This window comes from Lawsonibacter hominis (genome assembly GCF_014287895.1).
Taxonomy (GTDB): domain Bacteria; phylum Bacillota; class Clostridia; order Oscillospirales; family Oscillospiraceae; genus Lawsonibacter_A; species Lawsonibacter_A hominis.
Genome location: NZ_JACOPP010000003.1, coordinates 56785 through 113187 on the forward strand (window position 1 = coordinate 56785; position 56403 = coordinate 113187).

General features: G+C 58.8%; 54 protein-coding genes and 1 tRNA gene (2 of these 55 cut by a window edge). 29 read left to right on the top strand and 26 right to left on the bottom strand.

The genetic code is table 11. The features are described from left to right. Together H8S57_RS03290 and H8S57_RS03295 are read left to right on the top strand one after the other, a co-directional pair. Positions 1-334, top strand: the 3' portion of a protein-coding gene (locus H8S57_RS03290) for a (2Fe-2S)-binding protein (protein ID WP_186906657.1). Its footprint begins 143 nt before the window's first position; 334 of the gene's 477 nt are visible here — the last part of the coding sequence; its start codon lies off the left edge, out of view; it ends in the stop codon at positions 332-334. 2 nt (positions 335-336) lie between these two features. Further along, entirely contained in the window at positions 337-2622 is a 2286-nt protein-coding gene (locus tag H8S57_RS03295) for a xanthine dehydrogenase family protein molybdopterin-binding subunit (protein WP_352408204.1), read from the top strand. Positions 2623-2875: 253 nt separating this feature from the next. Here H8S57_RS03295 and H8S57_RS03300 read toward each other — a convergent pair whose 3' ends face one another. Then, complete coding sequence (locus tag H8S57_RS03300) at positions 2876-4807, bottom strand: sigma 54-interacting transcriptional regulator (protein WP_186906659.1); 1932 nt, start codon at positions 4805-4807, stop codon at positions 2876-2878. Positions 4808-5034: 227 nt separating this feature from the next. Between H8S57_RS03300 and H8S57_RS03305 the strand changes: the two genes are divergently transcribed. From H8S57_RS03305 to H8S57_RS03320, 4 genes are read left to right on the top strand one after another with little or no spacing between them, the layout of a single operon-like run. After that, on the top strand, positions 5035-5355 hold the full coding sequence (locus H8S57_RS03305) for a Dabb family protein (RefSeq protein ID WP_186906660.1): 321 nt from the start codon (positions 5035-5037) through the stop codon (positions 5353-5355). 14 nt (positions 5356-5369) lie between these two features. Continuing rightward, positions 5370-5621 carry a UxaA family hydrolase gene (locus H8S57_RS03310; RefSeq protein ID WP_207723690.1) on the top strand — a complete coding sequence of 84 codons (252 nt, stop codon included), beginning with the start codon at positions 5370-5372 and terminating at the stop codon, positions 5619-5621. Between the two features lie 18 nt (positions 5622-5639). Then, positions 5640-6797, top strand: coding sequence for a UxaA family hydrolase (locus tag H8S57_RS03315; protein ID WP_186906662.1), 1158 nt, complete (start codon positions 5640-5642; stop codon positions 6795-6797). Between the two features lie 53 nt (positions 6798-6850). After that, on the top strand, positions 6851-7828 hold the full coding sequence (locus H8S57_RS03320; RefSeq protein ID WP_186906663.1) for a 2-keto-3-deoxygluconate permease: 978 nt from the start codon (positions 6851-6853) through the stop codon (positions 7826-7828). A 330-nt stretch (positions 7829-8158) separates the two neighbouring features. Here H8S57_RS03320 and H8S57_RS17060 read toward each other — a convergent pair whose 3' ends face one another. Beyond that, positions 8159-8521, bottom strand: coding sequence for a hypothetical protein (locus H8S57_RS17060; protein ID WP_207723691.1), 363 nt, complete (start codon positions 8519-8521; stop codon positions 8159-8161). Between the two features lie 33 nt (positions 8522-8554). Next, complete coding sequence (locus H8S57_RS17065) at positions 8555-9574, bottom strand: IS4 family transposase (protein ID WP_207723692.1); 1020 nt, start codon at positions 9572-9574, stop codon at positions 8555-8557. Positions 9575-9739: 165 nt separating this feature from the next. Between H8S57_RS17065 and H8S57_RS03330 the strand changes: the two genes are divergently transcribed. Beyond that, a protein-coding gene (locus H8S57_RS03330) for an IS5 family transposase (RefSeq protein ID WP_186906664.1) occupies positions 9740-10506 on the top strand; the annotation gives its coding sequence in 2 pieces (ribosomal slippage) (positions 9740-10100 and positions 10100-10506; 768 coding nt in all). A 197-nt stretch (positions 10507-10703) separates the two neighbouring features. Beyond that, positions 10704-12473 carry a transposase gene (locus H8S57_RS03335; RefSeq protein WP_186906665.1) on the top strand — a complete coding sequence of 590 codons (1770 nt, stop codon included), beginning with the start codon at positions 10704-10706 and terminating at the stop codon, positions 12471-12473. A gap of 568 nt (positions 12474-13041) precedes the next feature. Here H8S57_RS03335 and H8S57_RS03345 read toward each other — a convergent pair. Then, positions 13042-14667, bottom strand: a complete 1626-nt coding sequence (locus H8S57_RS03345; protein ID WP_131970287.1) for a hypothetical protein — start codon at positions 14665-14667, stop codon at positions 13042-13044. Between the two features lie 632 nt (positions 14668-15299). On the opposite strand from H8S57_RS03345, the gene H8S57_RS03350 reads away from it, so the two are divergent. Beyond that, a complete protein-coding gene (locus tag H8S57_RS03350; protein WP_024722898.1) occupies positions 15300-16433 on the top strand; it encodes an IS3 family transposase in 1134 nt (377 codons plus the stop codon). Positions 16434-16629: 196 nt separating this feature from the next. Here the strand turns inward: H8S57_RS03350 and H8S57_RS03355 are convergent. Beyond that, positions 16630-16706: transfer RNA gene (locus H8S57_RS03355), tRNA-Arg, on the bottom strand. A gap of 715 nt (positions 16707-17421) precedes the next feature. Between H8S57_RS03355 and typA the strand changes: the two genes are divergently transcribed. Then, complete coding sequence (gene typA / locus H8S57_RS03360; protein ID WP_186906667.1) at positions 17422-19245, top strand: translational GTPase TypA; 1824 nt, start codon at positions 17422-17424, stop codon at positions 19243-19245. 261 nt (positions 19246-19506) lie between these two features. Here typA and H8S57_RS03365 read toward each other — a convergent pair whose 3' ends face one another. Next, the gene (locus H8S57_RS03365) at positions 19507-20667 is read right to left on the bottom strand and encodes a hypothetical protein (RefSeq protein ID WP_186906668.1); all 1161 of its coding nucleotides are present in this window, start codon (positions 20665-20667) and stop codon (positions 19507-19509) included. Between the two features lie 255 nt (positions 20668-20922). Further along, a complete protein-coding gene (lplA, locus tag H8S57_RS03370; RefSeq protein ID WP_186906669.1) occupies positions 20923-21915 on the bottom strand; it encodes a lipoate--protein ligase in 993 nt (330 codons plus the stop codon). A 157-nt stretch (positions 21916-22072) separates the two neighbouring features. Between lplA and H8S57_RS03375 the strand changes: the two genes are divergently transcribed. Further along, entirely contained in the window at positions 22073-22330 is a 258-nt protein-coding gene (locus H8S57_RS03375) for a YcxB family protein (protein ID WP_186906670.1), read from the top strand. Between the two features lie 377 nt (positions 22331-22707). Here the strand turns inward: H8S57_RS03375 and H8S57_RS03380 are convergent, their stop codons facing one another. The 11 genes from H8S57_RS03380 to rplM all read right to left on the bottom strand — a co-directional run bounded on the left by H8S57_RS03380 (position 22708) and on the right by rplM (position 31017). Then, positions 22708-23364, bottom strand: coding sequence for a M15 family metallopeptidase (locus H8S57_RS03380; protein WP_186906671.1), 657 nt, complete (start codon positions 23362-23364; stop codon positions 22708-22710). Next, entirely contained in the window at positions 23357-23722 is a 366-nt protein-coding gene (locus tag H8S57_RS03385) for a hypothetical protein (protein ID WP_186906672.1), read from the bottom strand. The genes H8S57_RS03380 and H8S57_RS03385 overlap by 8 nt, the downstream gene beginning before the upstream one ends. A gap of 357 nt (positions 23723-24079) precedes the next feature. Further along, positions 24080-24322, bottom strand: coding sequence for an RNA-binding S4 domain-containing protein (locus H8S57_RS03390; RefSeq protein WP_186906673.1), 243 nt, complete (start codon positions 24320-24322; stop codon positions 24080-24082). 109 nt (positions 24323-24431) lie between these two features. Next, complete coding sequence (gene hbs / locus H8S57_RS03395) at positions 24432-24707, bottom strand: non-specific DNA-binding protein Hbs (protein ID WP_186906674.1); 276 nt, start codon at positions 24705-24707, stop codon at positions 24432-24434. 67 nt (positions 24708-24774) lie between these two features. Next, positions 24775-25563, bottom strand: a complete 789-nt coding sequence (gene mazG / locus H8S57_RS03400; protein ID WP_186906675.1) for a nucleoside triphosphate pyrophosphohydrolase — start codon at positions 25561-25563, stop codon at positions 24775-24777. A 37-nt stretch (positions 25564-25600) separates the two neighbouring features. Then, positions 25601-27358, bottom strand: coding sequence for a putative polysaccharide biosynthesis protein (locus H8S57_RS03405; protein ID WP_186906676.1), 1758 nt, complete (start codon positions 27356-27358; stop codon positions 25601-25603). Positions 27359-27371: 13 nt separating this feature from the next. After that, positions 27372-28673, bottom strand: a complete 1302-nt coding sequence (locus H8S57_RS03410) for an amidohydrolase family protein (protein WP_186906677.1) — start codon at positions 28671-28673, stop codon at positions 27372-27374. 20 nt (positions 28674-28693) lie between these two features. Continuing rightward, positions 28694-29521: a purine-nucleoside phosphorylase gene (locus H8S57_RS03415; protein WP_186906678.1), complete on the bottom strand. Its 828-nt coding sequence runs from the start codon at positions 29519-29521 to the stop codon at positions 28694-28696. 31 nt (positions 29522-29552) lie between these two features. Continuing rightward, positions 29553-29945 (bottom strand): zinc ribbon domain-containing protein, encoded by a 393-nt coding sequence (locus H8S57_RS03420; protein WP_186906679.1) that lies wholly within the window; start codon positions 29943-29945, stop codon positions 29553-29555. A 218-nt stretch (positions 29946-30163) separates the two neighbouring features. Further along, positions 30164-30568, bottom strand: a complete 405-nt coding sequence (gene rpsI, locus H8S57_RS03425; RefSeq protein ID WP_186906680.1) for a 30S ribosomal protein S9 — start codon at positions 30566-30568, stop codon at positions 30164-30166. Positions 30569-30585: 17 nt separating this feature from the next. After that, complete coding sequence (gene rplM / locus H8S57_RS03430) at positions 30586-31017, bottom strand: 50S ribosomal protein L13 (RefSeq protein WP_186906681.1); 432 nt, start codon at positions 31015-31017, stop codon at positions 30586-30588. Between the two features lie 223 nt (positions 31018-31240). Between rplM and H8S57_RS03435 the strand changes: the two genes are divergently transcribed. After that, positions 31241-32032, top strand: coding sequence for a tRNA lysidine(34) synthetase (locus H8S57_RS03435; protein ID WP_186906682.1), 792 nt, complete (start codon positions 31241-31243; stop codon positions 32030-32032). 68 nt (positions 32033-32100) lie between these two features. Then, complete coding sequence (locus H8S57_RS03440) at positions 32101-32922, top strand: 4Fe-4S binding protein (protein ID WP_186906683.1); 822 nt, start codon at positions 32101-32103, stop codon at positions 32920-32922. Between the two features lie 180 nt (positions 32923-33102). Here the strand turns inward: H8S57_RS03440 and H8S57_RS03445 are convergent, their stop codons facing one another. After that, positions 33103-33291 carry a hypothetical protein gene (locus H8S57_RS03445; protein WP_186906684.1) on the bottom strand — a complete coding sequence of 63 codons (189 nt, stop codon included), beginning with the start codon at positions 33289-33291 and terminating at the stop codon, positions 33103-33105. 116 nt (positions 33292-33407) lie between these two features. Here H8S57_RS03445 and H8S57_RS03450 point away from each other — a divergent pair, with 116 nt between their 5' ends. Further along, complete coding sequence (locus H8S57_RS03450) at positions 33408-33767, top strand: helix-turn-helix domain-containing protein (RefSeq protein WP_186906685.1); 360 nt, start codon at positions 33408-33410, stop codon at positions 33765-33767. 159 nt (positions 33768-33926) lie between these two features. Here the strand turns inward: H8S57_RS03450 and htpG are convergent, their stop codons facing one another. Beyond that, positions 33927-35849, bottom strand: a complete 1923-nt coding sequence (gene htpG, locus H8S57_RS03455) for a molecular chaperone HtpG (RefSeq protein WP_186906686.1) — start codon at positions 35847-35849, stop codon at positions 33927-33929. A gap of 234 nt (positions 35850-36083) precedes the next feature. Between htpG and H8S57_RS03460 the strand changes: the two genes are divergently transcribed. After that, positions 36084-37511 (top strand): aspartate ammonia-lyase, encoded by a 1428-nt coding sequence (locus H8S57_RS03460; RefSeq protein WP_186906687.1) that lies wholly within the window; start codon positions 36084-36086, stop codon positions 37509-37511. 42 nt (positions 37512-37553) lie between these two features. On the opposite strand, the gene H8S57_RS03465 is transcribed toward H8S57_RS03460, so the two are convergent. The 4 genes from H8S57_RS03465 to H8S57_RS03480 form a co-directional block, all read right to left on the bottom strand. Next, entirely contained in the window at positions 37554-38594 is a 1041-nt protein-coding gene (locus tag H8S57_RS03465; RefSeq protein ID WP_186906688.1) for a hypothetical protein, read from the bottom strand. A gap of 414 nt (positions 38595-39008) precedes the next feature. Further along, complete coding sequence (locus tag H8S57_RS03470) at positions 39009-39263, bottom strand: hypothetical protein (RefSeq protein ID WP_186906689.1); 255 nt, start codon at positions 39261-39263, stop codon at positions 39009-39011. Between the two features lie 36 nt (positions 39264-39299). Further along, a complete protein-coding gene (locus tag H8S57_RS03475) occupies positions 39300-40553 on the bottom strand; it encodes an erythromycin esterase family protein (RefSeq protein ID WP_186906690.1) in 1254 nt (417 codons plus the stop codon). Positions 40554-40595: 42 nt separating this feature from the next. Continuing rightward, positions 40596-40961 carry a helix-turn-helix transcriptional regulator gene (locus tag H8S57_RS03480; protein ID WP_186906691.1) on the bottom strand — a complete coding sequence of 122 codons (366 nt, stop codon included), beginning with the start codon at positions 40959-40961 and terminating at the stop codon, positions 40596-40598. 360 nt (positions 40962-41321) lie between these two features. On the opposite strand from H8S57_RS03480, the gene H8S57_RS03485 reads away from it, so the two are divergent. The 13 genes from H8S57_RS03485 to H8S57_RS03545 all read left to right on the top strand — a co-directional run bounded on the left by H8S57_RS03485 (position 41322) and on the right by H8S57_RS03545 (position 51540). Further along, complete coding sequence (locus tag H8S57_RS03485; protein ID WP_440131166.1) at positions 41322-43076, top strand: ABC transporter ATP-binding protein; 1755 nt, start codon at positions 41322-41324, stop codon at positions 43074-43076. 9 nt (positions 43077-43085) lie between these two features. Further along, the gene (locus tag H8S57_RS03490) at positions 43086-43883 is read left to right on the top strand and encodes a YlmH family RNA-binding protein (protein ID WP_186906692.1); all 798 of its coding nucleotides are present in this window, start codon (positions 43086-43088) and stop codon (positions 43881-43883) included. Beyond that, complete coding sequence (locus tag H8S57_RS03495; RefSeq protein WP_186906693.1) at positions 43883-44089, top strand: DUF896 domain-containing protein; 207 nt, start codon at positions 43883-43885, stop codon at positions 44087-44089. Before H8S57_RS03490 ends, H8S57_RS03495 begins: the two co-directional genes overlap by 1 nt. 244 nt (positions 44090-44333) lie before the next feature. Continuing rightward, on the top strand, positions 44334-44810 hold the full coding sequence (locus H8S57_RS03500) for an LURP-one-related/scramblase family protein (RefSeq protein WP_186906694.1): 477 nt from the start codon (positions 44334-44336) through the stop codon (positions 44808-44810). A 227-nt stretch (positions 44811-45037) separates the two neighbouring features. Continuing rightward, positions 45038-45814 (top strand): zinc transporter ZupT, encoded by a 777-nt coding sequence (zupT, locus tag H8S57_RS03505; protein WP_186906695.1) that lies wholly within the window; start codon positions 45038-45040, stop codon positions 45812-45814. A gap of 15 nt (positions 45815-45829) precedes the next feature. Then, positions 45830-46600, top strand: a complete 771-nt coding sequence (locus H8S57_RS03510; protein ID WP_256174639.1) for a threonine/serine exporter family protein — start codon at positions 45830-45832, stop codon at positions 46598-46600. Between the two features lie 3 nt (positions 46601-46603). Further along, positions 46604-47056 (top strand): threonine/serine exporter family protein, encoded by a 453-nt coding sequence (locus H8S57_RS03515; protein ID WP_186906696.1) that lies wholly within the window; start codon positions 46604-46606, stop codon positions 47054-47056. Positions 47057-47073: 17 nt separating this feature from the next. After that, positions 47074-47787: a YjjG family noncanonical pyrimidine nucleotidase gene (locus tag H8S57_RS03520; protein ID WP_186906697.1), complete on the top strand. Its 714-nt coding sequence runs from the start codon at positions 47074-47076 to the stop codon at positions 47785-47787. 10 nt (positions 47788-47797) lie between these two features. After that, a complete protein-coding gene (locus tag H8S57_RS03525; protein WP_186906698.1) occupies positions 47798-48754 on the top strand; it encodes a GDSL-type esterase/lipase family protein in 957 nt (318 codons plus the stop codon). Continuing rightward, positions 48751-49209: a DUF4358 domain-containing protein gene (locus H8S57_RS03530; RefSeq protein ID WP_186906699.1), complete on the top strand. Its 459-nt coding sequence runs from the start codon at positions 48751-48753 to the stop codon at positions 49207-49209. Before H8S57_RS03525 ends, H8S57_RS03530 begins: the two co-directional genes overlap by 4 nt. A gap of 203 nt (positions 49210-49412) precedes the next feature. Continuing rightward, positions 49413-49916: an RNA polymerase sigma factor gene (locus H8S57_RS03535; protein ID WP_186906700.1), complete on the top strand. Its 504-nt coding sequence runs from the start codon at positions 49413-49415 to the stop codon at positions 49914-49916. Further along, a complete protein-coding gene (locus H8S57_RS03540) occupies positions 49909-50766 on the top strand; it encodes a DUF3298 and DUF4163 domain-containing protein (protein WP_186906701.1) in 858 nt (285 codons plus the stop codon). The genes H8S57_RS03535 and H8S57_RS03540 overlap by 8 nt, the downstream gene beginning before the upstream one ends. Positions 50767-51054: 288 nt before the next feature. Then, positions 51055-51540 carry a pyridoxamine 5'-phosphate oxidase family protein gene (locus H8S57_RS03545; RefSeq protein ID WP_186906702.1) on the top strand — a complete coding sequence of 162 codons (486 nt, stop codon included), beginning with the start codon at positions 51055-51057 and terminating at the stop codon, positions 51538-51540. A gap of 212 nt (positions 51541-51752) precedes the next feature. On the opposite strand, the gene H8S57_RS03550 is transcribed toward H8S57_RS03545, so the two are convergent. Both H8S57_RS03550 and H8S57_RS03555 read right to left on the bottom strand, forming a co-directional pair. Next, entirely contained in the window at positions 51753-54377 is a 2625-nt protein-coding gene (locus tag H8S57_RS03550) for a cation-translocating P-type ATPase (protein ID WP_186906703.1), read from the bottom strand. Between the two features lie 255 nt (positions 54378-54632). Beyond that, positions 54633-54899, bottom strand: coding sequence for a helix-turn-helix domain-containing protein (locus H8S57_RS03555; RefSeq protein ID WP_243204670.1), 267 nt, complete (start codon positions 54897-54899; stop codon positions 54633-54635). A 338-nt stretch (positions 54900-55237) separates the two neighbouring features. On the opposite strand from H8S57_RS03555, the gene H8S57_RS03560 reads away from it, so the two are divergent. Beyond that, positions 55238-56403 carry the 5' portion of an AfsR/SARP family transcriptional regulator gene (locus H8S57_RS03560; RefSeq protein WP_186906704.1) on the top strand. The gene runs 43 nt beyond the window's last position, so only the first 1166 of its 1209 coding nucleotides appear in the window; it begins with the start codon at positions 55238-55240; its stop codon lies off the right edge, out of view.

Sequence of the window (56403 nt, forward strand, 5' to 3'; positions counted from 1 at the left end):
CACCGTTATCCTGGACGGCAAGGCGGTCACTTCCTGCATTATCCCCGTTCTGCGGGCCGAGGGCGCCTGCGTCGAGACCATCGAAGGCCTGGAGCGGGGCGGCAGGCTCCACCCCCTTCAGGAGGAGTTTGTGAACAAGGGCGCGGTCCAGTGCGGATTCTGCACCCCGGGCATGATCATGTCCTCCAAGGCTCTGCTGGACGCCAACCCGGCCCCCTCGAAGGCGGAGATCCGCGAGGCCTTGGGCGGAAACGTCTGCCGCTGCACCGGCTATGTAAACATCGAACAGGCGGTAGAAGCCGCTGCCGACCGCATGAGGAGGGGAGAGGGTTGAGCGTGAGATACGTGGGAAAAGACATCCCCCGCAACGACGGTTTTGACAAGGTGACCGGCCGGGGCGTGTTTACGTTTGACGTACATCTGCCCCGGATGCTCCATGGCAAGATCCTCCGCAGCCCCTACGCCCATGCGAAGGTCCTCTCCATCGACACCAGCGCGGCCGAGGCCCTGCCCGGCGTGCGCGCGGTGTGCACCTTTGAAAATACCACCGCCAAGCTGTGGAACGGCGCGGCCCCCATGTTCATCACTCCGCTGCCCCATAAGCCGGTGCTGGATCAGACCATCTTTACCGGCGAACCCAAGTACATCGGCGACGAAGTGGCCGGCGTGGCCGCGGATACGGAGGAGATCGCCGCCCAGGCGGTAAAGCTCATCCGGGTCGAGTGGCAGCAGCTGCCTGCCGTCTACGACCCTCTGGAGGCCGTCAAGCCCGACGCCCCTCAGGTCCAGCCCCGGTTTGCCAATCCGGAATACAACAACATCTGCGGCGGTCCGGTCATCCTCACCTTTGGCGGCGATCCCGACGAGGCGTTCAAGCACTGCGACGAGGTGGTGGAGTATCGGGTGAAGCTGCCCCGGGTCAAGCAGGCGCAGATGGAGACCCACGGCGCCGTGGCTTCCTATTGTCCCGACGGCAGACTGGACGTGATCTCCACCACCCAGGCCCCTTATCCCACCAAAATGATCCTCGCCGAAGCCCTGGACCTGCCCGTCAGCAAGGTCACGGTACGCAACCCCCCTTATGTGGGCGGCGGCTTTGGCGTGCGGATCGGCCTGTCCGGCAAGGCCGAGATCCTGGCGGCGGCGCTGTCGATGAAGTGCGGCCGTCCGGTCAAGCTGATCTACACCCGCGAGGAAGACTTTACCTGCTCCGATTCCCGCCACGGCGGCTATCTGGAGTGCCGCCTGGGCGCCCGAAAGGACGGCGCCTTTGTGGCGCTGGACACACGGGCGTGGCTGAACACCGGCGCTTACGCCACCTTTGGCACCGACTTGGTGGGCGTCTGCGGTGCCTGCGGTACGGCGGGCGCCTACGTGATTCCCAACTTCCGCTACACCGGCTGGCCGGTCTATACCAACCAGATGACGGCCGGCGCCATGCGCGGCTTCGGCTCCCCCCAGGGAAACGCCGTGGTGGAGCCCGCCATCGAGCTCATGGCCCAGAGGCTGGGGATGGACTCCATCGAGCTGCGCAAGAAAAACTCCACCCGCGAGGACACCCGAAACTGGTTCCCATTCCCGCCGGGCTCCTGCGGCACCAACGAGTGCCTGGATCGGGCGGCCGCCGCTATCCAGTGGAACGAAAAGCACGGCCGGGCCGCTCAGCAGACCGGTCCGGTCCGCAGGGGGGTGGGGATCTCCGCCGGTACGCACGTGAGCAACGCGGCTCCGTTCTGTGTGGACTATAATACGGTGCTCCTCCGCATCGAGCGGGACGGCACCCTCTTCGTGAACAGCGCCATTCCGGAGATCGGCCCCGGTTCCACCACCGCGTGCCTCCAGGTGGCCAGCGACCTCATCGGGGTCCCTTTCCAGAATGCGGTCATGAAGTTTGGCGACACGGACGCCGCCGCCTTCGACATCGGCAGCCATGCCACCCGGACGCTCTACACCGTCAGCTACGTCATGGCCGACGCGGCCAAGGAGCTGCGCCGGGATATCTTCACCTGGGTGGGCCGGCACCTGGACCTGGACCCCGGGAGCCTAGAGCTGGACGACGGCATAATTACCAGCGGCGGCAAGCCCGTGTCCACCCTGGCGGAGATGGCTTCCGCCGCCCACCTGGAGGGCAAGCAGTTCATGGCCTCCTCCTGCAAGGTGCCGCCCAACTGCCTGCCCTTCTACGCCCAGGCCGCAGAGGTGGAGGTGGACCTGGAGACCGGCATGGTCAAGGTGCTCAAGGTGGCCGCTGCCCACGACGTGGGCAGGGCCGTAAATCCCCGCCTGTGCAAGGGGCAGATTGAGGGGGGCGTGCTCCAGGGCGTGGGCTATGCAGTCCGCGAGGAGATGACCTATGTGGAAGGGAAGGGGTTTTATAACAAGGGCTTTCACAGCTATATGCTTCCCACCGCTGACGACCGCCCCGAGATCGAGTCGATCCTGGTGGAAAACCCGGACCCCTCCGGCGTGTTTGGTATCATCGGCATCGGAGAGTGCGGCGTAAATCCCACGCTGGCCGCCATTGGCAACGCGGTGGAGGATGCCACCGGCGTCCGCTTCCATGAGTTTCCCTTGACGCCGGGCCGGGTGCTGGCCGGGTTGAAGGCCGCCGGGAAGGTCTGACCCGGTTCGCCGTTCAAGCAAGCACGGATGCGAACGAGCCTCCTCGGCCTAAGGGCGCCTCGGCCGGGGGCGGGGGATGATTTGGTTCCCTTTTTATTCCAAAAGCGATGACTGTCCGGAAAACCGCTCGGATGGCCATCGCTTTTGTCGTTTCTAACTGTGTGCCGGCCGATTCGTATGATATACGAAAAAGGCCGCTTGCGTTTCTCCGTTCCGATTTGGAACGAAGGGAAGCTATGAGATCCGGGCCCGGTTACGAACGGTATGGCTGATCCAACTTGCGCCAAAGGGTCGATCTGCTGATGTGAAGGTAGGAGCATAGCTTGTCCTTGTCCCCGCCAAAGCGCTCCAAGAGGAAGGCGATGTAATGGCGTTCCAGCGCCTTGAGGTCGTCTGTAAGCGGCGCGGTATATTGCGCATGCAGATCCGAATGCCCCTTTTGCTGCATCATCCGGGCTAAAAACGCACGATCCAATCGATAATCCCTGCACAGCAGCACCACGCGTTCGGCAAAATTCCGTAGTTCCCGGATATTTCCCGGCCAATCGTAATCCAGGATCGGCTCAAAAACGGACATGTCGTCCCAAAACACGGCCCGTTTCTCCTGCTCGGAAACTTCCGCCAAAAAGCTGGTAAACAGCGGAACGATGTCTTCCCTGCGTCTGCGCAGGGGGGGAATGTCCAGCTCCAACAGCGCTAAACGATAGTAGAGATCCTCGCGAAACTTCTTTTGCTGGACCATCTCGAGCAGATCCCGGTTGGTAGCCGCAATGATCCGCACGTCCACAGGGATAATCCGGCTTCCGCCCACCCGCATGACTTCTTTTTCCTGCAGTACGCGAAGCAATTTAGCCTGAAGAGAAAGCGGAAGCTCCCCCACCTCGTCCAGAAAAAGGCTTCCATGATGGGCCAGTTCGAACAGGCCCTGCTTCCCGCCGGGGAGCGCACCGGTAAAGGCGCCCTTTTCGTAGCCGAACAGTTCACTTTCTATCAGGTTTTCATTAAAAGTCGCGCAATTGATTGCAAGGAAAGGGCCGTCGGCCCGCAGGCTTTCATTATGAATACTGGAGGCGATGACTTCTTTTCCAGTGCCGGTCTCGCCCCTTAGAAGAATCGTGCCGTTGCTCTTCGCATAGCGCTTGGCCATTTCTACAAGCTGTATGGATACCGGATCACGGCAGACGATGTCTTGAAAAAAGGTCTTTGCCGTTAACCCCCGCTCCCGGTTCTGCCTGCGGATTGACAACTCCATCTTTTCTACGTCGTTGGCATTGCTGAGGACAAAGGCGTACATGCGCTCTTCGCCCACCACCCGGGGGATGACGCTGACTACATAACGTTTGCCGCGAATATCCGCCAGCTGGTTGGCCGGGAGTTCCAGCAGCAGGGGCAGTTCCATGCCGAACAGTTCCTGTACCTGATTGCAGGGTTCGCGTTTTAGCAGAAGACGCTCGGCCTGAAGGTTGCAGCTTTTGATTTTTCCGGTCTCATCCGCTATAATGACAGCCTCTGCGATAATATTTGTGATAACGGAGATGAAACGATCCTGCGCCCGCTCTTTCAGCGTCATTTCCGTCATATAGCGTGCTTCTTCGATCGTATTGCGATAGGAACGTTCATCGATCACAAAGTTCCGGCTGGGCAATCCAAGACGTTTTGCAATCATGATCGGCTCCACGTCTCCGATCACAAGATCCAGCTTTCCCTGCCCCCAGAGCTGACGGATTTCCTGCTCCACCGAAGCGCGGTCATAGAACCGGTAAAAGCTTAATTCGTAATCCCCCAGGAACAGCTGAGCCCGCTGCTCCTGCTGCTCCTGTCCGGGCGTGTAGGAGCCGATCTCAAAAATACAGATCTTGCGGTACCCATCCGCTACGCATTCCTTCAATAGGGTCAAGATGGCGTACAGCCCGTAATTTAATTCAAAGATCGGGACCGGGATACGATTGACATAAAGATATTGCGCCAGGCTGCCCCGCGTGAGGATCCCATAAATATCGGTTTCCTGGAGCGCCTCCCGTACTTGCCGGAGCAATTCGGGACACGGGCTGGACCGGATAAATTTATAAATGTAGGGCTGTAGTGCCCGAAAGGACACCATATTGTCCACACCGTCCGGGGCTACGACAAGAAATTGCTTATCTGATCTCTGATCCATTGCATGCGTTCCCTCCCCGCTTTCCATTTTACCACAGCTGTTTTGAAAATGAAATCTAAAATTTCATAATTGAAACAACGCTTCCACGGCGTTGTTTCCCGACCCCGGCGGGACTCGGACCGACCCGTTGCGCCGGAAGCGTTTGCACGCCGCAGTCCGCCTTTGTCACTGTTGGCATGCAGTTTGCTTTTATAAAAAACGAGACGCGCATCTCAAGCAATTCCCCATCGCTGCCAAGAAAACGAGGAGGCCCGATGATCCACTATCTGCTGTTGAAATTTAAACCAGGCTTTTTTTCCGACGAGGTCTTTTCCATGGCCGTCGAAGTTTTTACCGGCATCGGTAAAGCACTGGCGGGGATCGAAGATGTCCAGGTCAGCCGGAACTGCATTCCCCGGGATACCAACGCAGACCTGCTGGTACGTATGACATTGGAGGGGCACGAGGCGCTGGAGGCCTACCTGGAGCATCCGCTCCACCGTAGCTTTGCAGAGGAGATCGAGCCCTGTATATCCCGGCGCCTAACATTTGATTGCATGGAAATGGAAAGATTGGAAAGGAGAGAGACATCTTGATCAATGCGGTTCTTATGGCGTCAAACGACGATGTGGTTACCGTTACCCAGGCTGTACCCGCCGGCGGAGAGATCTGCTATCAGCGGGAGGGTGAGACATTTTCCCTTGCCGCCGCCACCGACGTACCCCTCTACCACAAGGCGGCCCTGCGGGATCTGGCGGAGGGAAGCTCCGTCATCAAGTATGGCGAGCATATCGGCCACGCCACCCGGCCCATCGGCCGTGGGGAACACGTCCACACGCAGAATCTGAGTAGTACACTCTGAGGGGGGGAGGGGATCGGCATGCATTTTATGGGATATCGCCGCACGGATGGCCACGTAGGCATCCGCAACCACGTGGTGGTCATGCCGGGCTGCATATGCTCGGCTGGAGCAGCCAGGAAGATCTGTGAGAAGAGCGGGGCCACCTATCTCTATAATCCCAACGGCTGTGCTCAAGATGCTAGGGACACCGCCATGACCCTGGAGATCCTGTCTGGCCTCATCGCCAACGGCAATGTGTACGGGGCCCTCATTGTGGGGCTGGGCTGTGAAAGCATCCAGGAGGCCCGGTACATGGAGGCCATCCGGAAAAAGACCGATAAACCCGTCCGCTATATCAGCATCCAGAAGGAGGGAGGCCTGGGGCGCACGGTGGCCCATGGCCTGGAACTGGTGGCGCAACTCCAGCAGGAGGCCCGGGCCTGCCGGCGGGAGAGTTGCGATATAAGCGAACTCATCGTGGGCCTGGAGTGCGGTGGCTCCGACCCCACCTCTGGCTTTTCCATCAACGTGGTGCTGGGCAATACCTCCGACCGCCTGGTAGATCTGGGGGGCACCACCATCCTATGCGAGACGCCGGAGGCCATCGGGGCAGAGAATATCCTCAAACGCCGGGGCTGTACCCCCCAGGTGGGGCAGCAGCTCTATGACGCCGTGCTGGCCAATGAACGCCGCCACCTGGAAGCCGGCGAGGATATCCGCAATGTAAACCCCTCCCCCGGTAATAAGGCTGGTGGTCTCACCACCTTGGAAGAAAAGTCCATCGGGTGCGTCCACAAGAGCGGTACCAGGCCCTTCCAGGCGGTTTACAGCTACGGGCAGATGGTGGACAAGAAGGGCTTAGTATTCATGGACGGCACCGCCTACGACGTGGCATCCACCATGTCCCTTATTGCCGGCGGGGCCCAGTTGGTAGTGTTCACCACCGGCCTGGGTACCCCCGTTGGCAGTGCCATCGCCCCCGTCCTCAAGGCCACCGGAAATGGACATACCGCCCAGTGGCTGGAGGACATCATCGACTTCGACAGTAGCGCCAGCATCACCGGTGAGAAGACGGTGGAAGCTCTAGGGGATGAGTTGCTGAAGTATATCTGCCGTGTGTGCGACGGCGAGCTGGTCAAGGCGGAGATCAACGGCATCTCCGACATGGCCATCGATCAAATGGGCAGTTACTGCTAAGTTCCCTGAAAATTTATACTGTCTGCAAAGGACTTTAGAGAGGAGAGCAAGCTATGAAAATCCTGAAAACCATACAAAAGGTCCCCGGTGGTCTGATGGTTGTCCCTCTATTCTTGGGCGCTATCGTTAATCTGGTATTTCCTCAGTTTCTGGATCTGGGTGGCATGACCACCGCCACATTCAAATCCGGAGCCTCTGCTTTTATCGGAGCCAGCCTGATGTGCGTGGGCTCTCAGATTACCGTCACCCGGGTGGGCGAGCCCCTCAAGCGGGGTGCAGTGTTGCTAATCGCCAAGTTCCTGGCCGGCTTCGTGCCCACCGTCATCGCCAACATGATTTGGGGCCCCGCCGGCGTGCTGGGGATTACCCCTCTAATGCTCCTGGCCGCCGTCACCAACAGCAACGGGGGTATGTACCTGGGCCTGATGACGAACTTTGGGGATGAAAACGACCTGGGTGCCCAGTCCCTGCTAGGTATCAATGACGGCCCCTTTCTTACCCTGCTGGGGCTGGGTCTGGCCGGTGTAACCAGCTTCGATTGGAAGTCCTTACTGGCCTCTGTGGTACCCCTAATCGTAGGCATCATCTTGGGAAATCTGGACAAGGACATCCGGAAATTCCTGCAACCCGGCATCATGTTTACCCTGCCCTTCTTGGCGTTCTGCCTGGGGACCGGCCTGAACCTGCGCAACATCGTTACCGGCGGCGCCATCGGTATCGTCCTGGGTGTACTGGTAGTGGTTCTCACCGGTATCTTCACCATCACTGCCGATAAGCTGATTCTGCGTCGTCCTGGCTACGCCGGCGCCGCCATCTGCACTACCGCTGGCAATGCCGTGGCCGTTCCCGCTATTATCGCAGAGGCATCTCCCAACCTAGCCTACCAGGTGGAGTCCGCCACCGCAGCCGTGGCTACTGCCGTCATTGTCACCGCCATTCTCTGCCCCATTGTCACCAGCCTGATGGCCAAGAAGTTCGGTTGCCCCAAGCTGGAGCGGGAGGCCCTGGCCAATCAGGATGTCAAAGGCTGATTGGCCATCTGCTAAGTGCAAGTAAAACTCCTGGATTTCTGTAAGACCCGGAAGTCTGCCCGGGGACACCACCCAAGCAGATACCCACAGGGACAGAGGATACCCCACGTCCCTGTGGGCAATGTTTGAGTTGCCCATCAATGACAACGGCTTGTATTAATCGGTTGTGCTGTAAAGGTTCATTTGCCACAAAAGGAAAGGTGCATCGCTTTATAAGCAATGCACCTTTCCTTTGTTTCAGCGAGGTCATGGCCTTCTGCTCACACATCCGAAAGTCCGTTTGAATAATATCACCTAGGTGGCGTCTACACGAAACAAATGATATAATACTCAAACTTCGCACCCTGTTTGAGCGTCAAAATCAGCCTTTAGGCTGTCCAAATCGAGAAATTCCGCAATATCAGCAGGCAAATCAGCCAAGAACTTCACGATGAGGGCACAAATACCCTGCTGCAAGGGATTAAACCCCTGCAGCAATTCTCCCAGAAAAAGTTGCAATTTCTCCAAAGCCTCCGTAAACGATATGTCCGCCAATTCGTCTGCTACCAGGCAAAACAATGGTCCGGCAGAACGAAGATCCTGGTTCTCCCGGATACCAACCGCCAGGAATATATATCGGGCAAACACAATGGCGCACTGGGCGCACATTGCATCGTAAGAAAGAGAGCGGCACTCGCCGGTCAGACGCAGCACAGATTTGCTGGTTTTGAAGAAAACCTCAATGTCCTAGCGCTTGCCGTATAGCTGGATGGTCTCGTACTCTGTCAACGTAGTATCGGTAGAAATCAGCACCAGATAGTCTTTCCGGTTGCTGCGGTTTCGGACAAATAGCAACTTGGCTGGAATAGGCGCATCCTCCGGCTCTCCACCGCAAATTTCAATGGGGACGCTCAGCAAATACCGGGAGCGGCCACGGTGTTTTTTGCACCGAGCGTAGATATCCTTGCAGGACAGCAGCTCACCCTGAAACGAGTAGTGGATCTTGCTGCTTTTCTTCACCATAGACACGACATCCAGATTCTTTTCCCGCATGGAACGGATTACCTTCGGGGAAGAAAACCAGCGATCAAAGAGAACATAGTCTGCACAAATCCCGGCAGACTGGGCTTCGGAAATCAAATCTGAGATGACTTCCGTCCCCTTTTTCACAGCCAATTTTCGTATTTTTGCTCCGTTGCTGCGAGAATTCAGAACCTTTCCTTCAAAAAGCCGATTCTCCTGTTTTTCTGTAGACAACAGACAGGAATTCACCGGAAGGAAGGTCACGCCGTCAGACCAGCCAAGGGTCAGCATGCGGTAGCCACGGGTGTAACGGTGACGGGCATGGTCGTAAACCTTCGCCAACAGCTCAACTTTTTTGGAGCCGTTTCTCTCGAAAACGGTGTCATCAATGACAAAAGCGTTCCTGCGTTTTTCGTTGGTCAAAGGCTCCAACGTTGTTCCAATGATCTTGGCAGAGAGCAGCGTGGTAAAGCGCATCCAGTTGATGTGCGTGGCGTTTTTGAGACGGTATACGGCATCCTTTCCGAAAAATGGAGCCTTGCCGGATTGCATGTCCAGAAACATGCTGCGATTGCGAAATACCAGGCAAAACAGGTAGCTCATGATGGCCATGACGGACACGCCTTGCTGCTTGTAGGCATTGCTTTTTCGCAGAATTTCACTTAGCTGATACCGCTTGAAAAATTCCTGGATCCTTGCGGAAGTCTGCTTCCCATTTTCTTCATCAAATGCTATACTCTTCATTGTGCAGACCCTCTTTTTATGTGTTTGGTGATGTGTGGTAACTTCATTTTAACACATATTGGGCCTGCACATTTTTGTTTTTATCTTACTTAAAAAGTTGTATTTTTTAAGGGTGCGAAGTTTGAGATATAATAGTTGCAACTGAAGCAGTTGGAGGCTAAAGATATGGATGCATCCTACCATAGGCACGACATCAGTGACGCAGCATGGGAACTCATCGCGCCTTACCTCCCTGGTCAGCGTGGCCAATGGGGTGGAATAGCCGAGGATAATCGCAGATTCATCAATGCAGTCCTTTGGGTGCTACGCACCGGAGCGCCTTGGCGCGATCTTCCACCCGCCTATGGGAAATGGGGTACGGTACACCAGCGGTTTATCCGCTGGCGCAGAAAAGGGACTTGGGAGAAACTTCTGGAAATCTTGATTGATGAGCCTGACTTTGAATGGCTGATGATAGATGCGAGCCATGTAAAAGTGCATCCCCATGCAGCAGGGGCTCGTGGCGGTAATCAAGCCATGGCAAAGACAAAAGGGGGCTCAACACCAAGATACATCTGGCCGTGGATGTGCATGGTATGCCAGTCCAAATTATTGTTACAGAAGGTACCCGGGCAGATTGTAAAGAAGCTATCCATCTGATCAAAGGCATTGACGCAGAAGCACTGCTGGCGGATCGGGGATATGACACCGATGAGATCATTTCCTATGCTCTCGATGCAGGCATGGAGCCGGTTATTCCACCGAAACGCAATCGGAAGGAACTACGCGAGTATGATAAATATCTGTACCGGACGCGTCACTTGGTTGAGAACGCTTTTCTTGCGTTAAAACAGCGGCGTGGCATAGCCATACGCTATGCAAAAACACTTGATGCCTTTGTCACTGCTGTTCAAGTCAGATGCATTGTCATTTGGCTGGACATCTTGGCATAACTCGTGTAGACACAATCTAGACAAAACAGAAAGAATCGGCGGCTACGCCTTGAGAGCAATTTCGAGGAGATTACGCCGATGAGGAACTACCCAAAAGCCCTGAAAAGAAAACTTCTGGATACCATGGGGCTGTTGACAAAGCCCGCGTATCACTGGAAATATGATATAATGAAAAAAGAGCGGAGAGGGGGATGGGAATGCAACTGAAGCTGCACATGGTGACGATAGAAGATTTGGTCCCTGAGGGACACTTTCTGCGAAAACTGGAAGCCACGCTGGACTTGTCCTTCGTGCGTGAAGAAACAGCCTATTTGTACAGCCCCAGGTATGGCCGCCCGTCCATCGCCCCAGTGATGCTGGTGAAGTATCTGATGGTAGGATACCTGTACGGAATCCCATCGGAACGGCAGATCGAGCAGCGGATTCAGACGGATGTGGCCCTGCGGTGGTATCTGGGTCTGGAGCTGTTTGACCGGGTACCGGACCACAGCACCATCTCTCAACTGCGCCGTCGCAAGCTTTCTTTCCGCAAGGTTTTCCGCCGGCTGTTTGAGGAAGTGGTGCGTCAGTGCATCAAGAAAGGTCTGGCCAGCGGACGGCTGGCAGCCACCGACTCCACTCATGTGGACGAGAACGGCGAGACCAAACAGAAGTGGGAAACCCGCACTTCCTATCAGGAGGCATTGAAGCGCAAGGCAGAGATCGAGAGCCAGAAAAGCTCCAACTCCTTTCTTCCGCCCACCAATCAGAATATTACGGAGTTCCTGTCGGACTTCGTCTCCCTCTATGGTGAAAAACGGTGGGGTGTGTCCATGTACGACAGCCAAAACTCGCTGATTGCCAACTACATCAACCCCATCATCGGGGATATGAAGGTGCAGGACATCACCACGCGGGTGGTGGACAAGTACATCCAGACCTTGCAGAAAACCCCTGCGGTGAACACCAGGACGCACCACGCCAAAACGGAGTTCGTGACCAACGCTACCATCGAGAAGATCATCAAACTTCTCCGCTGTGCCTTCAAGCAGGCGGTTCGGTGGGAGCTGGTTGCCAAGAACCCCTTTGATAATGTGGTGTTGCCCAAAGTGGAATACAAGAAGCGGGACATCTGGACCGCCGATATGATCCGCACCGCCCTGGACCAGTGTACGGACAGCAAACTCTATGTGGCAATGAACCTGGCCTTTGCCTGTTCGCTGCGCATGGGTGAGATTCTAGGACTGACCTGGAGCAATGTCCACATCTCCGATGAAGAAATCGCTGACGACAACGCCTATGTCTACATCGACAAGGAGCTGGCGCGGGCCTCTAAGCGAGCCATTGAGATGCTGGGGCAAAAAGACATCTACCATGTGTTCACGCCTCTGTTTCCCAACACCAGCACCAGGATCATTTTGAAGAAGCCCAAGACTGATTCCAGTATCCGCAAGGTGTGGTTGCCCAAGACTCTGGCTTATATCCTGCGAGAATGGAAATCCGCGCAAGACGAGCTGCGGGCGCTGCTCCGCGACGAGTATCAGGACTACGATCTGGTGGTGGCGCTGGCCAATGGCCGCCCCTGTGAGGACCGTATCATCCTGAAGTCGTTCGAAAAGCTGCGGGAGAAGGCAGGGCTACCCAAAGTGGTCTTTCACTCCCTACGCCATTCCAGTACCACCTATAAGCTGAAGCTCAACCACGGCGACCTGAAGGCCACCCAGGGCGATACCGGACACGCCCAGATCGACATGATCACCAGCGTGTATGCGCACATTCTGGACGAGGACCACAAGATCAACGCCCAGAAGTTTGAGAGCGCCTTCTATGCCAATCCTGACCTGCGTTCGGTTCGTCCCCCGGAGGAACCAAAGGAACCGGTGCCCGCCACATTGGATTTGGAGGCCCTGGTGGAACAGCTTCGCAAGTCGCCGGAACTGGCCAACACATTGGCCGCATTGCTGGCGTCGGCCCCATCCGAAAAATAGGGCGGGAAAATCGTATTAGCAAATCGGCGTTTTTTATTAGCAAGGCCGGAAAAATAGTTCGAAGCCAATTAGCAGGCATACAGCGGAAAATGTATAAAATCGTTCCGGTGGAGCGGAAAGAACGCTCCGAGGAAATAATAACAAAAACCGCTGTAAACCATCAAAAAACGGATCACAGCGGTCATTTTTGGAGCGTGTTGACGAAAAAGATGCACCTTATATGAGCGTTGCCGTTTATATGTTGTATGGGTGTTTTACTTTACAGCGAAAACCTTGGCGCAGTGGAGATTTATTTGCATCGAGTATATCAAATGAGCAGCAGGCTCCCAATTAAAATAAGTGCCATCATTTTACTATAATTTGTAATTTCGATGAATTTTTTCTTGACGTATTCATCAGTTCCTGATGTTAACATATGCATATCTGTAGAAGTCGGGTTAATCATCACTAAAATGGACACCCAAAATGGAGAAATATGGGCTTTGTCAGCATTACTAAAAGTGAAGCATGGAACAGGATTTAAAACTATTGTTAATGCGAGACTTTTTTATAAGTATACTTGAAATGCTCAAAAATCCGGGCCATATTCAATAAAATCTGCAACAAACATCATCTTTCTGGCAGTAGAAATATAGTTTTTTAAATGTTTCGTTCGAAGTACGGAAATCAGACCATTTTTATTGTTTCCGTCAAAGCAAAGAGGAAGAAGAGTTAACGCAATCTTTCTATCGTTCTCACTTAGTGTCTCTAACTCTAGAAGTGCAGACAATGTATTTCCAGCATTTTTTGCGCCCGTTACAAAGTCCTGAATCATAGCGCTTACACAATCACTGGGTAAATACTTCCTTAAAAATACTGGAGTAAATGGTTTTTTCTGTTCCCCTGACATATTTTCAATTTTTGTTTTGCTTACTGGTAAATCTTTAAATGCAGTATCTTTTGCGGTAGTGAAACATACTGTTGTATGATTCTTGTATGCCTGCAATGAAGCAATTAACTCTGGAATTCTTCTTTTTAAAAATCCGTTCCCACATATCGCTGCTCTTTGCATGTATGCAATCAATTGATCAATTTCATCACACTGACTGATAATAAACCAGCAGGGGCGAGGAGTACCGTTTGTGCTATATGCGGCGGCAACAAATGGCCACGCTTGTTGGGCGGTCAATTTCCGATTTTCAGCGGTTAAGACACCTGCAGAATCTAGTCCTAAAGCGTACAAATCTACTAAAAATTCGTCAATTGGTAAATCCAATCTATTTTCATCAAGACGAGTATTGGCTGTCAAAATGTCATTATTAAATTTATCCGGGGTCGTGCTTAGCGTGCGCTTAATATTTTGTATGGCTATTGGCAGTGCTTCTGGGTTATGAGGCTCAATCCGAACAGGTACCCCGTCTTTGCCACCGCGGTTTTTAAGTAAATATATGCTATGCGCATCTGTCAATGTTTTTGCTAAATATGACAGATCCCCTTCTGTTGGTGGTGAGACAGCAATTCGATCAAATGAATCAACCCAATCTGGCTTTATTTCTGGGATATACGGTAGGACAATATACATTCCGCGCAACAAATTTACTTTTGCTGCATTGTCTTTTGCAGAACGAAACCTTCGGGTAAGATCTTCTATAATTACCTCTCTATCCCGAATTGCCGCTTCAGGCGCTGGAAGATTTTTTAGGTATGGCTTTAATTTTTTGCTCTGAGATAGCAATTGAATAAAATCAAATATATCCGAGGCCACGGCAATTGCTATATCACGTGAACAACCGAGTCCTGCATGCAGACCATTAGCACGTAATTCTTGGTGTAGTTTAAATTTCCCAAGGCAATGGAGAATCTTCGTTCTTTGCTCCGCGTGGTCATCAGGATTTCCCCAAATATAGGAAATGCAACTATCTTCGTTTTTTATGTAGCGGCGCATATCTTCAATGACCTCACTGCCAAATCGATATACGCCAGATGCTATATTTCCATCCTTATACATTGCCTCTACACCTTTTGCCTGAACTAAACACGCTTTTACCAGAAGTTCTGCAGCAGCACCATAAAGGCCGACTATTGGAGCCTGTTTAGTTTCAGGTTTACGAAGGTTTCTAAGTGTTGGCATAGCCATACCATAAAGTGCCATTAAATAAGACTCAACACCACCATCTAACAACACAATTGTATTGTTCTTCAAAAATTTCGGCATGGTATTTCCTCACTTCCTTTAGTGCATTAGGCATTAAGATAACCAGTATTTGCGTATATCAAAGCTGGATTTGTGCCATACATTCACCTTATTAATGCCTTTTATTGTACTGCTGTTTCCATAATTTGTCCACTGTATCCAGTAAATAAGAAATGGAGGCACGCCCAACACTCAGCCAGTGTGTCTCGATTTGCCACTTCAGTCGGGTAATCTGCGTGTATAGCAAGGTGGACTTTTTCGCCACGATCATGTTCTCGCGCTAGCGCCCGAAGAACCAGTGTTAGTTTTCGTGATTCCTATTGACAAACAGGGGAGGCGATGTTCAGTCTCTCAACCAGCATAGACACTCTATTTGTACCAGTAGTCAATCCAGTAAATTATGTTGCTACCGGCTTATCGTATCCACAGCATTTTTACCTTCTGCAATTTTGAATTGTCCGGTGATAGTATCCGTTTAGAGGCTTCAACCGTCGACGCATCGGAGAAACTTCTTGCCGAAGCTATGTCCTTGCTTATAGCGACCTTTTTACATCGGTGCTAATCTCGCGCATCACATTAGCAGCGAAGTCTTGCGAGTTTCCTCGCCTTATTTTCCGTGGTATCCTGACCTAATAACAAAGGAGGATATTGCTATGAAATATTCAAACAAAGAAAAGTTATCCATTGTCGCACGCTGCCAGCAAGGGGAAAGCATTGCCACTCTTTCCAATGAACTCGCTATCCCGCGCAGCACCTTATATCGGTGGCTCAAATCTTTTCCTACGGACAGTGCTGGAAAGCCATTGAAATTTTCCTATCAAGAATATACATTACTCCAGCGTAAAGTTGAAAAATTACAAAATATCATCACGATTCTAAAGTCTGCTGATTGTTTGGTATCCGCACCATTGAGGGAACGGCTTCATGCTTTGGAGCCGTTTTATGGAAAATATGAGATCCATACAATATGCGAAGCTCTGGATGTCGACCGTGGTACATTTTACAACCATATGTTACGAAACAAGCGTGAAAATGCCTGGTTTGAGAAGCGCCGACAAGAGTATTGCCAAGTGATTCGAGATGTGTTTGATGAATATCATCAGGTGTTGGGCGGGGAGAAAATTCGGACGATTCTCATTCAGCGTGGGCATCAAATCAGTGCGGAATATGTCTCACGGCTCATGCGTGAGATGGGCTTGAGCAGTGTTCGGACAACAGCGAAAAAGGAATATCTGAAATTGCGTGAGCCGGAGCGAAAGAAGAACCTCCTACAACAGCAATTTACTGCCACTCAGCCAAATCAGAGGTGGGTCAGCGATGTTAGCTGTTTTAAACTCGGAGATCACTATTTTTATGTCTGCGTGATCATTGATCTCTTCTCCCGTAAAGTAATCGCATATAAGATTTCAAAAAGGAATAGTACGCAACTTATCACCGCAACATTCAAAATGGCATATGAGGAACGCCAACCACCGTCTGGTCTTATTTTTCATAGCGACCGAGGAGCGCAATACACCTCACATCGTTTCCAACAGCTCCTGCATGAACACAATACGGAGCAGTCTTTTTCGCAACCCGGCAAGCCACATGACAATGCGGTCGCAGAATCATTCTTCGCATCGCTGAAAAAAGAAGAACTCTATCGAAGAGAACATCCTTCCGATAGAGCATTTCAAGCCAGTGTTGCCTCCTATATTGAGTTTTACAATACCAAACGACCGCATCGAACATTGAAAAATCTAACACCATGCCAGATGGAAGAAAACTTCAGCAAGAACGACAAATGAGACATCTGTGTTCGAATCGCCTGGTTTTTACGTTTTCTGCTTCGATTTGAAGAGGTTTGAATTTGAGCGTCTCATATTCGCTTTGGTATAATGTCTTCAAAAAACACTGTCATACCAAGGCTTTTGAGGTGCAAAACGACCCTACCCGATCCGCAAGTCTCATCAACTTGTTCGAATTGGGTAGGATCGTTCATTTTGGCACCCCCGGCTGGGTTCGAACCAGTGGCCTGTCGCTTAGGAGGCGACCGCTCTATCCAACTGAGCTACGGGGGCATATACAGAAAATATTCAATTTTACAGGGCTCCAGGATTCGAACGATTCGATTTTTAGGAGGCGACCGCTCTATCCAACTGAGCTACGGGGGCTTATACAGAAAATATTCAATTTTGCAGGGCTGCAGGATTCGAACGATTCGATTTTTAGGAGGCGACCGCTCTATCCAACTGAGCTACGGGGGCTTATACAGAAATTATTCAATTTTACAGGGCTCCAGGATTCGAACGATTCGATTTTTAGGAGGCGGTCGCTCTATACAACTGAGCTACAGGGGCATATGCAAAAATATTCAATTGTGCAACTCCGGTGGACGAGAGATCGCCAAATGTTAGGAGGGCGGTGCTCTGCCCAGCTGAGCTACTGGCGCGTATAAGGGTGGAAAAGGGACGTCTGCCACACCGGGGAACCGGGGGGCGGAACGTTTTGGAGATCCCGCCCGGCGCCGAAAAAAGTCCGCTTTCCCGGGGCGGCGAATAAAACGGGCGCCACAAAACTGCGGGCCTTTGGACGATGCAGCCGCCCCGCCCGGCGGAGGGGATGCGCCGGCGCCTGCTTATTGTAACCCAAAGTGGGTAGCCCTGTCAACGGTATGAAATGATCCGGCAGCGAAAAAATTTGAAAAACACATTGCGTTTTTGGGCCGGTTACGGTATAATACAGGGTCGAGTTTACAACGATATTGTTTGAAAATAGGATTTGAGGTGCACCACTTTGCAGGATACCAAGCTGAGAAATGTAGCCATCATCGCCCACGTCGACCACGGCAAGACCACCCTGGTGGACGAGATGCTCAAGCAGGGCGGCATTTACCGGGAAAATCAGGCCACGGTAGAACGGGTCATGGACTCCAACGATCTGGAGCGTGAGCGCGGCATCACCATTCTGGCCAAGAACACCGCCGTCCATTATAAGGATGTGAAGATCAATATCGTGGATACGCCGGGCCATGCCGACTTTGGCGGCGAGGTAGAGCGCATCCTCAAGATGGTCAACGGCGTCATTCTGCTGGTGGACGCTGCCGAGGGCCCCATGCCCCAGACCCGTTTTGTGCTCTCCAAGGCGTTGGAGCTGGGCCACCGGGTGATCGTGGTGGTCAATAAGATCGACCGGCCCGACCAGCGGATCCACGAGGTGGTGGACGAGGTGCTGGAACTGCTGCTGGATCTGGATGCCACCGACGAGCAGCTGGATTCCCCCATGCTGTTCTGCTCCGGCCGCCAAGGCACCGCCTCCTACTCCCCCGAGGCGGCGGGTACCGACCTGGTGCCGCTGTTCGAGACTATCCTGGATTATATCCCCGCCCCCGAGGCTGATGTGGACGCGCCCTTCCAGATGCTGGTCTCCTCCATTGACTACAATGAGTTTGTGGGGCGCATCGCCATCGGGCGTATCGAGCGGGGCGCCATCAAGCAGAACCAGGACATTGCCGTGTGCAACTATCACAGTGCGGACGCGCCGGCCAAAAAGGCCAAGGCAGTCTCCCTCTACCAGTTCGACGGCCTGGGCCGGGTACCGGTGAGCGAGGCCACCGCCGGCAACATCATTGCCATGAGCGGAATCGGGGAGGTGACCATCGGCGACACCATCTGTGCCCCTGAGGCGGTGGAGCCCATTGAATTTGTGAAGATCTCCGCACCCACCATCGAGATGACCTTCTCGGTCAATGACTCCCCCTTCGCCGGGCGGGAGGGAAAGTTCGTCACCTCCCGCCAGCTGCGGGAGCGCCTGTTCCGGGAGACCATGAAGGATGTGTCCCTGCGGGTCAGCGAGACCGACTCCACCGATTCCTTCAACGTGGCGGGACGGGGCGAGATGTCCCTGTCCATCCTCATCGAGACCATGCGCCGTGAGGGCTACGAGTTCCAGGTCTCGCCCCCTCGTGTGCTGTACCAGGAGATCGACGGGAAGAAGTGCGAGCCCATCGAGCGCCTGGTGGTGGACGTGCCGGCCGACGCGGTGGGCTCTGTTATTGAGAAGATCGGCTCCCGGAAAGGCGATCTGGTGGAAATGACTCCTGTAGGGGAGCGTATGAAGCTGGAATTTCTGGTTCCCGCCCGAGGGTTGTTCGGCTATCGCAACGAATTTCTGACCGATACCAAGGGCGAGGGTATCATGGCCAGCGTCTTTGACTCCTATGCCCCAGTGAAGGGGGAGATCCAGCGCCGCAATTCCGGCTCCCTGGTCTCGTTCGAGACCGGCGAGAGCGTGACGTACGGCCTGTATAACGCCCAGGAGCGTGGAGTGCTGTTCATCGGCGCCGGCGTGCCGGTGTACGCCGGCATGGTGGTGGGCGAGACGCCCAAGCAGGAGGACATCAGCGTCAATATCTGCAAAAAGAAGCAGCTGACCAATATGCGCGCCTCCGGCTCCGACGAGGCCCTGCGGCTGACGCCTCCCCGCCAGATGAGCCTGGAGCAGTGCCTGGAGTTCCTGGCGGATGACGAGCTGCTGGAGGTCACCCCGGAAAATCTGCGGCTGCGTAAGCGGATCCTGAGCCACGCCGACCGGATGAAGGCCCTCAAAGGCGGCAAATAATAAAGCTGGAACGCCCCCCGGCTGCGGCCGGGGGGTGCGTTTCGTTTGCTGCAAATAAAACGGGCAGCCTTGTTGTGCAGGAGACGGCCCGCGGCTGCGCGGGAGCATTTTGCATCCGCCCTCAGACGGGAGAGAACTCTGTGCCTCCAGTCCCGCGCCGCTGTGGACGCGAGAGGGGAACGCACGCCCGGGCCTTGATGGAATTATATGCTGGACCACGGGAAAAAGCCCGCTGCAACCGATCATTGCAGCGGGCTTTTTTTATTCAGCGTCGTCGTTCTTTTTGCCGGTGCGCTTAATCAGCAGACCAATGGCGGCCAGGCTGGCGGCAATGGCGGACAGGCCTGCGGTCACGGTGGGATCCGCCGGCGTCATCGCCGTACCGGTCTGAGGCAGGTCGCCCAGAGGAACGGTTTCCTCCTCAATCTCAATGGTCTCCTCGGGAAGGTCGGTCAGCGGGACCGGGGACTCCTCCAGAACGACTTCGGGCACGGGAGCCAGCGGAGTGGGGTCTTCCAGGATCTCAACCTCAGCAGAGGGCTCGGCGGAAGGCTCGGTGGAGGGCTCAGCGGAAGGCTCGGCGAAAGGCTCAGCGGAAGGCTCAGCGGAAGGCTCGGCGGAAGGCTCAGTGGAAGGCTCAGTGGAAGGCTCAGCGGAAGGCTCAGCGGAAGGCTCAGCGGAAGGCTCGGTGGAAGGCTGAGTGGAAGGCTGAGTGGAAGGCTCGGTGGAGGGCTCAGCGGAAGGCTCGGCGGAGGGCTCGGCGGAAGGCTGAGCGGAAGGCTCGGCGGAGGGCTGAGCGGAGGGCTCGGCGGAAGGCTCGGCGGAAGGCTGAGCGGAGGGCTCGGCGGAGGGCTGAGCAGAAGGCTCGGCGGAGGGCTGAGCAGAAGGCACAGCGGAGGGCTCGGCGGAAGGCTCGGCGGAGGGCTGAGCAGAAGGCACAGCGGAGGGCTCGGCGGAAGGCTCAGCAGAGGGCTGGGTGGAGGGGACTGGATTGGGCTTGACTTCACCTTTGAAGTTGTTCAGGCCCTTATCGTGTTCCGTTCCAATGTTGGCGCCGTTGCCCTCTTGGTGTTTGATGAGGATCGTACCGCTTCCGTTGGCAGTCTTATATCCGATCTCCAGGGACTCGTCCTTGCCAAAATCGAAGCCGTTGTCGGTGCTGCCCATCTCAATGGTAAGTTTGTCACCCTTCAAGACGCCGGTATAAGACTTGTCGCCCACGGTGATGGTCACTTCGTCCTTGTTGTCGGCAATGTCCTTGACGCCGTGAATATGGACCTCCGTCTGACCCGCCCCGGTGGATCCCTTGTCCTCTCCGTTGTCTTTCCCGTTCCCGTTTGCCAGGGCGGAGGGAGTCAGGAGGGACAGGGTCAGAGCGGTTGCGCAGGACAGGGCGGCAATTTTCTGAAAACGTTTGTTCATGGGATGTTCCCCTCTCAACAAAAAATTTGAAGCTGATACCGGGCTGCAGCGGCCCGGTGTTCTCTTGTTGAGTATAGGTTACATCGCAACGGTTACAAATCGCTTATATTTTCAAAAAATTACTCACAAATAGTACAGCAAAGAAAAAGCTGGAATTGCCCGCCGCGGCACAAGCGGCATATGGCCTGTCGCACGCAGGGCGTTTGGGCTGTTTTCAGGGGGGCGGCCTGCCGCCGGGCGCCTGCGGGGGAAGCCTTATTGCAGGAGGATGGAAAGGAAGGTGTCCAGATCCAGGCGGCTGAAATAGCGCCCGATGGCGCAGCCGTCCAGTGCGGCGCGGAGCGCGCCCTCTTCCAGCGCGACCCCCAGCAGCCGCTGGACCAGCGTACCGCTGTCTTCCAGGGAAAAGTAGTCCCCGAAAAAGGCCAGCGCGGCGATGCATCCGTGCTCCACCTCCATGTGGACCTGGATCACGCCGCAGCCCTCCACCCGGCGCTCCTTGCGGATGCGGCAGGCGGGGGAGGCGCCATAATTCCATTCCCAGCGGCGGTACACATCCCGCCGCAGGCGCTCGACCGTGTCCAGGTCCTCCGGTGTGAGAGCATAGGCGGTCAGTGGATAAGCGCGGAACATAGAGCGGCGCAGGATCTCCCGGAAGCCGTCTACCGTCAGGGTCTGGTCTGTGACATAAGGGCGGATGTTGGTCACACGGCTGCGCACCGATTTCAGACCTTTGGATTCGATCTTGTCCGGCTTAACGTTCAGCGCCCGGCTGACCGCCTCCAGGTCGGAGTCATACATCAGGGTTCCATGGTGCATGATGCGGCCCTTCTTCATGTACTGCGCGTTTCCGGAAAATTTCCTGCCCTCGATGGTCATGTCGTTGCGGCCGTTGATCTCCGCGGGAACGCCGAGGCTGCGCAGCGCGTCCATCACGGGCCGGCAGAAGGTGGAAAAGTCAAATTCACTGCCGAAGCGGTTCTCCGCCACAAAGGTAAAATTGAGGTTTCCCAAATCGTGATAGACCGCTCCGCCGCCGGACAGGCGGCGTACCACCGTCACGCCGTGCTCCTTCACATAGTCGGTATTGATCTCCTCCAGCGTGTTCTGGTGCTTGCCCACCACGATGGTGTTGTCGTTCTGCCAGAGCATGAAACAGTCGTCCCGGGGGCCCAGCACGTCAAACACGTACTGTTCCAGCGCCAGGTTCCAGCTGGGGTCTGTCTTGGTGCTTTCCAGATAATACATAGGCGCTCCCTCGCTTGATCGGTATGCGCCGTGCGGCGCGGCACGGCATGCTTGTGCGGTGTTGCCTGAACGTTATCGTATCAGAAAAGGAGGTACGATACAAGCCCCGCCGCAGCGCCTTTTTTACGAGAAGTATATCAATCGTTTTGGACGGCACATGGTGGATCAGACGCCGGTCACCATACGCGATTGCTTTGACGCGCACGGCTACTCCACGGGAACCGGGCGGAGCAGCACCCGCAGCACCTGCGGCGTGATCCGTACCATCTGCGGGGATGCGGGACATTATGTGATCATGCTGGACCGCCGCCGGGGGTTCGTGCTGGACAAGTCCCGCTTCCTCAGCGGGGACCCGGAGGCGTTTGCCTCCTTTTTGGAGCGCTGTACGGGAAAGCGGATCCAAATGGCGCAATGAGCGTACCCCCCTGGGTACAAACAGAACGGGCCGGACGTCTGCTCCATGACGTCCGGCCCGTTCTCAGGAAAGAGGATACAATGAAATGAAAAAGAAACTGTCTCTTGCAAGGAATAGAATACGCGGGAGATGTTAAGGGAAAAAGCGTAAGATGTTACGGGAAGATTAAATCTTGCGCAGAGTTTGTACGCTTATGGTAAATGCAGAACGCGGGCCCGCCGAAAACCGGCGGACCCGCGTTCCTGGTGTTTGAGAGGGAAAGAGAAGAGAGAGGAGGGGTGGTGTGTGTGTTGATCAGTCGCTTCATCCTGACGGGATTATCATAGCGCGTTTTGGAGCGCGGTTGGTGAACAAGATATGAACGGAACGTGAAGGTTTTATGAAAGAAGGGCTTGGGAGGGTTCCGCCTCCAGCAGGCCCAGCCGGTCCAGCCATACGATGGTCTGCAGGCTGCACTCATAGACGTTCACGGCTCCGCTGTCCGCGTCGGCCTGGAGGATGCCCCGGCGGTACGCCTTCTCCGCGCTCCCCCTCGCCCAGTCCGGCATGTCCGAAAACCAGTGGTACAGCTTCATATCCTCGTCCTCCTCTTTGGCCTCCCCTGCGGTCTCCGCGGCACGGTACAGCGGCATGGCGGGCGGATACCGCCCGGCCAGGATCATGCTGCCGGTGTATTTCCCGCCGCCGCTCCACTGCAGATGCGGGCGGTCGGGAAAGGACTTCCACCGCCCGCCCCACTCGAAGCCGACCCGCTCCCCAAGCTCCCCGGCCCGCTGGAAAAACGCCGGGTCGGAGTACTCCTGCCCCTTGACGTTCCTGCAGAAATCGAAGGCCAGCCCCACACCCTGGGCGTGGAAGGTAGGCACGCGCCCTTTGCTGGTCCCGTTCCGGTAGCAGTATTCCTGGTACGCCCGGTCCCGGACCGTGCCGGTGATGCAGACCGCAAGGCCCGCATCCCGGCACAGCTGCATCCAGACCCGGCAGTTGGCCGCCACGTCCGCGCGCAGGTCGTCGATGTCCCGGCTGTTAAGCATCGTCCGTGTCCGGCGTCACCAGAGCGGTCATCATCCGGCAGCGCAGGTTGAGGCTCTTGTCCCCGTCGCTCCACAGCTGGCACAGCTCCTGATAGTGCTCCTTCATGCGCTGGAGCCAGGCGTTGAATTCGGTGTTGACGGCCTGACGCTCCGCCTCGGTGCAGGCATCCCACAGGGCCTTGAGGGCCTTGTAATCCGGGGTGTACCCGGGTCCCAGCGCATAGGACCCGGCATGGACGCCCATGCCCGTGCGGATGTTGTGGAAAAGCAGGTCGGCGGCCACGCCGATGTCCTTGTCCTCCTGTGTTGCGATGCTGTAGCACACGGGGGTGAGCTCGCTCCAGTTGATGTGTTTCATATCGTTCCCTCCTGACTGTATTTGGGGGGGCGGTGCGTCCCTCCCGTTGCTACCGGCAACGGGCGCTTTTGTTGCAGGAGCGGATACAACAAAGGGCGGCGCAGCCTTCGGAAAGGCCGTGCCGCCCCGGTCTGCCGAAAAACGCAAAACCCATACAAGAGGAGAACGGGTTCCGGTATGGGGCCAGCGCCCCCGGCAGGATTTCGCCGCCCGCAGGCGGCGAAATAAGATGAAATACCATTTCCAAGGACATACGCCTTGGAAGAAACACCGCTCGGCCCGCAAGCGTATGAGCGCGGCGAGTGCGCGCCGGGCTGTATCGCGGCTCAAAAATGCCTGCCTTTTTGAGCCGCAGGGTCAGAGCAATTCCCGGTACAGCGCGGGGGCCTCGGCCTTGTTGGCGTGTTCGTCCACAGCCAGGACCTCCACCCGGACGGTGCGTTCGCCAAAGCGCAGTTCCAGCACATCCCCGGGCTTCACGTCGTAGCTGGCCTTGACCGGGCGGCCATTGGCGCTTACCCGGGCGTTGTCGCAGGCCTCGTTGGCCACCGTACGCCGCTTGATGAGTCGTGAGACCTTGAGCCATTTGTCCAATCGCATAAGCTGCCTCCGGAAAAGACGCGGCCCCGGGAGAGCCCGGAGCCGCATGGATTTTAGAAACGTTCCCCCTGCGCGCCCTTTCGCGTCCCGGGCGCTCGGCGCTCCTGTTTTACTTGGAGACGGTGTCCTTCAGGGCCTTGCCGGGCTTGAACACGGGCACCTTGGAGGCGGGGATCTTGATCTCCTCTTTGGTCTTGGGGTTGCGGCCGGTGCGCTCGGCACGGCTCTTGACCTCGAACGCGCCGAAGCCGACCAGCTGCACCTTGTCGCCGTCGGCCAGGGCGCCGGCGATCACATCGATGGTGGCGTTCACAACGGTCTCGGTATCCTTCTTGGACAGGCCGGCCTTCTCGGCGACGGCATTGATCAATTCAGCCTTGTTCATAGTACTTATTCCTCCTATGTTTTTGCGGCGCGGATGCGCCGCTGATATACTTAAAGCGTTGCCGCTTTTAAGTACGTTTGGCACGCTCCCACAGCTTGTCCAGCTCGTCCGGCGTCATGCCTTCCATGCTTCGCCCTTCCCGGACGGCCAGCGCTTCCACCTTGCGGAAGCGGGAGATAAATTTGTCGGTGGCGGCGTTCAGGGCCTGCTCCGGGTCGGCCTTGACAAAGCGGGAGACGTTCACGGCGGAGAAAAGCAGGTCTCCCAATTCCTCTTCCACATTGGTGCCTTGGGCCGCCGCGGCCTTCAGCTCCTCCAGCTCCTCAGACAGCTTGTCCAACGCGCCGGAGATGTCCGGCCAGTCAAAACCGGCCTTTTTCGCCTTTTTCTGCACCTTTTCCGCACGCCACAGGGCGGGCAGAGAGCGGGCCACCGCCTCCAGAGCGTCGGTGTTGGTCTCTTGGCCCTTTTCCACGCGCTTGAGGGCCTCCCAGTTGGACAAAACCTCGCCGGTGCCGGATACGCTCACGTCGCCGAACACATGCGGGTGGCGGTAGATCAGCTTTTTGCAGATGCCGTCGGCCACGCCGTCCAGATCGAAGCGGCCCTCCTCCTGCTCCATACGGGCATGAAGCGCCACCTGGAGCAGCACGTCGCCCAGCTCTTCCTGAAGGTGTTCGGAGCTGCCCTCGTCGATGGCCTCCACGGCCTCGTAGGCCTCCTCCAGGAAATTGCGGCGGATGGAGGCGTGTGTCTGTTCCGCATCCCATGGGCATCCGCCGGGGGCGCGGAGCAGGCGGACGATCTCCTCCAGATCCTTGACGCCATAAGCGTCCTTATACTGAAAATCTACCATATTTCAAGGCCTCCTGCAACCCATATTTCCAAAAAACTCAACGGATATGCAAAATTTTTGCGATTTTTTCACCCTTGGGCATCAGTTCCAGGTCCTCTCTGGAGATGACCCGCAAAGCCAGCACTAAAATTGCATATACCACTACGGCCGCCAGGATGGCGCCGCCCGTGGCCATGGCGTCTTTCAGGAAGCTGCCGCTGAGAAAACGGGCGAACAGCCCGTGGCAGGCCCAGGCCGCGACCGCCATGATGGCGGAGGCGACGAAGGGCTTGACGAAGACCCTGGTATACCGGGGCGGCTGGTGGACCATCCGCTTGATGATGCCCAGATTGAGGATGGAGATCACCGCAAAGCACAAAAGCGTGCCCACCGGCGCGCCGAAGATCATGATCTTCGGGTTGCCCACCAGCGTGTAGTTGGTGGCCAGCTTGATGACGCCGCCGATGACCATGGTGATAATGGGCAGATTCACAATGCCGTTGGCCTGCAGGATGGCGGCGGCCACCACCTGGATGCACACGAAGATGGAGGCAATGCCCAGGATCGAGAGCAGCGGTCCGGCGATGGAGGCGTCCACGTTGCCGACGGTCAGCAGCTGGATGATGGGGCCGCCCAGCGCGAACAGGCCGAAGCCGCAGGGCAGGGCAATGAGGGCGGAGATGCGCATGGCGGATTCGGTGACCCGCTGGGCGCCCAGCCGGTCCCGCCGGGCAAGGCACGCCGAGATGCCGGGCACGATACAGGCGGTGAAGGGCACCATCAGGTTAAAGGGCAGGTTATAGATGCTCATGGTTTTCTGATAGGCGCCGTAGAGGGAGCGGGTGGAATCCAGAACGGGGTTGAGCTCTGTCAGCGGGTTCAGCGCCGCAGCCTCCTGCCAGGCGGTCAGATTGTTCTGGAAGATCGTCACCGACTTGGGGAAGATGTCGAGAAAGCTGTTGGAGATCCCGGACAGGCCGCCCTGGATGGAGGTAAAGACGTTCTGGAGCTGGCCGTTGACCAGGTTGGTGTCGATGAGGGTGACCAGGGACATGGTACAGGAGCTCAAGGTGATGGGGATGGCCAGTTTGAGCAGCCGGGCCAGGATCGTGCTGCCCGGCTCCGGTACGTCGGCGGCGGTCTTCTGCCGCTGCCTGGTCCGCCTGTGGTTGAAAAAGAGGTAGATCACCGACAGGATGCTGCCGATGGACACGCCCAACAGGGCGCCCGCAGCGGAGAGCCGGTCGCGCAGATCCTCCGGCTGGATGGCGGAGCGGAGGATCAGCAGGGCCAGGCCCAGGCCCAGCAGCAGCTTGCACAGGGCCTCGATGATCTGGGAGATGCCGGTGGGCACCATGTTCATGTGGCCCTGGGCGTATCCCCGGAAGGCCGAACAGATGCAGGTGCACAGCACCGCCGGAGCCAGCGCCAGTACGGCATAGACGGCCTTCTCATTTTGCAGGACGTGGGTGGCCACGAACTGGCTGAATACCGACATGCAGATAAAGCTGAATACGCCCATGAACAAAAAGGCGCAGAAGGCCATCCGGAAGACCCGCTCCTTCTGGTTCTCCCGGCCCAGCGCGTTGCACTCGGATACGGTCTTGGACAGGGCCACGGGCAGCCCCGCCGTGGAGATGGTCAGAAAAAAGCTGTAGATATTGTATGCCGCGCCGAAATCGCCGTAGGCCTCGTCGGGCAGCAGGGCGGTCAGCGGGATCTTGTAGATGGCGCCGATGATCTTGACCACGATGGTGGTCACAGTCAGCAGAGCGGCCGCCCCATAAAAGGTGTTCTTTTTCGATTGGCTGGACAAGTGGCAGTCCCCCTTATTTCGTTCCGAAGAGCAGGGGCACGGCATAGTTTGCCACTTCCCGCTTTACTTGCTCGAGATCAATGGTGAGGAAGTCCCCATCCTTGTATATGACCCGGCCGCGGGCCATATTCATGCACACGTCGCCGCCGTGGGCGGCGTAGACCAGGTTGGAAACCGGGTCATGGCAGGGGAACAGGTTCAGGTGGGAGAAGTCCACCAGGATCAGGTCGGCGTCGTAGCCGGGTTCGATCCGCCCGGTCTTTCGGCCCAGCGCCGCCGCGCCGTTGACGGTGGCCATGCGCAGCGCATCCCAGCTTCCCAGGGCCAGGGGATCGCAGGCGGCGCCGTTGTGGAGGATGGCGGCCAGCTTCATCTCCTCGAACATGTCGTGGTTATTGTTGGAGGACACGCCGTCGGTACCCAGGCACACGTTCACGCCCGCCGCCTTCATGGCGGGCACAGGGGCGATCCCGCTGCCCAGCTTCAGGTTGGAGCAGGGGTTGTGGACGGCGGAGACTCCCTTGGCGGCCAGAATGGCCCAATCCTCCGCCGTGGTATAGACGCAGTGGGCGGCAATGCCCCGCACGTCCCAGACGCCGTACCGGTCCAGCGTCTGCACGGGGGTCTTGCCGTGGCGCTGAATGCACTCGGCATGCTCCTTCCGGGTCTCGGAAATGTGTACATGCATGCCCAGGCCGTTGGCCTTGGCAAAATCCGCCGTCCACTTCCAAAGCTCGCTCCGGGACGTATACTCGGCATGGATGGAGGCGTCAAACCGGATCTGCCCGTCTCCGTAGCCGTGCCAGCGCTGGGCCAGGGCCTCCTGGGCCACGCAGTCGTGGCAGGTCTTGGGGTCGAAGACGGGGTCGAAGAGCACCCCGCCGCAGGACAGGTTGGCGCTCAGCCCCGCGGATACCACTTCCTGTGCCACCGCGTCGGTAAACATATACATATCGGCGATGCAGGTGGTGCCGGTGGCGATCATCTCCGCCAGGCCAAGGGCGGTGCAGCAGCGGATGGCCCGCTCGTCCCATCTGGCCTCCACCGGAAAGATATAGTGGTGCAGCCAGTCCTGAAGGTCGTGCCCGTCGCCGTAGCCGCGCATGGCGGTCATGGGCACATGGGTGTGGCAGTTGACCAGGCCCGGCAGCAGCACGTTGCCCTTCCCGTCGATCTGGCGGCCGGTAAAGCCCTGGGGCCGCTGGTCGCCCACGGAGACGATCTTGCTGCCCTCCACCAGAACATAGGCGTGGGGCAGCACGGTCCCGGCCTCGTCCATGCGCACGGCGGTACAATTATAGATGAGTATAGCCATTTCATGCTCCTTTTATGATGTCAGTCGATCTTGCGCAGGCATGCCAGCACCAGCCGGGAGAACTTGTCCCGGCAGGCCTCGGCGGCGTCCAGCACCTCCTGTTCGGTCAGCGGCTGGTCCAGGATGCCGGCGGCCATGTTGGACAGCAGCGTGAAGCCCAGCACCCGCATGCCGCAGTGTCCCGCCGCGATGACCTCCGGCGCGGTGGACATGCCCGCCGCGTCGGCTCCTAAAATACGCCCGGCACGGATCTCCGCCGGGGTCTCGTACTGGGGCCCGGGGAAATACATATACACGCCTTCCTTCAGATCGATCCCCAGCTCGCCCGCGGTCTCCCGGGCCAGCGTGCGCAGGGCGGGGGTGTACAGGTGAGACGCGTCGGGGAAGCGCACGCCGAATTCCGGGATGTTCTCTCCGCGCAGCGGGGATTCCAGAAAGAATTTGATGTGGTCGGAAATGAGCATCAGCTCCCCGGCCTTCCAGGCGGTGTTGATGCACCCGGCGGCGTTGGTCACGATCAGAGTATCGCAGCCCAGCAGCCGCAGCACCCGCACGGCATAGGCGACCTCCTCGTAGGAGTACCCCTCGTAGTGGTGCATCCGTCCCTGCATCACGGCCACCGGCTGGCCCTCCAGCGTGCCGAAGACCAGCCGGCCCTTATGCCCGGGGGCGGTGGAGGTCTTGAAGTGCGGAATATCTCCGTAGGGGACCGCCGCCGCGTCTTCCACCAGGTCGCCCAGATAACCCAGGCCGGAACCCAGGATCATGGCGATCTTGGGGGAAAAGCCGCCCAGGCGCGCGCGGAGAAAGTCGGCGCTGTGCCGGTATTGTTCAAATGTGTAATTCATTGCGTCTGTCCTCCTGACCGCGGCGCTTTGCTCACAACGGGCGGCCGCACGCCTTGCAGAACTTGTCCTCCCGGCCGCAGGCGCACCCGCAGTCCGGGCAGGAACGGACGTTTTTCAAAAGACGGATGCGCTGCTTGAGCTGGGCGATGGCCTCGTGCTTTTCATCGATCTGGCTCAAAAGCGGGGCCAGGGAGGCGGCGTCGGGCTCCGCCCCCCGATGGGTGTCGTACACCATCCGGCCTATGGATTTGAGCAGGTCGTTGATTTCGCCGTTCAGGTCAAAGATGCGCATGTTCAGTTTGGCCACATCGACCATCTGACCGGCGCATTTCCCGGCGTAGCGCGCGGTGGTCCCGGCCGCCTCGCCTACCGTGACGGCGGTCTCGCGCACCCGCTCCAGCAGCTCTCTTACGCGTTCGTCCATGGCGTAAGCCCTCCTTAAATCCAGGATTTGCAGAGAATACAAGGTATTCTACACCTGTCATGCAAAAAAAGCAATTGAAATGCGGCAAATTGCGGCGCTTCGCGGCGCGGGGGGCCGGCAGGCCATGCGCGGGCGCCCGCCCGGTGCGGCAGCCCCAAAAGACACAAAAAATTGCCGCCCGAATCGGGCGGCAATTTTCGGAAACGGAAAACGTGGACTCAGCGCTTGGAGAACTGGGGCGCACGCCGCGCGGCCTTGAGGCCGTACTTCTTGCGCTCCTTCATGCGCGGATCGCGGGTCAGGTAGCCGGCGGCCTTGAGGGCGGCGCGGTACTCAGGATTGACCTCCAGCAGGGCGCGGGCCACACCGTGGCGGATGGCGCCGGCCTGGCCGGTGACGCCGCCGCCGGTGACGGTGGCGGCGATATCCACCTTGCCCAGCAGCTCGGTGGTGACCAGGGGCTGGCGGACGATGAGCTTCAGGGTCTCCAGGCCGAAGTAATCGTCGATGTCGCGGCCGTTAATGGTGATGGCGCCGGTCCCGTTGGGGAAGAGATGCACCCGGGCCACGGAGGACTTGCGGCGGCCGGTGCCGTACAGATAAGGCTTCTTGCTCTTATACATCAGTTCCTACCTCCTGCTTAGTTGGCGGCCCAGGCTTCGGGCTTCTGGGCGGTGTGGGGATGCTCGGCGCCGCGGTAAATATGCAGGCGGGTCAGAGAATCCTTGGTGACGATGTTACGGGGCATCATGCCGCGGACGGCCACGCGCATGGCCAGCTCGGGCTTCTGCTGCATCAGCAGGCGGTACTTGGTCTCCTTCAGGCCGCCCACCCAGCCGGAGTGGGTGCGGTAATACTTCTGCTCCAGCTTCTTGCCGGTCAGAACGGCCTTCTCGGCGTTGACGATGACGACAAAGTCGCCGCAGTCGGCATGGGGGGTGTACTCAGGCTTATGCTTGCCGCGCAGCAGGGTGGCCGCAGCGGCGGCAGTCTTGCCCAGGGGCTTGCCCGCCGCGTCGAGGATATACCACTTGCGGACGATGTTCCCCTTGTTGGCCATAAAAGTGGACATGGTGAAACCTCCAATTTCGCTTTCTATCTTCAAAAATTGCTTAAACACAATAGTCGCCCCAATCTGGACGATTGGAGCGTTTTGTATTATAATACGGTAGTTCCGGGGTGTCAACCTTCTTTTCGGAATTTTCAATTTAGAAAGATAAAATCTCTTGAAATCGCTGTTTTTCTCATCGATACGCTTGAATGCTCTCTTTCAATTTTTGAATTTTGAGGTGCCTATGAACAAGATCCTGAGCTATGTCCGCCGCTGTGTGGAGGATTACGACATGATCCAGGCCGGGGACCGGGTGGCCGTAGGGGTGTCCGGCGGGAAGGATTCCCTGACGCTGCTGGTGGCGCTGGCCAAACTGCGGGCGTTTTATCCCAAGCCCTTCACGGTGGAGGCCTTCACCCTGGACATGGGCCGTGTGGACGGGGGAGAGGGGATGGACTTCACCGGTGTGGCGCAGCTGTGCCGGACGCTGGACGTGCCCTTCACCCTGCTTCCCTCCGAGATCCATCACATCATTTTTGATCTCCGGAAGGAGAAAAATCCCTGCTCCATGTGCGCCAAAATGCGCCGGGGCGCCCTCCACAACGCGCTGGCCGAGCGGGGCATCCGGAAGATTGCCCTGGGCCACCACTTCGACGATGCGGTGGAGACCTTCTTCCTTTCCCTGATCTATGAGGGACGGCTGTCCTGTTTTCAGCCGGTGACCTATCTGGACCGCACCGGCATCACTCAGATCCGGCCCCTGCTCTACTGCGGGGAGGGAATGCTGCGCAACGCGGCAAAGCGCGGCCGCCTGCCGGTGGTCTTCAACCCCTGCCCGGCGGACGGGAACACCAAGCGGCAGGAGATCAAGGAGCTGATCCGGGCGCTGGACGGGCGCTATCCGGGCCTGAAAAACCGGGTCTTCGGCGCGATGCAGAACCTGCCGCTGCCCGAGTGGGGCCCGGTGGAGCACCGCCGGGTGCCGCTGCCGGAGGACCCTGCGGACGGGGAGGCTTGGCGCGGGGCGGCCCCTTAGCCGGCGCGGCCCGATTTTGTTTTATGCCGCGGCGCGGGACGCCCGCGGAAAAAAGGGAGGCGGTTTTCATGGAATGCAAGCAGGTGTGGGGCGTGTACTGGAGCGCCACCGGCAATACCCGCAGGGTGGTGGAGCGCCTTGCAGCGGGACTGGCGGACGGACTGGGGCAAAGCTGCCGCATGGTGGATCTCACGCCGCAGAACGCCCGCGCGCAGCCGCGGCGGTTCCGCGCAGGAGATCTGGTGGTCGTCGGGCTGCCCACTTATGCGGGCAAGCTGCCCAACAAGATCCTGCCCGATGTGCAGACGAAGCTGCAGGGCGGCGGCGCGCTGGCGGTGGGCGTGGTCACCTTCGGCAACCGCAGCTTTGACAACGCCCTGGCGGAGCTGTGCGTCACGCTGGAGACGGACGGGTTCCACACCGTGGCCGCCGCCGCCTTTGTCGGCCGCCATGCCTTTACCGACCGTCTGGCGGCCGGCCGGCCGGATGGGGACGACCTGCGGCAGGCGGACGCCTTTGCCCGATGTGTGGCGGAGCGGGTGCGCGCCCTGGCGGCGCCCCCCGCCCCGGCGGCCGTGCCCGGGGACGCCGCCGCTGCCTACTACGTGCCCAGGGGGACGGACGGCCAGCCGGCCAAGTTTCTCAAGGCCAAGCCACAGACCGATCCGGGCCGGTGCTGCGGCTGCGGGGTCTGTGCCCGGGTCTGTCCCATGGGGGCCATTAACCCGGCCGACGTCACGCAGGTCACGGGGACCTGCATCAAGTGCCAGGCCTGCGTGCGCCGCTGCACCCGCGGAGCCAAATACTTTGACGACGCGGCCTTTCAGTCCCATGTGGCCATGCTGGAGCAGAATTTTTCCAAACCCGCGGAAAACAGCGTTTTCCTGTAGCGGAAGACGCCCGCGCGGCTGCGGCGGCGCCGCCCCTTGCGGGGAAGGCTGCCAGGCGCTCTGCGGGAGCTTTTTCGACAAGCTGAGCCAAAGCAGGGGGCTGCCGCCCCCTGCTTTGAGTGTTTTATGGGGGTGGCGCCGAAAGGCGGGGCGGGGCCCGGCGTTCCGGCAGGCTTGCGTCTAGGTTCGGCCGGACGTAAGCAGGCCTTTGGAGGGGGCTGCGTCGTCCTCCGGATAGCATTGCTCGGTATGCCGCTGGGCGTCCTGGAGGGTATTGCGCATGGCGATCACGTCTCCGGCTGCCAGCAGCTCCAGCGCATCGGTGATGGCGTTGAACAGGCCGGAATATAAATGTTTGTAATTGACCATACGATTACCGCGTACCTATATATAGGTATATGCCTGTTTAACTATATCCATTAAGCGGAAGATTGCCAATAGCAAAATAGCCATTGTAAGATATATACCAATAAGAGGTGATTGCAATGGCGAAAACAGTCCGCCTGAAGCTGAACCGCTACTTGGATGAACGCAGGATCTCCCGATATGCGCTGGCAAAGATGTCGGGGATTAAGTATCAGACAATTGACCACTATTATAAAAATTGGGTGGTTCGCTATGACAGTGCGACCCTTGGTGGGATCATTACTGCCCTGGATTGCGGCATCGAGGATATCCTTGAGGTCGTAGAGGAAGAGGAGCCCGAAGAACCCGGAGGCCCGCGCCATATGGCGCGGGCCTCCGGGTTTCCAGCCTGTCGGAAAAGGCCAAAGGCCTTTTCCGACAGAGGGATGCATGACGGACAGGGCTCGATTCTTGCAGAAAAGTCGCCCTGTCCGTCATGAGAGGTGTCATTTCCGACGCACGTGTCGCCGGAAATGACGGAGCTTCCTTTCCTTCCGTCGTCTGCGGACGACTCAACTCTGCGAGGCTCTTCTCCAGGAGGGTTTTTCGACAGCCTGTAACCCGGAGGCCCGCGCCATATGGCGTGGGCCTCCGGGTTCTTATTTCATCAGTGCGCACACCAGTTCGGTGTATCCGGCGGGGTCCTCCAGGGGCAGCCCGGCGATGAGCAGGGCCTGGTGATAGAGCAGCTCGGCATACTGCTTGGCCTTGTCCGGGTCGGTCTCCACCGCGTCGCGCAGGGCGGCGAACGCCCCGGAATCCGGGTTGAGCTCCAGCACCCGCTGGGCCTTCATATTTCGGGCGTTTTCCGGATCCACCTTCTGGAAGTACTTCTCCATTTCCAGGGTGATGGGGCCGTCGGCGGTCATGCACACCGCGCCGGATTTGAGCAGTTTGGATACCCGGGCTTCCTTGATCCTGTCCCCGAGGGTCTGCTTCACGAAGTCCAGCACATCCTTGTTCTCCTGGGACTTCTTCTCGATCTCGGCCTTCTCCTCGTCGCTCTCGGGCAGGGCGTCGTCAGAGTCCACCGACTTGAAGCTCTTGCCGCCCATCGCGCCCAGCGCGTCCACCACGAACTGGTCGGGCTCCTCGGTGAGGTAGAGGATCTCGTATCCCTTGTCCCGGATGCGCTCGGCCTGGGGCAGCTTCTCCAGCTTGCGGACGTCCTCGCCGCAGGCGTAGTAGATAAACTCCTGCCCTTCGGCCATCCGCGCCTGATACTCGGCCAGGGAGACCAGCTTGCCCTCCTTGGAGGACCAGAAGAGCAGCAGATCCTGCAAAAGCTCCTTGTGGGCGCCGTAGTCGCTGACCACGCCCACCTTGATCTGTGTGCCGAAGGCCTTCCAGAACGTCTCGTACTTCTCCCGCTCGTCCTTCTGCAGGCGCAGCAGCTCGCCCTTGATCTTCTTTTCCAGGTTGGCGGCGATGACCTTGAGCTGGCGGGTGTGCTGAAGCATCTCCCGGGAGATGTTCAGGGAAAAGTCCTGGGAATCCACCACGCCCTTGACGAAGCGGAAATGCTCCGGCAGCAGGTCGGCGCACTTGTCCATGATGAGCACGCCGGAGGAGTAGAGCTGCAGGCCCTTCTGGTACTCCCGGGAGTGGAAGTCGAAGGGCGCGTGGGCGGGAAGATAGAGCATGGCCTTATACTCCACGGTCCCCTCGGCGGAGACGTGGATCACGCTCAGGGGGTCCTCCCAGTCGCCGTACTTCTCCTTATAAAAGTCGTTGTACTCCTCGGTCTTGACCTCGCTCTTGGGGCGCTGCCACAGGGGCACCATGGAGTTGAGGGTCTCCCACTCCCGCACGGTCTCGTATTCCGGCTTGTAGTCCTCCCCTGCGTCCGCGGGGCGGGGCTTTTCGTGGGAGTGCTCCACCTCCATTTTAATGGGATAGTGGATATAGTCGGAGTACTTCTTGACCAGACGCTCCAGCGTGTACGTCTTCAGATACTGGGAATAGTCCTCCTCGTCGGCGTCGGGCTTGAGCTTCATGACGATCTCGGTGCCCACGTCGGCCTTTTCGCAGCTCGTCAGGGTGTACCCGTCCGCGCCGGAGGACTCCCAGCGCCACGCCTCGTCGCTGCCCCAGGCCCGGGAGGTGACGGTGACGGTGTCGGCCACCATAAAGGCGGAGTAGAAGCCCACGCCGAACTGGCCGATGATGTCGGTGTCGCTCTCGGGGATGCCCTCGGCCTGGGCCATGTCCTTCTTGAACTGGAGGGAGCCGCTTTTGGCGATGGTGCCCAGGTTCTGCTCCAATTCCTCCTTCGTCATGCCCACGCCGTTGTCGCGGACGGTAAGGGTGCGCGCGGCCTCGTCGGGGATGAGGGTGATCTGAAGCGCGCTCCGGTCCAGCGCCGCGCCGCCCTCGGACAGGGCCTTGTAGGTCAGCTTGTCGATGGCGTCGCTGGCGTTGGAGATGATCTCCCGGAGGAAGATCTCCTTGTGGGTGTAGATGGAGTTGATCATCAGATCCAACAGACGCTTGGACTCCGCCTTGAACTGCTTCTTTGCCATGTGGATGCCTCCTATATAAACTCATTTGTAATAACATAGCGTTAGCACTCCAGAGTTTTGAGTGCTAACGCTATGATAATCCTTCGTGCCCTTATTTTCAAGAGGTATTCATGGAAAGTTTACAAACAACGGGCGTGCATGCAAAAAGTCTTGCATGAGCGCTTGCATAACGGGGGCGGCGGTGGTACAATGCAGCTATAATATGAAAGAAAACTTGCAAAGAGGTGCCGATCCATGTCCGATAAGCAGCAGCTTTACCGCTCCGAGCACGATTCCGTGGGGGAGCGGGCCGTCCCCAAAGACGTCTATTACGGGGTGCAGTCCCTGCGGGCGGCGGAGAACTTTCCCATCACCGGCCTGGCCATGCATCCGGAGCTCATCAACTCCATCGCGGAGATCAAGAAGGCTTCGGCCATCACCAATTACGAGATCGGCCTTCTGGAGAAGCGGGTGGCCGACGCCATCGTGGCCGCCTGTGAGGAGATCGCCGCAGGCAAGCTCCACGAGGCGTTCATCGTGGACCCGATCCAGGGCGGAGCAGGTACCAGCCTGAATATGAACGCCAACGAGGTCATCGCCAACCGGGCCATCGAATTGCTGGGGGGCGAGAAGGGGGACTACCGCCTAGTCAACCCCAACGACCACGTGAATTACGGCCAGTCCACCAACGACGTGTTCCCCTCCGCGGGCAAGCTGGCGGTGCTCAAGCTGCTGGTGCGGGCCCAGATCCAGCTGGAGCGGCTGTACCAGGCCCTGGTGGAAAAGGCGGAGGAGTTCGACGGCGTCATCAAGATGGGCCGCACCCAGATGCAGGACGCGGTGCCCATCCGCCTGGGTCAGGAATTCCGGGCCTACAGCGAGGCGGTGCGCCGGGATATCGCCCGCTTCGAGCGGGCCAAGGACGAGATGCGCTGCCTGAACATGGGCGGCACCGCCATCGGCACCGGCATCAACGCCGACGAGCAGTATCTGCGCCGCATCGTGCCCAATCTGTCCAAGGTCACCGGGCTGAGCCTGGTGCAGGCATTCAATCTGATCGATGCCACCCAGAATCTGGATGAATTTGTGGCGGTCTCCGGCGCGGTGAAGACCTGCGCCGTCAACCTGTCCAAGATGTCCAACGACCTGCGGCTCATGTCCTCCGGACCCCGGTGCGGCTTTGGGGAGATCAACCTGCCGCCCCGGCAGAACGGTTCCTCCATCATGCCGGGCAAGGTCAACCCGGTCATCCCGGAGGTGGTCAATCAGGTGGCCTTCAACATCATCGGCAACGACATGACGGTGACCATGGCGGCCGAGGCGGGACAGCTGGAGCTCAACGCCTTTGAGCCCATCATCTTCTATAATCTCATCCAGAGCGTGGAGACCCTTACCTACGCGGTACATACCCTGGTGGATCACTGCATCGTCGGGATCACCGCCAACCGGGAGCGCTGCCGGGATATGGTGGAGCACAGCGTTGGCATCATCACCGCCCTCTGCCCCCATGTGGGCTATGAGAAGGCGGCCGAGATGGCCAAGCGGGCCATCGAGACCGGCGCCCCGGTGCGTCGGCTCATTTTGGAGGAAGGGCTGCTGGACGAGGCGTCCCTGGACAAGATCCTGGACCCCTATTCCATGACTGAACCCGGGATCTCGGCCAAAGAGCTGCTGGCACGGTGAACTTCAGCAGGCTGACGGCGGGCGGCGTATGGCCGCCCGCCGTCAGCGTTCATCCTGTTCCCAGTCGTACTCCCGGAAGACCAGCCGGAAGGAGGGGATGGCGTCGCCCCCCAGGTTGGAGCTTCTGACCGTAAAGCGCCAGGCCCGCTCCGTCAGCTTGGCGGTGACCACCGCGTCTTCCCCGTCCTGCCGGATGCTTACCTCCCGGAGGAAGTGGCTGTCCCGGCCCAGGCCGCCCTCCGGGAAGGCGTAGGGGTAGAGACCGTCGTATGCGCCCGTCCCGGCCCAGTCCAGATCCTCCTGACCGATCCCGCCGCTGGCCAGACTGGTGTTGTAAAGCCGCAGGGTGAACGCGCGGTCAGCCGGGTCGTATTGGGTGTCGAAGCAGGGGATGGTGGTGCAGGCGGGGAAAAAACTCTGGAAGCGCTCCGCACTGTCCCCGTTGGGGATAAATGAGAAGGAAAGCCCGTCGGCGTCGATGCGGGCGTCATAGAGCTGATACCAGCGCCCCCCGGGGGCGAGTCCGCCGTCGGACCAAAAGCCCATGCTCAGCGGCTGCTCCGGGTCCAGCCAGGCGGGCTCGGAAGTCTCCGCAAACTCAATAAAATGGGGGGATACCTGTCCGTTTTCGTCCCCCAGCACCAGGACGGCGCGGGTCTCCGGCAGGCCCTTCCAGGGCGTGCCCGCGTCCAGGCCGGAGGTGCTGTAGCGTACCTGGCCGGGTCCGGTGATCTCGTAAGAGGTAAATTCCGTCATGCCGCACAGCTGCACCCGGCGGCCGGTATTGCCGAACACCCAGCTCAGCAGCGTAAACGTCCCCGCCCCGTCGTTGGGGTCGTACTCCACCAGATAATCCTCCTCGAACGGGGTGATCCTGCGCACCTCATATCCCTCCCAGCCGTAGAGGGTGCGGATGCCCTCCTCCGTGACCGGCAGGACCTTGAAATCGTACCTTGCCGCCGGCTCGGGCGTGGCCGGAGGCGTTTCCGGGGCCTGGGATGGGGCTGGAGCCTGCCATGTGCAGGCCCCCAGCCAGAGCAGCAACGCCAGGGCGCAAAGCAGCGGAAGCGATCGCGTTCTCATGAAAGACCCTCCTTTTGAGCGTTTGAGACGTCCTGCCCGACGGTACGGCGGCGTTCCGCCGCCCGAGCGGGTACGCCTTGATTCTATCACACGGTCCCGGCGAAGGGGTTAATAGGCGGTTCCAATCCGGTAACAGGAAGTTTCCGCAAACGGGTGATCCCTTTTACCATATTTGTGCATTTGGGGTAATCTTGGTCAAAATAACAGGAGCAGCCTCAAATGAGACTGCCCCTACAGCTGAAAGCTGTCGATTTCATTCCTATGCTTCCCCCAATGGGATTCAGTCTTTTTCTTTTTGGTAGAATGCAATAATTGAAAAGATAAGGATACAAATGGTAACTCCAAATCCAACAGCACAAGGCGTTTCACATAGATAGCCCCATATATTTGTTCTCCATGACCCATGTACCATCTCTAAAGATTGAATAATTTTAAGGCATCACCGCACAATTCCCCACGCACGTTTTGGCGGCCAATTTGCCCCACAAATGCGTTGCAAAAACTTGCAATACACAAAGTATTCCTGCGGTTTTGCACCTTTTTGCGGCACAAATTTTCACGCCAATCCGCACGCGTTGAATGATGCGGTAATGCCTTAAGCATATAAATCTCTAACGAGAGTAACAAACCACTTGCGATAATTCCGATCAACCCAACCATTTTTCTCATGAGCATTTCCTCTGCAAATTTGAATTTCGCATTGTGTTATTTTTCATTAACTATTTGGGTAGGATTTGCTTCCGTTACAAATATCATGCTATCGTAAAGTACCGCAGGAGGCTGAAACATCCGATAACTTGAAGGTAGAAGTCGCATAATGATTGAGTAGCTTTCTCCAAGTGTTCCCATATAGGTATATTCAGCAGCTTGCCTACCCAGTTCGGAATTTTCCGGGACTTTGCCAAAATCCAACCAGCAAATATCTAATCCTGCCAGCTTTGCTGTTTTTGCTAAAGGGTCATGAGAATAAAATACCTGCGTTGTACGCTTTTCAGGCGAGCGAGTCGGCATATTACAATGGGTCTTATAAAAATCGGTTCCAATGACATAGTAGCCGTTGGATGCTTCCTTTGAAAGAAGCTTACCCATTGAATCATAGCTGCCCCATTTTGCGACATGGCTGTTATGTCCTGTCACAAAAATGCTTTCATGACCATTCAGTTGCTCCTGTTGTAAAATCCACAGTACATTTTCTGCCATAAATTGATCTCGTAATGTACCACCATCTGAATTTTCCTGCATTTGAAGTTCAGAATTCTGCATCAGCATATCCGTAAAGTGGATTGCTTGAGTTGAACCACTCTTGTTTTTCAATTCTTTCTTTACTTGTGAAAGTATTTCAACTCGGGTAGATGAATCGTATTCACCGCTCCAGTTTTCACCTTCCACAAGTTTTTGCAGGTTTGTTGTGTCTACTTCCAGTTCTTCGCAGATTTCCGTCAAAAACTTCATACTGTAAGCAATCCTCTGCATATCAAAACCGTAAAAACGAAGGTCTTCAGCCTCCGACGCACTCTCATTATACTGACGCATATAGGAAATGAGTTCTGCCATCTCATCCGTCCGATAAATGGAAAATCCAATCGCTGCTGCTGCTTCCTGCGCAGTACCTTCACCACCATGTATATATCGGTTTACCTGTTCACAGCCACCGTAATCACCCTCAAGAGCTAATGCCCTGACACCATTATGCTCAACTACCTGCTTGAACACTTCCAGCTTAAGTTGCTGAAATTCCGCATTTCCATGAGTGGCTTCTCCCAATGCAATTATTTTTGCACTTTCAGGAACAGAAATATTTTCCACAGGTTCCGCATAGGCTAAAAACTCTTCTGGATTCACTTTTTCTCCTGTACCAAAACCACCAAACCGCATGAATACAAGTGCCGCCAAAAGAATTGCACCCAATAATCCAAATATGATATATCTTATCTTAAACCGCCTTGTCTTTTTCTTCATTTCTAATAGTCTCCCTGTTATTAAATGAGCCTTTTCTCTCGCTTATTGTACTTCACGCAACAGTTCTTCTGCCGTAGTATTGAACAATTTTGCAAGAGTAAGCAGATTGGATGTGCTTGGATCAGATGCTCCTGTCTCCCATTTTGAGACAGCCTGCCTGCTTACACCGATAGACTCTGCGACAAACTCCTGAGTCATCTTACACTCTTCACGATGCTGTTTCAAAACCTCGCCGAGAGACTTTTTGATGCTGGACTTTTCTTTTCTGACATTGCCTGATTTGATATATCTAATCAATGCTTTTATGAGAAATATCCCAACGGTAATAAATGTCGCTATCACCGCCACCCCAATTAGAATAACAACACCAAAAACAACGACTCCTAATCCTAAAAAATCATATTTCATTCAATCACCTCTTTTCGTGACTTCATGATAGCAATATTTCACGGTTGCTACTACCAACTATCACGATATTTCTTTGGTTGCGACTGGTTGCGGAAGTAAAAAAGCACTTTTTGATAAGAAAAAGACATATAAGCACATCAATAATCAAAACAACAAATTCCAGTTTATCACTTCTTTAATACCTGTGTGAATTTTATCATGTAGCCAAACAAACTTCAATACATGGTCAAATCACCGGAGATTTTAAGCGTGCACAAATAGAGTAAAAGGGAGAACGGGCGGCGGCCGTTGACAAAGCCGGGGCGGGGGGCTATACTAAACTGCCGGATCGTCGATCTGTTTTTGAGAGGAGGCGTGGAGTTGACCACCCAACAGATGAAAAAGAGCGGATATCTGCGTATTTTCGTCTCCTATTACAAACCCCACTGGAAGCTGTTTGCGCTGGACATGGCGTGCGCCCTGTGCATTTGCATGGTGGACCTGGCGTTTCCCATCGTGTCCCGCAGCTCGATGCAGACCCTTTTGCCCCAGAAGCTCTTTTCCGCCTTTTTTGTGGTTATGGCGCTGCTGGCGGGGGCCTATGTGCTCAAGAGCGTCTTTTACTTCATCGTCACCTACTGGGGGCACCTGCTGGGCGTACGCATGGAGGCGGATATCCGGCGGGACCTGTTCCATCATATGCAGGATCTCTCCTTTTCCTTTTACGACAAGAACCGCACCGGCCAGCTCATGAGCCGGGTCACCGGCGACCTGTTTGAGATCACGGAGCTGGCCCACCATGGCCCGGAGGACCTGTTCATCTCCACCGTGACCATTCTGGGCGCGTTCTGCATCATGCTCACCATCCGCTGGCAGCTGGCCCTGGTGGTGTTTGCGGTGATCCCCGTTTTTGTGATCTTTACCGCCGTTTCCCGCAAGCGGATGATGGACGCCTCCACCGAGGTCAAGGCCAAGCTGGCGGGCATCAACGGAGAGGTGGAATCCTCCATCTCCGGCATGCGCACGGCCAAGGCCTTCGCAAACGAGGACGCGGAGAGCGCCAAGTTCAACGCCGCCAACGACCAGTTCCGGGGGGCCAAGCGGGGGTATTACAAGGCCATGGCCCGCTATCAGTCGGGGATGGAATTCTGCATGGGGATCCTGTCCGTGCTGGTCATTGCCTTCGGCGGCTTTCTCATCATGCGGGGGGAGATGGATTTTATCGATCTGACCACCTTTGCGCTGTACGTGACCGCCTTTATCACCCCCATCCGCAAGCTCTCCGCCTTTGTAGAGCAGTTTATGCAGGGCATGGCGGGCTTTCGGCGCTTTGTGGAGCTGATGCGTCTGGAGCCCGATATCCAGGACGCCCCCGACGCCCGGGACCTGACCGGTGTGAAGGGCGACATTCTGGTGGACGACGTGACGTTTCGCTATGAGAGCGCCGGGGAGAGCGTGCTGGAGCATGTGAAGCTGCATGTGCGGCCCGGGGAGACCGTGGCGGTGGTGGGTCCCTCCGGCGGCGGCAAGTCCACCCTGTGCCAGCTCATCCCCCGCTTTTACGACGTGACCGAGGGCCGCATCCTGGTGGACGGGCAGGACGTGCGGGAGCTTAAGCAGCACTCCCTGCGCGCCCAGATCGGCATCGTGCAGCAGGATGTGTTCCTCTTCGCGGGGACCATTTACGACAATATCCGCTACGGCAAGCCCGACGCCACCGAGGCTGAGATCGTGGAGGCCGCCCGGAGGGCGGAGATCTACGATGATATTCTGGAGATGCCCGACGGCTTCCAGACCCAGGTGGGCGAGCGGGGCGTCATGCTCTCCGGCGGACAGAAGCAGCGGGTGAGCATTGCCCGCATTTTCCTGAAGAATCCGCCCATCCTGATCCTGGATGAGGCCACTTCCGCTCTGGACAGCGTGACCGAGGCGCGGATCCAGAGCGCCTTTGACGAGCTGGCCAGGGGCCGCACCACGCTCATCATCGCCCACCGCCTGTCCACCATCCGTTCGGCCAGCCGCATCATCGTCATCGACGGCTGCGGCATCCGGGAGGAGGGCACCCACGAGCAGCTCATGGCGCGGGACGGGGCGTACGCCCAGCTCTATCGGGCCCAGCGGTCCACGGCGGTATAGAGGACGAAGATGACAAAGACGGAACTGTTGAACAAGGCCGCCCGGAACGGGGAGGAGCGGCTGCTGCTGGCCCGGGTGCTGGACAAGCTGGAGCTGGCCCGGCGGCGGAACATTCCCAGCCACACGGGCTTCCTCTCCCCCGGGGAGCGGGCCTGCGTGGAGGCGCTGCTGGCCGCGGCCGGACATCCCCGGCACCTGTTTTTCGGGGGCTACGAGGGAGCGCAGCGTAATATCTGCGTCTTCCTGCCCGACTGGCAGGAGCCGGAGGACTTCCAGACGGGCGGAGATTGTCCCGTCTGCGCGCTGCGGGCTTCCTTCCCGGCCGACGGGGCGCTGACACACCGGGATTTTCTGGGCAGCGTACTGGGCCTGGGACTGGACCGGGAAAAGGTGGGGGATCTGCTGGTGGGCGAGGGGGCGTGCGACCTGATCGTCCTGGAGGAGATCCGGGACTTTTTGCTGCTCCATCTGGAGCAGGCGGGGCGGGTACGCCTGCGGCTGGCTCCGGTGGCGCTGGAACGGCTCTCCCCGCCGCCGGTGCAGGGGAAGCTTATCCGGGATACGGTCTCCTCCCTGCGGTTGGACGCGGTGGCCGCCTCCGGCTTTTCCCTGGCCCGGAGCAAGGCCGCCGACCTCATTTCCTCGGGCCGCTTCCAGCTCAACTACCGGGAGTGCGTCAAACCCGACCGGGCGGTGGCCCAGGGGGACGTGATCTCCTGCCGGGGCCTGGGGAAATGCGTGGTGCAGGAAGTGGGCGGAACGTCCCGGAAAGGACGCATCCTACTGGTATTGGAGCGATATGTGTAATGGAACAGACGAAGATCGACCGGATCAACGCTTTGGCGAAAAAAGCAAAGAGCCCCGGGGGGCTCACCCCGGAAGAGATGGTGGAGCGGGACCTGCTGCGGCAGGAGTACGTGGCCGCCTACCGGGACAACCTGGTCGCCCAGCTGGAACACACGGTGATCGTGGAGCCGGATGGGACCAGGCACCGGCTGCCCCGGAAGCCGTAATACGAAGGCGGTACCCCTGCGGCAATGCACAGGGACCCAAAAGCACCGGCCGCGGCCGGTGCTTTTTTGGGTTCGCGGCGTCCCGCTTCTGGACACAGGGCAAATTTCGTGATACGATAAGGTCCGCTGAACCGGCCGTATGGCTGAGAAACAAAGCGGCGCCGCTTTGCGGCGGATTTCGTAAAAAGACCGCAACTTTTCCCGCTTCTGCTCCGTCTGAGAGAGGACGGAGAAAGGAGGTCTTATGCAGCTTGTATTCAAGCAGCGGTTTTTCTCCTGGTTTGACAGCTATGATATCTACGATGGGGAAGGCCGCACGGTCTATACGGTGGAGGGCAGACTGGCCTGGGGCCACCGGCTGGAGATCTACGGTCCGGCGGGCGACCACCTGGGCACGGTAAAGGAGGAGCTGCTCACCCTGCTGCCCCGGTTCGCCCTCTATGCCGGAGGGGTGTGTTTGGGTTGTATTCGAAAGGAATTTACCCTGTTTCGCCCCCGCTTTACCCTGGACTGCAACGATTGGCAGGTAGAGGGCGACTTCCTGCAATGGGAGTACCGGGTGACCGACGGGGCCGGGCGCACGGTCATGCAGGCGTCCAAGCAGCTGTTCCGCTGGACGGATACCTATGTGCTGGAGGTGGCGCGCGCGCAGGACGCCCTGCTCTGTCTGATGATCGTGCTGGCCATTGACGCGGCCAAATGCTCCGCCGGAAACGGCTGACCGGTGTCCAGGGCCCAAAGACCCGCCGGCCGGGCGCTTTCGCAAGTTTCCGGCAGGGACTAAAGCGCCGCTTTCGCGGCACACTACCCTATGGAACCAGAGACGGCCCGGCGGGGCCGTAAGCATCGGCGTGGCCCGCGGTTCAACGTTCCGGGCGGAGCCCCTCCAAAACGTATGGTTCCTGATCTGCGGGCCGTGCCCCATCCCAATCGAAGAGGTATGCATCTATGCTGGAACATCCTGCCGTCCGCGCCCTGCTGCTCTCCTTTGCAGCGGGCCTGTCCACCCTGCTGGGAGCGCTGGTGGTCTTTTTTACCAAAACGAAAAGCCAGAAGCTGCTGGCCATCTCGCTGGGCTTTGCCGCCGGGGTGATGCTCTCGGTGTCCTTCACCGATCTGTACCCTAACGCACGGGACCTGCTGGACCAGGCCCTTGGGGTGCGGCCGGGAACGCTGGCCGCGGTAGCGTCGCTGGCCGGGGGCGTATTGCTGGCCATGGCGCTGGATCACTTTGTGCCCCATGAGGGCTTTGATTCCGTCACCGGCGAGGCTCCCCACAAGGACCTGTTCCGGGTGGGGTTCGTGTCCACGCTGGCCATCGGGCTGCACAATTTTCCCGAGGGCGTGGCCACCTTCATGGCCGGGTACGAAGACGCGGCGCTGGGCGTGTCCATCGCCATTGCCATCGCCATGCACAATATCCCCGAGGGCATTTCCGTGGCCATGCCGATTTGGTACGCTACCGGGAGCCGCCGCCGGGCCTTTCAGTATACGCTGCTCTCCGGTATGGCCGAGCCGGTAGGGGCCCTGCTGGCCTTTTTGGTGCTGCGGCCTTTCATCAATGGGCTGGTGCTGGGGGTGCTCTTCGGGCTGGTGGCGGGCATCATGGCCTATATCACAGTGGAGGAGCTGATCCCCTCCTCCCGGCAGTACGGGCATGACCGCGCTGCCCTCTGGGCCACGCTGGCGGGGATCTGCGTCATGCCCCTGACGCATCTGCTGTGAACGGGGAGGCGCGTTGTGGAGCTGGATTACAACAAACTGCTCAGCCTGACGGCGGAGATGGGGCTTTGCCTGATGGAGAGCGGAGCGGAGACCTACCGGGTGGAGGAGTCCATGCACCGGCTGCTCTCGGCCTACGGCGTTGCCGGTGAAGTCTTCGCCATTCCGAACTGTATCATCGCCACCCTCACCTCCCCGGAGCGGCGTCCCCTGACCCAGATCCGCCGCGTGCCCGCCCATGGCACCGACATCGACCAGCTGGAGCGGTACAACGACCTGTGCCGCCGCCTGTGCCGGGAAGCGCCGGAATTGGACGCGGCCCTGGAGCAGGTGGCTCAGATCGGACGGGAGCGCCGCAGCTACCCCCTGTACATCCGCCTGGCCGGGTACTTCCTGGGCTGCGGCATGTTTTCTCTGTTTTACGGCGGCACGCTGCGGGACGGCCTTTGCGGCGGCGTATGCGGGGTCGCCATCGGGCTCTGCCTGGCCCTGACCGGCGCCTTTGGCGCCAACCTCTTTTTTAAAACGGTAGCCGGCGCGGCGGTATCCGCCCTGACGGCGCTGCTGCTGACGGCGGCGGGTCTGGGACAGAGCCTGGATAAGATCATCATCGGCGCCCTCATGGCCCTGGTGCCCGGCATCGCCATCACCAACGCCATGCGGGACATTATGGCCGGAGATATGGTGTCCGGCATCAGCAAGGGGGCCGAGGCTCTGCTCATCGGCGCGGCCATCGCGCTGGGTACCGCCATTGCCCTGGGGCTGGCGGCCCTTACCGCGGGAGGTTGAGCCATGGAACTGATCAGCGGTTACGTTTTGCCCTGCCTGTATGCCTTTCTGGCCTGCATCGGCTTCTGCTTCCTCTTCAACATCCACGGCATCGGCATGTTCATCTGTGCCGGAGGCGCAGGGCTGGGGTGGCTGTGCTATCTGCTGACCGCCCCGCTGGTGGGCAGCGATATCATCCAGGCCTTCCTGGCGGCCCTGGTGATCTCCGCCTGGTCTGAGATCATGGCGCGCCTGCGCCGGTGCCCGGTCACCAGCTATCTGCTGGTGGCGCTGTTCCCGCTGGTCCCGGGCGGCGGGATCTACTATACCATGGAGCACGCTGTGAGCGGCGAGGTAGACCTGTTTCTCTCCACGCTGCTGCACACCCTTGGCCTGGCTGGGGCTCTGGCAGTGGGGGCGCTGCTGGTGGCCTCCTTCGTGCGGCTGTTTCAAAAGCGGCGGGAACACCGGAGCTAGACGGGAAAGGAACCAATATGCCCAGATATGATGTCGTCCTCTTCGACGCCGACAATACATTGTTTGATTTTGACCGCTCCGAGCGGGAGGCGCTGGCGGGACTGCTCCGCGCCCACGGCCTGCCCGGCGGTGCGGCGGATGTGGCGCTGTACCATAAGATCAACCAGGGCCTCTGGGATCGGTTCGACCGGGGGGAGGTGCGGCGGGAATGGCTGGTGGTGGAGCGCTTTCGGGCCTTTTTGGAGGCGGCGGGACGCCAGGGCGATCCCCGGCAGCTCAACCGGGAGTACCTGCGCCGCCTGGGTGAGAGCGGGCACCTGCTGCCCGGCGCCTATGATCTGTGCCGCAGCCTGGCCCGTTGCTGCACCCTGGCCATCGTCACCAACGGCGTAGCCGTGGCCCAGCGGGGACGGTTCGAGCGTTCCCCCCTGAAGGAGCTGATCCCCTGGCTGTTCATCTCGGAGGAGGTGGGGGCCAGCAAGCCCGACCCGGCCTTTTTTGCGCCGGTGCTGGCAGCGCTGGGGGTGGCCGACCGCAGCCGGGTGCTGATGGTGGGAGACAACCTGCTCACCGACATACAAGGCGGCGCCAACGCAGGGCTGGACACCGCGTGGTACCGCCCCGGCCATGCCCCCCGCACGGCGGGGATCGTCCCGACCTATGAAGCGGATTCCTATCGGGCCCTGGAGGCCCTGATTCTGAACCAGACCCCTGAATATCGAGATAAATGAGGTGTCCCCCGTGTCCCCATCTGTTTATGATTCCGTCCGGAACGACCGGCATTCCCGGCACCGGAAACAGCCGCCCCGCCGCTGGAAGCTCCCCTTGCTGCTGGCCGCCGGTGCGGTATGCCTGTGCCTGATCGTAGCGCCCACCCTGGGCAAGTCGCCCGCCCCCGGCACGCCGGCTGGGCAGGCGGCCCCGCCCCCGGCCACCCCGGACTTTGTGCCGACGCCGGAACCGACCCCTACCCCGGCCCCTACGCCCACGCCGGAACCCACGCCCACGCCCGTCCCGGCCTTTGACTTTTCCCAAAGCGCCCCCGAGCGCGAAACGGTGGAGATGGATTACTTCGCAGACGCCCTGTTTATCGGGGATTCCCGCACCGACGGGCTGCGGCTCTACAGCGGCGTCAAGGGCGCGGATTTTTACTGCTATAAGGGCCTGACCATCTTTGAGATGAACAGCCGCAAAGTGGCGGAGATCGACGGGACCAAATACAGCGTGCTGGACGCCCTGGGCCGGGGCAGGCAGTACGCCAAGATCTACATATCCCTGGGCATCAACGAACTGGGCTATTTCGACGACCAGGTCTTTGCGGACACGTTCGCCGCCTTCCTGACGCAGGTAAAGGCCCTTCAGCCCGGCGCGGTGATCTATCTGGAGAACCTGGCGCCGGTGAACCCCGGCAAATGCAAGGCCAACCGCCAGCCTTACTATGTGAACAACGACCGGGTGGCAGACTATAACGCCATCTTCCCCCGCCTGGCGGAGGAGCAGCAGGTGGTGCTGCTGGACGTGGCCGCCGCCCTGAGCGACGCGGACGGGGTCCTCCCCGCCGAGGCCACGGTGGACGGAGTACACTTTACCAAGGATTGGTACAAGACCTGGCTGGCCTATCTGATGGACCATACGGTGGATGCGGAGGAATACGCGGCGGGACAGACCGGCGCGGCGGAAGGAGAGAGCGGATCATGAAACGAGTGCTGTTACTGCTGCTGGCGGGGGTCCTGAGCGTGGGACTGGCTGCCTGCGGGGGCGGCTTTGCCGGGTATGACCCGGAAACGACCGCCCAGGCGCTGCTGGATTCCGGCGCATTTGAGGACGCCCTGGACACACTGGACGAGGAAAGCGCCTGTATGGTCTACGGCCTGGACCCGGAGCAGGTGGAGGACTGTGTGGTCTACGCCTCCATTACCGCCGGGGCGGAGGAGATCGCGGTGCTCCGCATGACCGATGAGGATGCCGCCAAAGCCGCCCTGGAGGCCCTGAAGGGCCGGGTGGAGGACCAGATCGCCGCTCTGAAGGATTATCAGCCGGAGGAAGTGGGCAAACTGGACGGAGCCATCCTGGACCGGCAGGGAACGACGGTGCTGCTGGCTGTGCCGGCCAGCCATGACCTGGCGCAGGCCGCGCTGGACGCGCTGCGGTGAACTGCTTAACCATCCCCGCATTTTTGCGGGGATGCCGTCCGCTGCACTTGTACGCTTCCCCGCAGGGGGAGCGCGGCGGCCATAAGGCGGCAGCGTAAAAAACCGGGCCGGGCCGCTGGGCCAGGCCCGGTTTTTTCACGCCGGCGGAAACTTTTTGCCGTCCCCGGCCGTCTCAGGAATCAGAAAAGGAGCGCTGTACAGCCTTGGAGCAGACCGAAGGGATCATCCACCGCCAGCTGGTGGACTATATCGTGGCGGGGCAGGGGGATTTTTACCGTCTGGCGTACAGCTATGTCCAAAACCGGGATGCGGCCCTGGATGTGGTGCAGGAGAGCATCGTCAAGGCCCTGTCCAAGTCGGACTCCCTGCGCCGTCCGGAGTATATGAAGAGCTGGTTCTACCGGATCCTGCTCAATGAGAGCATGAACCACTTCCGCCGGGGCAGAAGGCTGGTCCCGCTGGAGGATACCCTGGCCGACCGGGCCGCCCCCGAGACCGACCCGGGCCTGCGGCTGGACCTGTACGACGCGCTGGAGCGGCTGGACCTCAAAGAACAGACGGTGATCCGGCTGCGTTTTTTTGAAGATATGAAGCTGGAGGAGATCGCTCTGGCGACCCACACCAATCTGAATACCGTGAAATCCCGGCTCTACAAGGGCCTGCGGAAGCTGCGGGAACTGACGGGGGAGGAACTGAACGATGCATGAGGCATGGGAGCGCGCACGGGCGCGCTATCAGGCGGCCGCGCTGCCGGAGGAGCTGGCCTTTGCCGTGGCGGGCGCGGTGCGGCGCGGGGAACGTCAGCGGAAGGGGCGGCGGGCACTTCGGCGGGCGGCGGCCACCGCGCTGGCCGGCTGCGCCTGCTTCGCGCTGCTGCTCAACGTCAGCCCCACCTTTGCCGGGGCGGTATACCAGGTGCCGGTGCTGGGGCAGCTGGCCCGGGTGATCACCGTGAAGGAGTACTCCATCAACGACCGGGATCACCTGATCGACGTGCGCCTGCCCGCCCTGGAGCTGGCGGCCAATACCGATCTGGAGCAGCGCGTCAATACGGAGATCCGCACGCGCATCGACCAGGTGCTTCAGGAGGCGGAGGACCGGGCCCGCGAGACCCGGGAGGCCTATGTGGCCACCGGCGGTGCGCAGAGCGATTTTATTCCCATCATCATCACGGTGGACTACGAGATCAAGTGCCAGAACGGGCAGTACCTCTCCTTTGTGCTGACCAAAACCGAGACGCTGGCCAGCGCCTATACAGAGGTGTACACCTACAACATCGACCTTCCGGCCGGGCGGGAGGTCTCCCTGCGGGATTTGCTGGGGCCCAACTACAAACAGCTGGCCAACCAGGCGATCCGCGCGGAGATCGCCCGGCGGGAGGCGGAGGACCCGGACAACCGGTACTTCCACGGCGAGGACGGGGTGGAGGGCTTTACCTCCATTGCCGACGACCAGCGGTTCTATCTCAACGGGGACGGCGTACCCGTGGTGGTCTTTGAGAAATATGAAATTGCACCCGGCTACATGGGCGAGCAGGAATTTGAGATAATACCCTGAACCGCAGGCAAAGGGGGGCGCGGCTGCCTCCCGGGACGGCAGGGCCGCGGTATCGGCCGGCTGTCGAAACACGGCCCGTTCCGCCCGCCGGACGAGGGCGGCTCCCGCCGCGCGGGAACGCCGGAAACGGTATGCCCGGCTGGGCGTTTGGGAAAAGAACGCCAAGACGATCGCCTTTTATCAAAACCACGGTTTTTATCAGACCGGCGCCCGCTCCTTTTTTGTGGGGGACGCCCGGCAGCGCGATTCCATCATGCGGAAGGACCTGTAAACAGGGGAGGTATGTTTATGTTTCGGGAGATGCGCAGAAAGCGCCAGGCGTTGACGCGGGAGGCGTGTGAGGCCGTCCTTTGCCGGAGGACCTGCGGCGTGTTGGCGCTGTCCGGGGACGATGGGTACCCCTACGCGGTGCCCATCAGCTATGTGTACGATGGGGGCAGGATCTATTTCCACTGTGCCAAGGACGGCCATAAGCTGGACGCCGTCCGGCGCTGCGGCAAGGCGTCCTTCTGTGTGGTGGATCAGGATCAGGTCGTCCCGGAGGAATACACCAGCTATTTCCGAAGCGTCATCGTCTTTGGGCAGATGCGGGTGCTGGAGGACGAGCGGGAGAAGCGCGCCGCCATCGAAGCGCTGGCCCTTCGCTACGCCCCGGAGGACGGCGCGGACCGCCGGAAGGCGGTCATCGACCGGGAATGGGCGCCGCTGTGTATGCTGGAGCTAACCATAGAGCACATGACGGGGAAGCAGGCCATTGAATTGGTGCAGGCCTGAAAGGCTGCGCAGGAAGCGGAAAACGGAGCGGTGCCCATCGCATGGCATGACCCATGGAGGCTCTGCATGGTACGGCAGGCCCGTGTTTACAACACGGGCCTGCTTTTTATCGGGGAGAAGGGCTGCGCGCCCTGTACCGGGAAAGACCGCACGCGCTCTTTGATAAAGCCGCCCCCCGGCGCGATCTGACGCGCCGGGGGGCGGCTTTATGCTTATTTACCGCGCCGCAGGTCGCAGAGGACCTTGACCAGCTGGATGACCAGGGTGGGCAGAAAAGCCAGCAGCACGATCTCCCCGAGGTTGGCCGGGCGGAAGGAGGCCGCCACCAGAAACAGGCTTTTCAGGCCGGGGATAAAGAGGACCGCCAGCAGCAGCACCACGCCGGCGCAGAACGCCAGGATGGAATATAGGTTGGTGGACAGCTTCAGACGGAAAACGGACTCGTCCCCGCGGCAGTTGAAGCCGTGGAACAGCCGGGCCAGCGTGAGGGTGGCAAAGGCCATGGTGCTGGCCAGGGCGGCGCTCTCCTGATAGCCCAGATAAAAAGCGATCATCGTGACCACGGCGATCAGCAGACCCTGAGCGCCGATGCGGGAGAGCAGGCTCTTGTTGAGGATGGGCTCCTTGGGGTCCCGGGGCTTCTGCCGCAGCAGGCCCTTGCGGGCGGGTTCCATGCCGATGGCGATGGCGGGCAGGCTGTCGGTCAGCAGGTTGATAAACAGCAGGTGGACCGGCTGGAACGGCACGGGAAGGGCCAGCAGGGAGGCGTACAGTACGCAGAAGATGCCCGCCGCGTTGCCCGAGAGCAAGAACTGGATGGCGTTTTTGATATTGGCGTAGACGCTGCGGCCGTTGACCACGGCCTTGACGATGGTGGCGAAGTTGTCGTCGGCCAGGATCATGGAGGCCGCATCCTTGCTCACTTCCGTGCCGGTGATGCCCATGGCCACGCCGATATCGGCCTTTTTCAGGGCGGGGGCGTCGTTGACGCCGTCGCCGGTCATGGATACGATGCTGCCCCGGCGCTGCCAGGCGTTTACAATGCGTATTTTATGTTCGGGAGATACCCGCGCGTAGACCGAAATGCCGGCCAGCCGCTGATCCAGATCGGCGTCGGTCATGTTATCCAGCTCCACGCCGGAGACGGCCTCGTCTCCCTCCCGGAAGATGCCCAGCTGCTTGGCGATGGCGGAGGCGGTGACCTTATGATCGCCGGTGATCATAATGGTACGGATGCCGCCCTCCCGGGCGTCGGAGACGGCCTGGATGGCCTCAGGCCGGGGCGGGTCGATCATGGAGATCAGGCCGATAAAGGTGAAGCCGTCCTCATCCGAGAGCGCGGGGGGGCGGAAGCCGGGCAGCTCCTTATACCCGAAGGAGAGCACCCGAAGTCCCTCCATGGACAGCTCCATATTGATCCGGGAGATGGCCTCCCGGCGTTCCGGGGTCATCTCGACCGGGCCCTCCCGGGTGAGCAGGTAGTTGGAGCGCTGGAGCAGCACGTCGATGGCGCCCTTGGTAAAGAGGGTGGGGACGCCGTCGATATCGTGGAGAGTGCTCATGAGCTTGCGGTCGGAATCGAAGGCCAGCTCGCCCAGCCGGGGGTGCTGGGCGCGGTAGGCCTCCTCGTCCACGCCGAACTTTTCTCCCAGCTGCACCAGGGCCACCTCGGTGGGATCGCCGATGGAGGCACCGGTCTGCTGATTGTTGGTGGCGTCGCTGGCCAGCAGAGCGGCCTTCAGCAGCAGCCGCTGTACGTCGTTGACCAGGTTCAGGTCGTCTCCCTCCAGCAGGGAGCCGTCGGCGTACACCTTCTGGGGGGTCATTTTGTTCTGGGTCAGGGTCCCCGTCTTGTCGGAGCAGATGACGGATACGCTCCCCAGGCTCTCCACGGCCTTGAGGTCTTTGATGATGGCGTTTTGCCGGGCCATCTTCTGCGTGCCCATGGCCAGCACGATGGTGACGATGGAGGAAAGCGCCTCCGGGATGGCGGCCACGGCCAGGGCCACGGCAAACATCAGGGAGTCCAGCACGCCCATGCCCGTACGGAAGATGGAGAGCAGAAACACCGCGGCGCAGATGATCATGATGACGGTGGCCAGCTTGGCGCTGAATTTGTCCAGACTTTCCTGGAGCGGGGTCTTGCGCTGCTGGGTCTGGTTCATGAGCGCGGCGATCTTGCCCAGCTCGGTCTCCATGCCGGTGGCGGTGACCAGCACGGTGGCCCGGCCGTAGGTGACCAGGGAGCCGGAAAAGACCATGTTTTTCTGGTCGCCCAGCGCCACCTGCTCGGCGGTGATGGCCTCGGCGGTCTTGTCCACGCCCTCGGATTCGCCGGTCAGGGAACTTTCGTTGACCTTCAGAGAGAAGTTCTCCAGAATGCGGCCGTCGGCCACCACCATGTCCCCGGCCTCCAGCAGCACGATGTCGCCGGGCACCACGTCTGCAGAGGGGATCTCCAGCCGCACGCCGCCCCGCAGCACTTTGGCCGAGGGAGCGGACATCGCCTTCAGGCTCTCCAGGGATTTTTCCGCCTTCACGTACTGGGCGGTACCCAAAATGGCGTTGAGAACGAGTACGGCAAAGATGACGATGGTGCTCTCCACGTTTTCCGAAAGGGCGGAGATGACCGCGGCGATGAGGAGGATGACCACCAAAAGATCCTTGAACTGCTCGAAAAAGATCTGGGATACGCTTTTCTGTTTGCCCTCGGAGAGCTTGTTGGGACCATATTGCCCGGTACGGCGGCGCACCTCCTCCCCGCTCAGGCCGGCGGGGGCGGCTTTTTGCGCCTCCAGCGCCTGCTGCGGGGTCTTGCGGTAATAGGCCTCTGCCATTACGATTCCTTCCTTCCACATATTGTCTCACAAGCGGGAGAGGCAATAAAAAAAGACCTCCCGCCAACTGCCGCCCATAGCGACAGCTGCCGAAAAGTCTTGTTACCACGACGGGCGCATACCGCCAGGTCCGCAGACGGACCGTGATGTTGACGGCATGACTTTCAAACTACTCCCTTTTCAACTGCCGATATGATATCACAGCCCCGAACGCAAGTCAAACGGTTTTTCTCAGGATGTGCCATTTTCCGGTTTTTATGAGCGCGGCTGCGCGGGCTGCTGCCGCTCCCGGTAGACCAGCAGATCCCCCACCCCGCAGCGCAGGACGAAGCAGATGCGGGCCAAAATGTCCGCGTCGATCTTCTCCACCTGGTTTTTATACCATTTGTCAATGACCTCGTAGCGGGTATTTACCAGCCGGGCCATGCGGTTCCGGGAGATCCCGCGCTGGTCCATCAGCTCGCGCAGCCGGAGCTCCACCCGGCCGTACTCCTGGATCAAAAGGACGCCCTGCTCGTTCATCTCATCACCCCGGAATAATACTACAAGCGCCGTTATCAAAGTATAATATCCATATAAAACGTTACTATACAAATAGTGAATAATGTGCTATAATACCTGCGATCCCGGTGCGCCGGGGGGAATGCGGCCGATATCCGGCGGTGCACCCTGCGGGACCGGGGTGGAGCGGATGGGCCGGATGGCCGGGAAAATATGCATCCGGCCGGGGACCGATTGCGTAAAAGTCCTGTAATTGTCTGTGAAAAGCAAAAAAAACACTACCCAAATGAAGGAAGTTACGCTATAATTATCTTGAATCGGTATCCCCAGGTGCCGGGGAGGAAGAAGGAGGGGCAGCGATGGGCAAAAACGCACCCGTGACCGTGGTCAAAAGGGTCGCCGTCACTATGCTGGGCGGCTTTCGCATTCGGGTAGACGGTAATGTGCTCACCGATGAGATCAATCGCTCCCAAAAGCTGTGGAACGTGCTGTGTTACCTGATTGCCCATCGGGAACGCACCGTGCCTCAGTCGGAGTTTATCGAGCTGTTCTGGCCGGAGGAAAACAGCGCCAATCCGACCAATGCGCTCAAGACCCTGCTCTATCGGGTGCGCAGCCTGCTGGAGCCGCTGTTTGGGGAGGGGCTGGAGCCCATCCTTTCCCAGCGGGGGGCCTACGCCTGGAATCCGGCCATCGCCTGTGAGATGGACGTGGACCGATTCGAGCTGCTGTGCCGCCGGGCCCAGGATACCGCCCTGCCCGCCCAGAAGCGCATGGCGCTGTATGAGGAGGCCGCCGAGATGTATCGGGGCGATTACCTGCCCAAGCTGGCCAACCAGATGTGGGTGGTACCCATCAGCGCCCACTATCATGCCCTGTACCTGGAGGCGGTAAAGGAGTACGCCGATCTGCTGGAGCACGCGGAGAAATTTGAGGCCATGGCCGAACTGTGTACCCGCGCCAGCCAGCTCGACCCGCTGGACGAGAGCCTGCACACCCTGATCGTCCGGGCCCTGCTGCGCCAGGGAAAGGATTCCGCCGCCCTGAGCCATTACGAAAAGGCGACCGATCTGCTCTACCGGAATCTGGGCGTGCGTCCCTCTGAGGAGCTGCGGGCTCTCTACCGGGAGATTATGGACGTGGAGGAGCGCCTGGAGACCAATCTGGAGGTCATCCAGGCCAATCTGCGGGAAGCGGCCCAGCGGCCCGGGGCCTTTGTGTGCGAGTACGGCTTCTTTAAGGAGGCCTACCGGCTGGAGGCCCGCCGTTCCGCCCGCAGCGGGGCCTGCGTACATATCGCGCTGATCACCGTCTCCCTGCCCGACGGTGGAGTTCCGCCCCTGGGCGTGCTCAACACCACCATGGACCAGCTGCTGGAGGTGCTGGTGCACAACCTGCGCCGGGGGGACGTGGTCTCCAAGTACAGCGGCGCCCAATACGTCGTCATGCTGCCGGCGGCCAATTTTGAAGATTCCACCATGGTCGTAGAACGGATCGTGAACGCCTTTTACCGCCAGCACCGGCG

Excerpts from the sequence above, each read along its gene's own strand:
- H8S57_RS03300 (WP_186906659.1), bottom strand. The coding sequence starts at position 4,807 with ATGGAAAGCGGGGAGGGAACGCATGCAATGGATCAGAGATCAGATAAG.
- H8S57_RS03305 (WP_186906660.1), top strand. The coding sequence starts at position 5,035 with ATGATCCACTATCTGCTGTTGAAATTTAAACCAGGCTTTTTTTCCGAC.
- H8S57_RS03310 (WP_207723690.1), top strand. The coding sequence starts at position 5,370 with ATGGCGTCAAACGACGATGTGGTTACCGTTACCCAGGCTGTACCCGCC.
- H8S57_RS03315 (WP_186906662.1), top strand. The coding sequence starts at position 5,640 with ATGCATTTTATGGGATATCGCCGCACGGATGGCCACGTAGGCATCCGC.
- H8S57_RS03320 (WP_186906663.1), top strand. The coding sequence starts at position 6,851 with ATGAAAATCCTGAAAACCATACAAAAGGTCCCCGGTGGTCTGATGGTT.
- H8S57_RS17065 (WP_207723692.1), bottom strand. The coding sequence starts at position 9,574 with ATGAAGAGTATAGCATTTGATGAAGAAAATGGGAAGCAGACTTCCGCA.
- H8S57_RS03335 (WP_186906665.1), top strand. The coding sequence starts at position 10,704 with ATGCAACTGAAGCTGCACATGGTGACGATAGAAGATTTGGTCCCTGAG.
- H8S57_RS03345 (WP_131970287.1), bottom strand. The coding sequence starts at position 14,667 with ATGCCGAAATTTTTGAAGAACAATACAATTGTGTTGTTAGATGGTGGT.
- H8S57_RS03350 (WP_024722898.1), top strand. The coding sequence starts at position 15,300 with ATGAAATATTCAAACAAAGAAAAGTTATCCATTGTCGCACGCTGCCAG.
- H8S57_RS03365 (WP_186906668.1), bottom strand. The coding sequence starts at position 20,667 with ATGAACAAACGTTTTCAGAAAATTGCCGCCCTGTCCTGCGCAACCGCT.
- lplA (WP_186906669.1), bottom strand. The coding sequence starts at position 21,915 with ATGTATTATCTGGAAAGCACCAAGACAGACCCCAGCTGGAACCTGGCG.
- H8S57_RS03375 (WP_186906670.1), top strand. The coding sequence starts at position 22,073 with ATGGTGGATCAGACGCCGGTCACCATACGCGATTGCTTTGACGCGCAC.
- H8S57_RS03380 (WP_186906671.1), bottom strand. The coding sequence starts at position 23,364 with ATGCTTAACAGCCGGGACATCGACGACCTGCGCGCGGACGTGGCGGCC.
- H8S57_RS03385 (WP_186906672.1), bottom strand. The coding sequence starts at position 23,722 with ATGAAACACATCAACTGGAGCGAGCTCACCCCCGTGTGCTACAGCATC.
- H8S57_RS03390 (WP_186906673.1), bottom strand. The coding sequence starts at position 24,322 with ATGCGATTGGACAAATGGCTCAAGGTCTCACGACTCATCAAGCGGCGT.
- hbs (WP_186906674.1), bottom strand. The coding sequence starts at position 24,707 with ATGAACAAGGCTGAATTGATCAATGCCGTCGCCGAGAAGGCCGGCCTG.
- mazG (WP_186906675.1), bottom strand. The coding sequence starts at position 25,563 with ATGGTAGATTTTCAGTATAAGGACGCTTATGGCGTCAAGGATCTGGAG.
- H8S57_RS03410 (WP_186906677.1), bottom strand. The coding sequence starts at position 28,673 with ATGGCTATACTCATCTATAATTGTACCGCCGTGCGCATGGACGAGGCC.
- H8S57_RS03415 (WP_186906678.1), bottom strand. The coding sequence starts at position 29,521 with ATGAATTACACATTTGAACAATACCGGCACAGCGCCGACTTTCTCCGC.
- H8S57_RS03420 (WP_186906679.1), bottom strand. The coding sequence starts at position 29,945 with ATGGACGAACGCGTAAGAGAGCTGCTGGAGCGGGTGCGCGAGACCGCC.
- rpsI (WP_186906680.1), bottom strand. The coding sequence starts at position 30,568 with ATGTATAAGAGCAAGAAGCCTTATCTGTACGGCACCGGCCGCCGCAAG.
- rplM (WP_186906681.1), bottom strand. The coding sequence starts at position 31,017 with ATGTCCACTTTTATGGCCAACAAGGGGAACATCGTCCGCAAGTGGTAT.
- H8S57_RS03435 (WP_186906682.1), top strand. The coding sequence starts at position 31,241 with ATGAACAAGATCCTGAGCTATGTCCGCCGCTGTGTGGAGGATTACGAC.
- H8S57_RS03440 (WP_186906683.1), top strand. The coding sequence starts at position 32,101 with ATGGAATGCAAGCAGGTGTGGGGCGTGTACTGGAGCGCCACCGGCAAT.
- H8S57_RS03445 (WP_186906684.1), bottom strand. The coding sequence starts at position 33,291 with ATGGTCAATTACAAACATTTATATTCCGGCCTGTTCAACGCCATCACC.
- H8S57_RS03450 (WP_186906685.1), top strand. The coding sequence starts at position 33,408 with ATGGCGAAAACAGTCCGCCTGAAGCTGAACCGCTACTTGGATGAACGC.
- htpG (WP_186906686.1), bottom strand. The coding sequence starts at position 35,849 with ATGGCAAAGAAGCAGTTCAAGGCGGAGTCCAAGCGTCTGTTGGATCTG.
- H8S57_RS03460 (WP_186906687.1), top strand. The coding sequence starts at position 36,084 with ATGTCCGATAAGCAGCAGCTTTACCGCTCCGAGCACGATTCCGTGGGG.
- H8S57_RS03465 (WP_186906688.1), bottom strand. The coding sequence starts at position 38,594 with ATGAGAACGCGATCGCTTCCGCTGCTTTGCGCCCTGGCGTTGCTGCTC.
- H8S57_RS03470 (WP_186906689.1), bottom strand. The coding sequence starts at position 39,263 with ATGAGAAAAATGGTTGGGTTGATCGGAATTATCGCAAGTGGTTTGTTA.
- H8S57_RS03475 (WP_186906690.1), bottom strand. The coding sequence starts at position 40,553 with ATGAAGAAAAAGACAAGGCGGTTTAAGATAAGATATATCATATTTGGA.
- H8S57_RS03480 (WP_186906691.1), bottom strand. The coding sequence starts at position 40,961 with ATGAAATATGATTTTTTAGGATTAGGAGTCGTTGTTTTTGGTGTTGTT.
- H8S57_RS03490 (WP_186906692.1), top strand. The coding sequence starts at position 43,086 with ATGACAAAGACGGAACTGTTGAACAAGGCCGCCCGGAACGGGGAGGAG.
- H8S57_RS03495 (WP_186906693.1), top strand. The coding sequence starts at position 43,883 with ATGGAACAGACGAAGATCGACCGGATCAACGCTTTGGCGAAAAAAGCA.
- H8S57_RS03500 (WP_186906694.1), top strand. The coding sequence starts at position 44,334 with ATGCAGCTTGTATTCAAGCAGCGGTTTTTCTCCTGGTTTGACAGCTAT.
- zupT (WP_186906695.1), top strand. The coding sequence starts at position 45,038 with ATGCTGGAACATCCTGCCGTCCGCGCCCTGCTGCTCTCCTTTGCAGCG.
- H8S57_RS03515 (WP_186906696.1), top strand. The coding sequence starts at position 46,604 with ATGGAACTGATCAGCGGTTACGTTTTGCCCTGCCTGTATGCCTTTCTG.
- H8S57_RS03520 (WP_186906697.1), top strand. The coding sequence starts at position 47,074 with ATGCCCAGATATGATGTCGTCCTCTTCGACGCCGACAATACATTGTTT.
- H8S57_RS03530 (WP_186906699.1), top strand. The coding sequence starts at position 48,751 with ATGAAACGAGTGCTGTTACTGCTGCTGGCGGGGGTCCTGAGCGTGGGA.
- H8S57_RS03540 (WP_186906701.1), top strand. The coding sequence starts at position 49,909 with ATGCATGAGGCATGGGAGCGCGCACGGGCGCGCTATCAGGCGGCCGCG.
- H8S57_RS03545 (WP_186906702.1), top strand. The coding sequence starts at position 51,055 with ATGTTTCGGGAGATGCGCAGAAAGCGCCAGGCGTTGACGCGGGAGGCG.
- H8S57_RS03550 (WP_186906703.1), bottom strand. The coding sequence starts at position 54,377 with ATGGCAGAGGCCTATTACCGCAAGACCCCGCAGCAGGCGCTGGAGGCG.
- H8S57_RS03555 (WP_243204670.1), bottom strand. The coding sequence starts at position 54,899 with ATGAACGAGCAGGGCGTCCTTTTGATCCAGGAGTACGGCCGGGTGGAG.